The organism is Kineococcus terrestris (genome assembly GCF_041020755.1).
Classification (GTDB): Bacteria; Actinomycetota; Actinomycetes; order Actinomycetales; family Kineococcaceae; genus Kineococcus; species Kineococcus terrestris.
The window spans coordinates 1-57,302 of the sequence record NZ_JBEUEI010000020.1 but is presented as its reverse complement, the minus strand read 5'-3'; the positions used below and the strand labels follow the sequence as shown (position 1 = coordinate 57,302).

The following is a 57,302-nucleotide window of genomic DNA, read 5'->3' as shown; positions in this document are numbered from 1 at the left end:
CCTTCGCCCGGTCCGTCATCACTGACCGTGCCCGTGGGCCCACCCTGTCAGACGTTGTAGCGTTACACCAGGGTGGGGTCGGAGGGGCTCGGGCCGCCGCGCGCGGTGAGCAGGAACGCCGGCGAGGACCAGTAGTCGTGCAGCGCGGTGACGGCGACGTCGGTCCAGCCGGCCTCGCGGACCTGTTCCGCCCACGCCGCGGCGGGCTGCTCGAACGTGGCCCGGACCGCGCCGGGACGCAGCTGCCCCGTCAGCACCGGCATCAGGAAACCCCGTGCCACGAGCTCCCGCTGCCCGGAGCGCTCCGAGTACTCGGCCAGGCCCTGCTCGTAGGTCCTCGCCAGGAACCCCAGGTGCTCCGGGCTGCCGACCGCCGCCGCGGGCACGTCGAACTCCACGACGGCCAGCCGGCCGGTGCGCGGGCGCAGCGCGCGCAGGACCGCGCCGCGATCGGCGTGCGGCAGGGTGTGCAGGGCGAAGGTCGACTGGACCACGTCCCAGTCGTCCTGCCAGCCGTCACGCCCGGCGAGGAGGTCCTGGACCCTCCCCGGCCAGGTGCGCACCCGCGGCCGGCCCGCCGCACCGGCCTCGCAGCCGGCCCGCCAGCGGTGCAGCCCGGCGGTGGCGGCCGCCAGCAGCGGTTCCGAGGGCTCGACCACGTCGACGCGGGCGGGGTGGTGCCGCGCGGTCCGCAGCGCCGGCAGCAGCGCCAGCCCGTCGCCGCAGCCCACGTCGAGCAGGCTCGCGGGCCGGTGCTCGTCGTGCAGGCCCGCCAGCGCCGCGCTGACCGCGGCGTACAGGGGGACGTTGCCTCCTCCGCGGACGAACGCCTCGAAGGCCGCCGGCCGGTCGTAGACCGACCCGCCGCCGCCCGCGCGCAGGTGCCGCGCCAGGGCCGAGCCCAGCAGCGAGGTGTCGCCCTCGACGGCCCGGCGGGCGGCCCCGTCGTCCCCGTCCACCAGGGCCCGCAGCGCGCGCACCACCGCCGTCGTCACGAAGGGGACCCGGCGTCGGGCGGAGCGTCCAGCCCGTCCGGGGCGTCGGGCCAGCGGCGGGCGGCGAAGTGCTGCACGAGGGCGAGCAGCGCGGCGCGGAAGGCCCGCGGGTCGGAGCCGGTGCCCTCGACCACGCGCAGGACGGGGTCCTCGTCGCTCAGGCCCGTGGCCGTGCGCAGGGCCTCCCGGCCGGCGTCGGTGACGCTGACGAGGGTGCGGCGGCGGTCGGCGCTGTCGCGCGCGCGGGCGACCTGGCCGCGCTCCTCCATGCCGCGCAGGACGCGGCCCATCGTCTGCTCCTCCACGCCGGCGCGACGGGCCAGGTCGCGCTGGGTGGTGGGGCCGTCCAGCAGCAGGTGCAGCGCGACGACGCGCGAGTGGGTCAGCTCGTGCGCGGCGAGGGCGTCGTCCCACGCGTGCTCGACCAGGCGCGCCGCGGTCGACAGCAGCCGGCCCGTGGGCCAGTCCCGCGCGTCGTCCGCCACGTCCGCCACGCCCCCACTGTCCCCGACTGGCGCGCCGGGGGCCTCACCGGGTAAACACTCAGCATGCTTAGCGTTCGTCGGGCGCGGTGGCTCACCCGCGCCGCCCTCGCCGTCCTCGCCCTCCTCTGGCTCGCCGTCGCCGGCGTCGGCGGCCCCGCCGTCGGGAACCTGTCGAGCGTCCAGACCAACGACCCGGCCACGTTCCTGCCCGCCGACGCCGAGTCCACCCGCGCCGCCGAGGCCGTGCGCGGGCTGGAGGACACCGGCACCGTGCCCGCGTTCGTCCTGCTGGAGCGCGACGGCGGCCTCGCCCCCGCCGACGTGCCCGCGGCGCAGGAGTTCCTCGCCGGCCTGCCCGACCTCGACGTCGACGGCACCCCGCTGGAGCGGTACCTGGCCGCCCCGCCCGCCGCCGTCGTGCCCAGCGAGGACGGGACGTCGCTGCTGCTGCCGCTGCAGCTGGTCGAGAGCGCCCCCGAGGACGCCGTCGTCGAGGCGCTGCGCGAGGACGCGGCGGCCCTGGTGGACGGCCCGGCCGGGGGCGCGCAGGTGTTCGTCACCGGTCCCGCCGCCCTGGCCGCCGACCTCGGCGCGGCCTTCGGCGCCATCGACGGGATCCTGCTCGTCGTCGCGCTCGTCGCCGTCCTCGTCATCCTCGTGCTCGTCTACCGCTCCCCCGTGCTGCCGTTCGCGGTGCTGCTGACGTCGGTGTTCGCCCTCGCCCTGGCCGGCCTCGTCGTCTACGAGCTGGCCGAGGCGGGCGTCCTCACCCTCAACGGGCAGAGCCAGGGCATCCTGTCGATCCTCGTCGTCGGCGCCGCCACCGACTACGGACTGCTGCTGGTGGCCCGCTACCGGGAGGAGCTGCGGCAGCACGCGTCCACCGGCACCGCGCTGCGCCGCGCCTGGCGCGCCGTGCTGGAACCCGTCGCCGCCTCGGCCGCCACCGTCGCCATCGGCCTGCTGTGCCTGCTGCTGTCCTCGCTGAACTCCAACCGGTCCCTGGGCCCGGTGGCCGCCATCGGCATCGGCGCCGCGCTGCTGTCCGCGCTGACGTTCCTGCCCGTCCTGCTGGCCACCGGGCGCTGGCTGTTCTGGCCGCGCGTGCCGCGGCCGGCGGCTCCCGAGCACGCGGGCACCGGGCACGCCGCGGGCGCCGAGCACGCCGCCCACCGGGCCCCGCGCCGCGGGGTCTGGGACCGCGTCTCCGGCGTCGTCGAGCGCCGCGCCCGCCGCACCTGGATCGTCACCGCCGCCGTCCTGGCCGCGTTCGCCGCGTTCTTCCCCACGTTCGAGGCCGACGGCGTCAGCCAGGCCGACACGTTCCTCGCCGAGGTCGAGTCCGTCGACGGGTTCGCGGTGCTCGCCGAGCACTTCGACGCCGGCGCGGGCGACCCCGCGCAGGTCGTCGTGCCCGCTGCGCAGGCCGCGCGCGCCGCCGAGGTCGCCGCCGCCACCGACGGCGTCGCCTCCGTCGCCCCCGGGCCCGAGGACGGCACGACCGCCGTCGTCCAGGCGACCCTCACCGACGCCCCCGACTCCACGGCCGCGGCCGGGACCGTGCGCGAGTTGCGCACCGCCCTGTCGGACGCCGGGCTGGACGCGCTGGTCGGCGGCACCACCGCCACCACCGCCGACACCCTGGAGGCGGCGACCGCCGACCGGAACCTCATCGTCCCCGTCGTCGCCGTCGCCGTCTGGGTCGTCCTCGTGCTGCTGCTGCGCTCGGTGCTGGCCGCCACGGTCGTCATGGCCTGCACCGTGCTGTCCTACGCCGCCACCGTGGGCCTGGCCGCGCTCGTGTTCGAGCACGTCCTCGGGTTCCCCGGCGCCGACCCGGTCGTGCCGCTGTACGCGTTCGTGTTCCTCGTCGCCCTCGGCGTGGACTACTCGATCTTCCTCATGACGCGCGTGCGCGAGGAGTCGCTGGTCCACGGCACCCGCACCGGGACGCTGCGGGGCCTGCGCGCCACCGGCGGGGTCATCACCTCCGCCGGGGTCGTGCTGGCCACGACGTTCGCGGCGCTGGCCGTGGTGCCGCTGCTGTTCCTGGCGCAGCTGGCGTTCCTCGTCGCCGTCGGCGTCCTCATCGACACCCTGCTGGTGCGCTCGTTCCTCGTGCCGGCGATCGCCCACGACGTCGGCGACCGCGTCTGGTGGCCGGCGCGGGTGGGACCGGCCGCCGCGCGCTGAGGGGGGCGCCGACGGGGCAGGACGGCCCGCGGGCGACGACGGGAAACCCGACCGCGCGCGCGGACCGGTGCCGCAGGATGGGCGCCGATGAGCACCGCACGCGACACCCCGGTGGTCCCCGAGGGACCCGCAGCGCTCGATCCCCGGCTGCGCACCGCGGTCGACGCCGGCGTCGGCTGGTACGAGGACCTGTGCGCCCTGCACGGTGTGGGGTCCGTCATCTCGGAGGGGGTGTGGAGCGCTGCGGGCGCACCACCGCCGCTGCACTCCGACGCCGTCGTGGTGGAACCCGGGGTGACGGCCGAGCGCCTCGAGCAGCGCCTCGCGGGCCGTGAGCACGCCGGCGTCAAGGACAGCTTCGCCACCCTGGACCTGACCGGCGCGGGCATGCGGCTCCTGTTCTCCGCCACCTGGGTCCACCGCCGACCCGCTGCGGCAGCGGACCGCGCCGCGGGACCCGGGCGGGGACCGTGGACGCGGGTGCGGACCCGGGAGGAGCTGGCGGAGTGGACCGCGCTGCACGACACCGGCGCGGTCCTGCTCCCGGCGCTGCTGCGGCGCGGGCACTTCGCCGTGCTGGCCCGGCGGGTGGACGGGCGCACCGTCGCCGGAGCGGTCGCCCGCCTGGGCAGCGGGGCGGTCGACGTCTCCAACACCTACGCCGTCGAGGGGCACCGGCTGGACTGGGCGGAGCTCGCCGGCGCCGTCGCGGCCCTGTTCCCCGCGCGTCCCCTCGTCGGGTACCAGCGCGGCGCGGTCCTGGCGGACGCCGTCGCCGGCGGCTTCGACGCGGTCGGCGACCTGCGCGTGTGGGTCCGCTGAACCCGGGCCGCGGACGGCGGCCCGGGTCGCCCGCCCCCCGGGCGGCCCGTCAGGCGCGGGGGTCCTCCAGCACGTCGCGCCAGGAGTGCTGCGGCTCGTAGCCGAGCAGCTGCCGGGCCTTGTCGATGCTGTAGAAGGTCTCGTGCGGGCCCATCTCGCGCCGCACCTCGACCCCCTCGTAGAACGTGCCGAGGATCTCCTGGGTGGTCGCGGCCACCGACGTGTCGGCGTTGGCGACGTTGAAGACCTGGTAACCCAGCCCGTCGGTCTCCAGGGCCCGCAGCGTCAGCTGCCCCAGGTCGCGGGTGTCGATGTAGCCGAAGACGTTGCGCCGGCGCAGGGCCGGGTCCGCGAGGAACGGCGGGAACTTCTCGGCGTACTCGTGCGGCTCGACGACGTTGTTGATCCGCAGGCCGTACACGTCCGCGCCGGTGCGGGCCTGGAACGAGCGCGAGACCACCTCCCCGGCCACCTTCGACATGGCGTAGGAGTCCTCCGGCACGACGGGGTGCTCCTCGTCGACCGGCACGTACAGGGGCTTGCGCTCGCCGCGGGAGAAGCAGATGCCGTAGGTCGTCTCGGAGGAGGCGAACACCACCTTGCGGATCCCGAGCCGCGTCGCGGCCTCCAGCACGTTGTAGTGCGCGCGGATGTTCGTCTCGAACGTCGTGGCGTCCGGCGCGCGCAGGATCGTGGGGATCGCGGCGAAGTGGACGACGGCGTCGTAGGAGGTGCCCGCGCCGGCGCGCGGGTCGGCCTCGTCGAGGTCGGCCGTCGTGGGCATGCCCGCCAGGGCCGAGTACACCTGGCCGGTGTCGGTCAGGTCGACCCGCAGGTCGGTGACGTCGGGGTGGCCCAGCGGGGCGAGGTCGGCGTTGGTGACGTGGTGGCCCCGGGAGGCCAGGTACGGCGCGACGTGGTGACCGGCCTTGCCGCTGCCGCCGGTGAAGAAGATGCGCATGGCCCCAGCCAACCAGGCGTCGGCCGTGGCGCCAGGTGGAGCGGCGGCCCGGCGACCGCGACGGTCACCGGGCCGCGCGGCTCACAGCGTCGCCGGGACGGTGGCGGGGTCGCCGTCGGCGGCCGCGGCCAGCGCCGGCACGGCGGTCTCGACGGCGTACGGCAGCGACAGCGGGCTGGAGAAGCCGAGCGCGCCGGCGAAGTCGTCCTCGAACGTGGGCATGTAGACGGTGCGGCCATCGGTGACGACGGCGAGGCCGGCGGCGACGCCGTTCGCGGCGAAGTCCTCCTCGCTCGCGCCCAGGACGACGAGCACGTCGGTGTCCATCACCGACACCTGCTCGGCGCTCAGCTCGCCGGTGGTGGGGTTGGGCTCGAACCCGAGCTCGTGGAAGAACTTCCCGCGCGGGTCCTCCGCGCCCAGCAGGTAGTACTGCCCGCCGATGACCAGGGCGACCGTGACGGTCTTCCCGGAGAACCCCGGGTTCGCGTCCACGGCGTCCTGGAACACCGCCTCGACCTCCTCGGTGAGGGCGGCGGCCTCGTCGGTGCGCCCGAGGGCCTGGCCGATCACCTCCAGCTCCCGCTGCCAGGTGGCGGCGGCGCCCTCGCTCTCGCCGGGCACGTCGGCGATCGTGGGGGCGATCGCGCTCAGCTGCTCGTACAGGGCCTGCTCCACGTAGGAGTACGCACCGACGATCAGGTCGGGCTGCAGGGCGGCGATCGCCTCCAGGTTCAGCTCCGCCTCCCCGACCTCGGGGATCCCGCCCTCGGGCAGCAGGTCCTGCGCCCACGGCCGCTGCGCGGAGTCGTAGCTGAGGGTCTTGCGGGTGCCCACGGGCACGACGCCCAGCGCCAGGACGAAGTCTTGCTCGTTGTAGCCGACGGTGACGACCCGCTGGGGCTCGGCCGGCACCTCCGTCGAGCCGAGGACGTGCTCGACCGTCACCGGGAAGGAGCCGCCGGCGGCCGGGGCGGAGGCGCCGGGGGCCGACCCCGCGTCGGCGGCGTCACTCCCGCAGGCGGTCAGGGTGGCGAGGGCGCCGGAGGCGGCCAGGGCCGCGAGGAGGGATCGACGGTTCACGCGGCGAGGGTAGCCTCACCTGACCTGCCGGCCCGCGGCGGGTGGCCGGGTCACAGCAGCAGGTCGCCCGGCGCCGTCACCGTCCGCCACGCCGGCACCCCGCCGTCCACGTCGGCGCCCGCCGCCACCGGGGCGAGCGCGGGCAGGCGGTCCGCCGCCGGCAGCGGCCCCAGGTCCAGCCGGGTCAGCTCGGCCACGTCCGCGACCGGCACCTGGAACGTGCGGAAACCCCCCAGGTCCGGCGCGGGCCGCGCCTGCGCCCGGGCCCGCAGCACGTCCGCCACCAGCGGCGTCTGGTCGAGCACGAAGGCCGCCGACGCCAGCACCGGCGCGCCCCGCTCACCGCCGGCGCCCGGGCGCAGCCAGCCCGCGACCTTCCAGAACCGGCGCGGCACCCGCACCCCGCGGTACTCCGGGTCGTCGTCGGCGAGCACCGGGCCCGTGGCCACGACGACGCGGTGCGAGACCTCCCGCGCGAACGCCAGCACGTGGTCCTCCAGCCCCAGCCACAGCTCCAGCGACTGGTTGAACCGGGCGTGCTGCGGCGCGGCGTTCGGGTACGCGAACGTGTCCGCGTTCGCCCGCCGCGCCACCTCGGCCGGACCCCACACCGGGTCGCGGCGGCGCACCAGGTGACCGCGGTCGAAGTCGTTGTCCCGGTACAGCTCCGCCCCGGCCTGCTCGTCCGGGCCGACGCGCGGGTCCAGGAACCACGGGTCGCCGCCGCGCTCCACGTCGACCAGCGACCCGCCGTCGATCCCGACGACCGTCGCCGCCGCCAGCCGCCGGTCCGGGCGCAGCACCACCGAGAAGCGCGTGTACGGCAGGACCACGACGGCCGCCGCGTCCAGCGGGTCGACCGGCAGCGGCACCGGCACGGCGGGGCCGGGCGCCAGGAAGTCCGGGTCGAACCCGGTGCGCCCGGCCAGGCCGTCGCGCAGCGGGTCAGCGGTGCTCGTCACCCGGCCCACCCTGCCCCGCGCCACCGACACGCGGGCCGACGGCGGGCCGACGGCGGGCGCCCGGTGGGTGCCGCTCCGGTGGAGCGCCCGGTGACCGGCCCGCTGACCCGCCCGCTGACCGGCCCGGCTCAGGTGAGCTCGCGGTCGGCGAACACGTGCGCCGCGTCGCGCAGGTAGCGCGCCGTCCCTGGCCCGAACGCCTCGTACGTCGCGCGGAACCGCTCGTCCTGCACGTAGGTGTCCGCCAGCCCGCGGTACGCGTCGGCCCCCGGGACCCACGACCGCGACACCCACGCGTGGTGCCGGCGCACCAGCTCCTGCGCGCGCTCGCCGTCCGCGGGTTCGTCCTCGCCCAGCGCGGCGGCCAGCCCCCGGCCCACCGCGTCGTGCTCGGCGAGCGCCGCCGCCCGCCCGTCCGGGCCCAGCGCCTCCCACGCGCGGCGGCCGTCCTCCCACGCGCCGCGGCCCCAGCGGGCCACCACCTCCTCCTCCCAGCGGCTGCCGTCCTCCTCGGGGCCGCGCGCCCCCTCGAACCCGTCGAACACCTCGTCCACGTCCAGCTCCTCCCCGCGCTCCACGCGGCCCAGCGCCGCGCGCACGGCCGCGCTGCGGCGCCGCAGCCGCTCCTCCTGCTCCCGCAGCAGCTCCAGGTGCTGCCGCAGGAGGGTGCCCGCGTCGGTGCGGGCGGCGAGGAGGTCGGCGATCGCGGGCAGGCCCACGCCCATCCCGCGCAGCAGCAGGATCCGCTGCAGGCGCAGCAGCGCGGCCCCGTCGTAGTAGCGGTAGCCGTTGGCGCCCGTCCGGGTGGGCGGGAGCAGCCCGACCTCGTCGTAGTGGCGCAGCGTCCGGGGCGTCGTCCCGGCCGCCCGCGCCACCTGCGCGACGGTCCACTCCACGGCCACCACCTCCTCGCCGGGGACGCTAGGCGTTGACGTCGCGGGAAGGTCCAGCGTGCGCGGCCCGCCGCGCCGCGCGCTGGTGGTGCACGCGGTCCGGGTCCGGCACGACGACGACGGGACCGCTCGCGCGGTGCAGGACGTCGTGGCTGGCCGATCCCAGCAGCGCGCTGACGAAGGCGCCGTGCCCGCGGGCGCCGACGACGAGCAGCGCGGCGCGCGCGGCGACGCCGGTCAGCGCGTCGGCGGGGTCGGTGTCGGGGGCGAGGTGGACGTGGACCTCCAGGCCGGGGTGCTCCTCGCGCAGCCGGGCGGCGGCCTCCTCCACCTCGCGCCGGTGCGCGGCGCCGTCGGCGGCACGCACTTCCTCGTACAGCTGCGGGCTCCACCCGTCGAGGCGGCGGGCGGGGGTGTCGTGGGCGCGCACCAGGTGCAGCGCCTCCCCCGCGGCCAGCGCCCGCTGCGCGGCGAAGCGCACCGCGGCGGCCGAGGCCGGGGAGCCGTCGTGGCCGACGACCACGCCCCGCGCGTCGCCGGCCGGGACGGCGCGCACGACGGCCAGCGGGCACGGCGCGTGGGCGGCCAGGTGCAGGGCCGTCGAGCCCAGCCGCAGGGCGGCGGCCGCGCGCCGGCGCCGCGCGCCCACGACGAGCAGGACCGCACCCGCCCCGTGCGTCGCGGCGTCCACGAGCGCCCGGCGCACGGGTGCGCGCTCCAGCGCGGTCGTCACCGGCAGCTGCGGCCGGGTCGCGGCGACCTGCGCGGCCAGCTCCTCCAGGGCCGCGCGACCGGCCCGCTCGAGCTGCTGCAGGTGCGCGGCGGCGTACCAGGCGTACGTGACGTCGCCCGTGGCCGCCTCGGGCACGGCGTGCAGCAGGTGCAGGTCCGCGCCGCGCAGCTCCGCCTCCTGCGCCGCCCAGCGGACGGCGGCCCCGCTCGCGGTGGCGTCCCACACGCCGACGACCACCCTGTCCCGCCCCGTCGCGGTCATGGCCCCTCCCGGGTCCGTGCGGCGGCGGCCCCTCCGCCGCCCGCGCCGCCAGCGTGCGCGCGGCCCGTGCCCCGCACCAGGGACCTCGGTCCCGCCCCCGGACCCCGCCCCCACCCGCCGTGATCACGGACGGGTGAGCGCTCACGCACCCGTGATCACGACGGTCGCGACCCCCGCCCACCGTGATCTTGCTGGGACCACCAGCAGGATCACGGAAGGAGGGGCCCGGTGGGGGCGCGGGTGCGGGGTGGGGACGGGTCAGGCGCGGGCGGGGACGGGCGGGCCGGCCAGGGCGGCGACGAGGGGCGCGGCCGTGCCCGGTTCGACGCTGGGGTCCAGGAGCAGGAACCCGGGCGAGGTGGCCGGGCGGTCACCGAGCAGCTGCGCGGGGTCGCCGGCGCGGCGGAACCAGCGGGCGCGCAGCCGGCGGGCGTCGGCGACGGTCAGCTCCGCCCCGCACCGGGCCGCGGTGTCACGGGCCAGCGCCGCGAAGTCCGGGTCGCCCGGCGCGCCGGACCTCACCGCGCGCGCCCACGGCGCCGGCGCCGGGCGGGTGTCCGCCGCGCGCGCCACGACGACGGCGTGCCCGGCCGGGCCGGCCGCGGACAGCAGGTGCCCCACGCACCCGCCCAGCCGCCCGCCACCGCCCTCCCCGTCCCGCTGCCGGCCGCGGCCGCGGCTGCCGGCGAAGGACAGCCGCCCCGCGCGGACCTCGGCGTCGACGGCCAGGGCCGGCGACCCCCAGTGCAGGTGGGTGCACGTGCGCAGGGACGGCCAGGCCCGGTGCAGGCGGTCCTCCGTCACCCGCAGCAGCTCGCGGGCCTCCTCCACGGCCAGGCGCCGCGCTCCCGCCCCCTCGAGCTCGTCGAGGTCCTCGGCGTCCACGAGCCCGGCGAGGGCGCGCGGGCGCCGCGCGTCCCCCGGGTCGCCCGCGCCCGCCGGGTCCTCCGCCACGGTCACGACGTGCAGGCAGTCCCCCGTCGCCACGGCCTCCACGGCGGCGAGGTGGACCGCGAGGCGGCTGTCGCGCGAGCCGTCGTGGAAGACGACGACGGCCGTGCGCGTGTGCAGGTCCACGGGCCGCTGGCGCGCTCCCGGGCGGCTCGCCCCCCGCGTCGCCGGGCTCGTCAGGCGTCGGTGCACGGTCCACCTCCTCGCTCCACCGGGCCGCCCCGGGCGGTCCCCGTCCCCCGCGCCGGACGGTGCACGCCCGCGACCGGCGGTCCCAGGGTCGAAGGTCCCGGTCGCCGGCCGCGCGCGCAAAGCGCCACGCCGGGCCCGCGGCGGGCGTCCGTATCCTCCAGCGGTGCCCGCCACCACCCGTCCCCCCGCCCAGCACGTCCCCGTCGCCGTCCTGGTGCGCGGGGACCTCGTGGAGGGCGTGCACCACGGCTCGATGGCCGTGCTCGGCCCCGGCGGGGAGCCGCTGGCCGCGGTCGGTGACGTCGAGGCGCCCGTCTACCCGCGCTCGGCGCTGAAGCCGCTGCAGTCGGTGGCGATGCTGCGCCACGGCCTGGACCTGCCCGCCGACCTGCTGGCGGTCGCCACGTCCAGCCACTCCGGCGAGGACGTGCACCTGGCGGCCGTGCGGCGGGTCCTGGAGCTGGGCGGGTTCGGCCCGGACGACCTGCGCAACGCCCCCGACCTGCCGCTGGGCGAGCTGGAGCACGCCCGCTGGAGGGTCGCCGGGCGCGCGCCGGAGCGCCTCGCGCAGAACTGCTCCGGCAAGCACGCGGCGATGCTGCTGACGTGCCGGGTCAACGGGTGGGACCCGGCGACCTACCTGGACCCCGCCCACCCGCTGCAGCGGGCGGTCGCGGACACGGTCGCCGAGCTGACCGGGGCCGCGCCGGCCGCCGCGAGCACCGACGGCTGCGGGGCGCCGCTGTTCGCGGTGCCGCTGACGGGCCTGGCGCGCGCCGTGGGCCGCCTGGCCGCCGCGGGCGCGGGCACCCCCGAGGGCCGGGTCGCGGACGCGGTCCGCTCCTTCCCGGAGCTGGTCGCCGGGGAGGGTCGCGACACGACCGCGCTGCTGCGGGCGGTGCCGGGGATCGTGGCCAAGGACGGGGTGGAGGCGGTGCAGGTGGCGGCGCTGCCCGACGGGTCCGCCGTCGCCGTCAAGATCGCCGACGGGGGCGCGCGGGCCCGGATGCCCGTGGCCGCGGTGGGCCTGGCGCTGCTGGGCGTGGCCGCGGACGCGCTGGCGCCGTTCGCGTCCCAGCCGGTCCTGGGCGGGGGCGCCGTCGTCGGCGAGCTGCGCGGGCTGCCGCTGCCGGGCACCTCCCCCGGGGACGCGCCGGGGGCCTGATCGACACGCGCGCCGGGCGGACGGGCCCGTCGTGCGCTAGGCAGGAGCCCCGACGACACCCACGACCGGGCCCGGCCCGGCGGGAGGGGGACGCGTGCGCGTCGACCGCGCCTTCGCCGTGCTGCCCGTGCCCGGACCGCAGGTGACCCTGGACCGCTGCCTGGAGCACCTGGTGGCCGCCGCGGACGAGGCGGCCGCCTCGGGGGTGGAGACCACCGTCCTGCTGGCGGTCGCGGGAGCCGGGGCAGCCGCCCGGGCGCTGGCGGACTGGACGCCGCTGGTGGAGGTGGTCGACGGGGTCGACCTGGCCGCGGTCGTGGCCGGTGAGGACGCCCCGCCCGGCGCACTGCTGACCGCCGGGGCGCGGGAGGCGCTGCGGCGCAGCGCGGTCCCGGCGACCGCGCTGCTGCTGACGACGAGCCCGGCCAGCGCCGTGGGCACCGGGTGGGTGCTGGAGCACGCCCGCCACCACCGCGGCGGGGCGCTGGCCTCGACGGGCCCGGTGCGCGGCGGCGCCGGCGGCCGCGCCCATCCCGTCACCGCGAACCTCGCGGTGCGGCTGTCGGTGTGCGCGGCCGCCGGCTGGGCCGGGGAGCTGCCCCCGCGGGGGACGGCGCTCGTGCACGCCGTCACCCCCGTCGTCGGGTCGCTGCTGACGGGCTCGCGCCTCCCCTCCTGAGCGGCGACGGCGGGTCGTTCAGAGGGCTGCTGCTCCGGCGTCGGCGACGCTCTGGTCGTCGTCGGGCAGGCCGCCGCTGACACCGACGGCCCCGAGGAGCGTGGCGCCGTCCACGAGGGGGACGCCGCCGGGGAAGGTCACCAGACCGCCGTTGGTGAGCTCGATGCCGTAGAGCGCTCCGCCGGGCCGGGAGTGCTCCCCCAGGGTGCCGGTGGGCATCGTGAACAGCTGTGCCGTGCGGGCCTTCCTGACGGCGATGTCGATGCTGCCGAGCGTGGCGCCGTCCTGGGAGGAGAAGGCCTTGAGGTGTCCGCCGGCGTCGACGACGGCGACGCTGAGGGGAACACCGGCCTCCCGGGCGGCGGCGAGGGCCGCGTCGAGGACACCGCGGGCGCGGTCGAGGCTGAGGTCGGTCACGAGCTGGACTCCTGCGAGGTGGTGGTGGGGACCGGGACGGTGAGATCCCACTCGGCGGCCTGGTCGGCCTTGATCTGCGCGGCGACCTCGGTGGGCAAGGTGGTGCGGTAGGCGTTGGACTCCCCGGTGAGCACCTGGACCATCGCGGTGATCATCTCCTCGGGGTCGTACTGCCCGGGCAGGGTGCCCTCGAAGATGAACTCGGAGGGGACGGCGATGGTCGCGGTGTCGGCGTCGAACCACTGGTGCATCGAGCTGAAGCCCACGTCGTTGAAGCCGGTCAGGTAGGGGCCGGGGTTCACCGTCTGGACGGTGATGCCGTAGTCCGCGACCTCCTGGCGCAGGATGCCGGCGAAGGCTTCCAGGGCGTGCTTGGTCGCGGCGTAGGGGGACAGGAACGGCACCTTGCCGAAGCCGGCGATGGAGGAGACGAAGACGATCCTGCCCCTGCCCTTCTCGACCAGGGCGGGTACGAAGCCGCGGGTCATCTCGATGGTGGCGAAGAGGTTGACGTCGAAGGACTCGCGCCACAGGGACTCGGGGACCTCGGTGGCCGGGCCGGTGTGCATGACGCCCGCGTTGTTGAACAGGACGTCGATGTCGTGGCTGAAGGCGTGGGCGCGGTCGAGCGCGTTCGTGGTGTCCAGCTTGACGACTTCCAGCCGGACCCCGGCGGCTCCGGCCTCCTGGCGCAGTTGCCACACCTGGGGCCAGATCTGGACTCCGGCGATGACCTCGTGTCCCAGCTGGGCCAGCCGCAGGGCGACGCCCTTGCCGAACCCGCTGCCGGCGCCGGTGATGAGGAAGGTGGTCATGGTCACTCCTGGTGTCGAGGCATCCGAGGCGGATGCGGGGACGGGTACGAGTTCTCCGGAACGGTCAGCACGTCGACGGCGGGAGCGGTGGAGGGGGTCACGGGTCGGGTGGGGGCGTCGCAGCGGTCCCGCTCCTCAGCCGAGGTTCCGCACCGGCCAGCGCGCCTGGTCCGCCTCCAGCAACGTCGGGTCCCGCACCGGCGCCACCTCCTCGAGCACCTCGAGGCGGGTGATCCGCTCGATGCGGAAGCCGCGGATCGCCTCCCGCAACCGGCACCACCCGACGAGCAGCCACGCGTCGTCACCGCGCAGCAGTCCCATCGTCTCGACGTCGCGGACGGTGACGTCGCCGGCGGTCCCATCCGCTCCTGTCGTCCCCGTTCCGGTGTAGGTGATGCGTACGACGCGTCGGGCCGCGATGACGTCGGCGAGCACGGCGAGCGGGACGGCGCCGCCCGCCGGTGCGGAGGTGTCGATGACCTGCAGCGTCGCGAGCACGTCGCGCACGGGCCCGCGGTGCTCGTCGGCCATGACCGCGTTGATCTTCGCGCGAGCGCGGCGCGCGGCGCCCTGGTACGGCGAGGAGTCCAGCAATCCGAGCCCCGCCAGCACCGCCAGCGACTCGGCGGCGGTCAGGTTCAGCGGCGGCAGGGAGTACTCGCGCAGGATCGAGTAGCCGCCGGCGGCCCCGTGGTCGGCGTACAGGGGGACCCCGGCGAGCTGGAGGGAGGCGATGTCGCGCTCGACGGTCCGCCGCGAGACCCCGAACTCCCGGGCGAGCCGAGCGGCCGACCAGGGTCGGTCCGCTCCCCGCAGCAGGTCGACGAGGGCGTACTGCCGCTCGGCCCGTTTCACGGCCGTCAGCCTGGCAGAGGACGGCTGGGACGCGCCTCAGCCGCGCACGCTGCGCTGCCCGCCGACCGACCAGACCCGTCGCACCCGCCCGTCGGGGTCGAAGTCGAAGACGTCGACGCCGCCCACGTGGACGCCGGGCGCCTCCATGTCCCACAGCAGCCGGCCGTGCTCGCCGTCGATCGCGTCGGCCACGTTCGTGAACACGACGCCGGGGTGCTGGCCGTGCCACCAGCCCAGGTAGCGGGCGAAGTCCTCGGCGGTGCGGATGTCGTCGGCGGGCGTCGACCCGTCGGGCTCGGTGACGGCGAAGCGGATGCGGAAGTCGTCGGCGCAGATGCGCCGGGCGAGGCCGCCGTCGCCGTTCCACATCGTCAGCCACAGGTCGAGCGAGCGCCGGGCGGCGGAGGTGGTCGTGGGGTCCGAGGGGGTGGTCGTGGGGTTCGTGGTGTCGGTCACGGGACCCACCCTCGGGCGCTCCCGCGACAACGGTGTGTCGGAGTTCTCCGGAGTTCTCCGGAGTTCTCCGGAGTTCTCGGAGCTCCCCGGGGTTCCCCGGGGTTCCCCGGGGCACCCCGGCACGGCGCCCGGCCGCTCACGCGCGGTCGACGTCCTCCCCGGCGATCCCGTGCTCGGCGAGCGCGTCGCCGAGGGCGCGGCGCGAGGTGACGTCCAGCGTGGCGAAGACGGCTCGCAGGTGCGCGTGGACGGTGCGCGGACTGACGACGAGCGTGGCGGCGATGTCCTTCGACGTCGCCCCTCCGGCCGCGAGCCGCGCGACGGCCACCTGCTGCGCGGTCAGCCGCACCGCTCCCTCCCCCGCGCCGCGCGGGACACCACCGGCCGCCCTCAGCTCGCGCGCTGCGCGGGCGGCGAAGGCGGCGGCCCCCACCGCGGTGAACGTCTCGTGCGCCGGGCCCAGCTCCCGGCGCGCCGCGACGTGGCGGCGCGCGCGGCGCAGGTGCTCGCCCAGGAGCAGCCGCGCCCTGGCCAGCTGGGTGCTGCTCTCCCCCTCCGCCGAGACGGCCACCGCCTCGCGGTGCAGGTCCTCCGCCCCGCCGGCCGGGTCCAGCAGCAACGCGCGGCAGCGCAGGTCCAGGCCGCGCGCCCACGGGGTCCGCACGCCGGCGATCCACTCCTGCAACCGCCGGTGGGCCCGTCGCGCGCGGTCGAGGTCCCCGGCCCGCACCGCCGCCTCCACCTCCTCGGGCAGCAGGAACGGCGCGAAACCGGTGTCGCGGCGCTCGGGCGCCAGCGCTCGCGCGGCAGCCGACCAGCGCCCGGAACCGTTGTGCAGCAGCGCCTGCGCGTAGGCGACGGTCGCCAGGACGCGCGTCTCACCGTTCTCCGCGGCCAGTCCCCGGCAGGCGCGCGCCAGGTCGGCCACCCGGGAACCCTCCCCGCGCCAGGCGGCCAGCAGGAGGTCGACGCGGTGGTTCTCCCGGGCGCCGGTCAGCTCCCGCACCCGCCGGGCCCGGCGCGACAGCTCCTCGGCCTCCCCCAGGCGGCCCGCGTGCATCTCGATCACCGCTGCGTAGTTGTAGGCCAGACCCGCCTGGGCCAGCCGCCCCCGGCTGCGCACCTCGTCCACGTACCGGCGCGCCAGGCGCACGAGCGCCGCCTCGTCCCACGACAGCACGCACACCAGGTGGATCCACATGAAGTCGACGTCCGCGGACAGGTCCCCCGCGCGCGGCAGCGACGCCACGGCGCGCTCGGCGCAGGTCACCGCCAGCGCCGGGCGGTCCGCCGCCGCCGCCAGCAGCGCGTCCAGCGCCGCCTCGGCGAAACCGGCCGGACCCTCCCGGGCCGGGTCGGTGGCCAGGGTGAGGAGGCGGTCCCGCGCCGACGGAGAGCCGGAGATCATCGTGCCGACCACCGCGCGCAGGCGGGCCTCCACGTCGGCGCGGGCCGGCTCGCGGTCCGCGGCGACCAGCTCCACGAGCCGGTCCACCTCCCGGCGCCCGTGCCGCTGGTCGTAGTCCATGCGGGCCATCAGCGCTCCGGTCCGCGCCGCACGTCCGGCGTCGCGCAGCCGCAGCGCGGCACCGGCGATCGCGGGCCGGGCCCGCGCCGCGTCACCGGACTCCTGCCACGCCCGTCCCGCCCGCCACTGCCGGTCCGCCGCGTCCGCGGGGGAACCGGTCAGCGCAGCCGCCCGCTCCAGGAGCAGCGCGGCGGTCCCGACCGCGCCGCGGTCGGCCGCTGCGCCCGCCCTCTCCTCCAGGTCGCGGGCGATGCCGTCGTCGGGACCCGGGGCCGCCAGGGCGCGGTGCCAGGCGGCGCGGTCCGGATCGTCGCGGCGCTGAGCGGCGAGCGCGAGCGCCGCGTGCACCCTCCGGCGCTCGGCGGGGGCCGCGCCGCGGTGCAGGTGCGGCCGCAGCCGCGGGTCGGCCAGGAGCACCCGGGCACCGACCTCCACGAGCCCGCCGTCGGCGGCGGCGGTCAGGTCGTCGGGCCGCAGGCCCACCACCCGGAGCGCGGAGCGCAGCGACGCCGGGTCGCCGGTGGGTTCCGCGGCCGCCGCCAGGAGCGCGGTGCGGGCGGGCGGAGCCAGCCGCCCCGCCCGTTCCAGCAGTCCACGCACCGGGGCGGCCGGTGCGGGGAGGTCCGTCCCGGGCGGTGCGGGCGCCAGGGCGCCGAGGCCCGAGGCGAGGGCGGCCGGCCCCACGAGGTCGACGAACCCGCACAGGGCCGCGGGGTCACCGCGCGACTCGGCGACCAGCTGCTCACGCAGGTGGGGCTCGACCGGGACCTCGACCAGGGCGTCCAGGAGGCGGTGCGCGGCGACGTGGTCCAGCGGCGGCAGCAGCACGCGGGCGCTGCCGCCGAAGGCGTCCTCCACCCGGCCCGGGCGGGCGGCCAGGACGAGCAGCAGGCGGCCCTCGCGCAGCCGCCGGGCCGCGGACGCCAGGGCCCGCAAGCTGGCGGGGTCCAGCCGGTCGGCGTCGTCGACCAGGCACAGCAGGGGTCCGGCCCCGCTGAGCAGCCCCTCGACGGCCAGCCCGACCAGCAGGGCGTCCGGCGGGGCACCGGCCTCGCGGCCGGTGACCACGGCCAGGGCCCGCCGCTGCGGCGCGGGCAGGGCCGCGACCCGCGCCGGCAGCGAGCGCACCAGGAGCTCCAGCGCGGAGTGGGGCGAGCCGGTCTCGTCGGCCGCGGCGCTCAGGCGGACCGTCCGGAAGTCCCCGGCCGTCGCGGCCAGCTCCCGCAGCAGCAGCGTCTTGCCGGCGCCTGCCGCGCCGAGCACGAGGACGGTGCCCGCCCGCCCGCGGCGAGCGTCCGCCAGGTGCCCGGCGAGGAGCGCGGACTGCTCCTCGCGGCCGACGGGGCGCGCGCGACGGGCGGTCCCACCGCCCCCCGGTCCCGGTCCGCCGTCCACGGCGCCCTCCGCTCCACGGTCTGGCGCACCGGCCGGCGCGGGCGCCCCGCCGGGCACCGTAGGCGCCGGGCCGCGGGCGCGCAGGCGGACCGGGGGATCCCGCGAGCGCCTAGGCACTCGTTGCCGATCCCCGGGACCCGCCGCCGCCGGAGCATGTCCGGCGGCGGGTGCCCCCGCCCAGACCCGGTCCCCCGAGGCGCAGGAGAGAACGTCCGATGAGCAGCTCGACGCACGCCGCCGTCGTCCCCGGTCCCCGTGAACCCTGGGTCCTCCAGGAGCGTCCGCGACCGGGGGCGGGGCCCGGTCAGGTGCTGGTGGAGGTCCGCGCGGGCGCCGTCTGCGGGACCGACCTGTGGATGGCGCACGGCGACCTGTCCTACCGGCCCTTCCCGCTGGTGCTCGGTCACGAGGGCGTCGGGGAGGTCGTCGCGGTCGGCGCGGGGGTCACCAGCCGCGCCGTGGGCGACCGCGTCGGGATGCCGATGGTCCAGCGTGGCTGCGGCACCTGCGCCTTCTGCCGCCAGGAGCACCCGGCCAGCTTCGTCACCGCCGCCAACTGCGCCAGCCCGGTCCTGACCGGGGTGACGGTCGACGGCGCCTTCGCCGAGCACGTGGCCGTCGACGCCGTCGGCACCGTCGTCCTGCCCGACGGCATCTCCTACGAGGACGCCGCCCCCACCCTGTGCGCCGGCTACACCTCCTGGGCGGCGCTGCGCCGGGCGGCTCCCGCGCCCGGTGCGCGCGTCGGGGTCGTCGGGATCGGCGGTGTGGGCCACTTCGCCGTCCAGTACGCCAAGGCCGCCGGGCACCACGTCACCGCCGTGACCCGCTCCCCCGACAAGGAGCGGGCGGCGCGCGAGCTGGGCGCCGACGAGGTGGTCGGCGACGGGGCGGCGCTCGCCGCCAGCGGTGGCGTCGACCTGCTGCTGCACACCAGCAGCAACCACGCGTCCGCGCTCGACGCCCTGCAGGGCCTGCGGCCGTGGGGGAAGGTCGCCGTGATGGGCATCGCGCCCGACGACTTCGCGCTCCCGGCCCTGGGCCTGGTCTCGAACAGCTGGCAGGTCGTCGGTACCGCGCACAACGGCCTGGAGCACCTCGTCGAGGCGCTACAGCTGGTCGCCGACGGGCGGGTCGCGCCCGTCAGCGAGGTCTTCGCGTTCGCGGACGTCGAGCAGGCCCACCAGCGCGCCGCGAGCGGCCGCGCGCGGTTCAAGGCCGTCGTCACCTTCTGAGCGCCGGCCGGCCACCGCCCGCGGTGCGCACCGACGAGCGGGGTTCCGTCCGCACCGGGCGCGAGGTCCCGCGCGGGCGGTGGACGGCCGGTCTCCCGGTCAGCACCGCCGGACCCTCAGTCCTCCTCGGGCGCCGCGCGCAGGTCCTCGGCGAGGATCGTGTGCAGCTGGCGGCGGCACGCCTCCAGCGCGTCGCTGGCGCGCTGGACGTCGCCGGGCCGGCCGGTGGCCAGCAGCTGCTGCAGCGAGACGGCGATCTGCCCGAGCTGCTGGTGCAGCTCGTGCGCGCGCCGGTCGTGGGGGCCGCCGCGCTCCTCGCCGTCGTCGCCGGGGGCCTCCCACGGCGGGGCGGCGCCGGCCAGGTCGTCCTCGACGACGCGGCGGCCGAGGTCGGTGAGGGTGAACCGCTTGGGGTCGGCGGGGTCGGCCTCGACCAGCCCTTCGTCCTGCAGGGCCTGCAGCGTCGGGTAGACCGAGCCGGGGCTGGGCTTCCAGGCGCCGCCGCTGCGGCGCTCGACCTCGGCGATGAGGCGGTAGCCGTTGCTGGGCTCCTCGGCGAGCAGGACGAGGACGGCGGCGCGCACGTCGCCGCGCCCGCGCCGGCGCCGCCCGCGCGGGCCGCCCCAGCCGGGCCGGCCGAACGCGCCCGGGCCGCCGAAGGGACCGCCGAAGGGTCCGCCCGGCCCGCCGAAGGGGCCCCCGAACGGTCCGCCGAAGGCCGCGCGGGCACCGGGGCCGCGCCGGCGGCCGGGCCGCGGGCCGGGGTGGTCGTGCTCGTGGTGCTCGTGGTCGTGGAAGGGGTGGCGCACGGCGGTCTCCGTCCCGCCCGCGCACCGCGCACGGGCTCCGATACCTCGACGATACATCGCTGAGGCATCGGAGAACAGGGGCGAGGAGGCGTCACTCCGTCGCGGGCACCACCAGCGGCGTGTCGACCCCGGGACCGCCCATCCCCTCCGCGCGCACCCAGGCCATCGCCTGGTCGGCCGGCAGCGGGCGGGCGAAGAAGAACCCCTGCAGCTCGTCGCAGCCCAGCGCGTTCAGGCGGTCGGCCGCGGCGACCGTCTCCACGCCCTCGGCCACGACCGTCAGGCCCAGCCGGTGCGCCAGGGCGATGACCGAGGAGACGATGACCTCGTCCTCCGGGTGCGCCGTCAGCTCCGCGACGAACTGCCGGTCGATCTTCAGCTCGTGCACCGGCAGCCCGCGCAGGTGGCCCAGGCTCGTCGAGCCCGCGCCGAAGTCGTCCACGGCCACCCGCACCCCGCGCTCGCGCAGCGCCTGCACGGTGCGCCGGGCGCCGGCCGGGTCCTCGATGACGGCCGTCTCGGTGATCTCCAGGACGAGGTCGGCGGCGGGCCAGCGCGTCAGGGCCAGCGCCTCCTCGACGATGCCCAGCAGCCCCTCGTCCAGCGTGGCGGCCGAGACGTTGATGGCCATCGAGGTGGCCAGGCCCTGCGCCCGCCAGCGCGCCGCCTGCTGCAGCGCCGTGATCATCACCCAGCGGGTCAGGGCGTGCACGAGGTGGCTGCGCTCGACCGGCGGCAGGAACTCCGCGGGGGCCAGGAGCCCGCGCTCGGGGTGGTCCCAGCGCACGAGCGCCTCGAACCCCAGCAACCGCGAGCCGTCCCCGGACACCTTCGGCTGGTAGTGCACGACGAGCTGGTCGTCCTCCATCGCCCGGCGCACCTGCCCCAGCAGCTCCAGGTTCGCCGCCGAGTGCGGGTCCGTGGCCCGGTCGTAGCGGGCCACGCCCAGGCGCCCGCGCTTGGCCGCGTACATCGCCACGTCGGCGTGCTGCAGCAGCTCCCCCACCGAGCGGCCGTCGGCCGGGGCGGCCGCCAGCCCGATGCTGCCGCTGAGGTCCAGCGGCACGGTGTCGGCGTGGAAGGCCCCCACGGACAGGCCGGCGAGCAGCCGCTTGGCCGGCACCTCCAGGTCCTGCGCCGCGCACGGGCCGGGCACGACGACGGCGAACTCGTCGCCGCCGAGGCGGAAGACGCGGCCGGCGGGGCCCTCGCCGCCGCGCACGGTCCGCACCAGCGCGTCGGCCACCTGCACCAGCAGGTCGTCGCCGGCGGCGTGGCCGAGGCTGTCGTTGACCTCGCGGAAGCCGTCCAGGTCCAGCAGCAGCAGGCCCGCCCCCTCGCGGCGCAGCAGCGGCTCCAGGTGCTCGGCCAGCGCGCGGCGGGTGCCCAGGCCCGTCAGCGGGTCGGTGCGGGCGGCGTCCAGGCGGGCGCGGTCGCGCTGGCGGACGAGGACGGCGAGCGCCACGACGGCCGCGACGGTCACGACGACCGTGGCGGCCCAGGCGGTCCACACGGCGTCCACGCCGTCCCATCGGCGCGCGGCGCGCGCACCTGAGCCGTGCCGGGCCGTCCTGCGCCGTCCGGGTGACCCCGGCCGGCGCAGCGCTCACGGGGGGCGACCGGGCCCGGCGGCCGGGACGCTCAGGCGGGCGGCGGCACGCTCCAGCGGCGCACGACGGGCCGCTCGTGCTCGTGGCCCAGCTCGCCCCAGGTGCCGGCGTCCAGCGCGAACAGCGCCCCGGCCGTGGGCGACAGGCCGAGCCAGCAGGCGGTGAGGACGCGCAGCAGGTGGCTGTGCGCGACGAGCACGACGTCGCCGGGGTCCTCCCCCTCCCCGCGTCCGCGCTCGTGGGCGGCCGCGCGCGCCAGGACGGCCCGCGCGCGGGCGGCGACCTGGTGCACGGTCTCCCCCGGCGTCGCGCCGGGCACGACGCCGTCGTGCCACACCGACCACGGTCGGCCCAGCTCCCCGGACACCTCCGCGGTGGTGCGGCCCTCGTAGGCGCCGTAGTCCCACTCGGCCAGGTCCTCGTCCACGCGCACGGGCACGGGGGCCGCGAGGCCCGCCAGCTCCGCGGTGCGCCGCGCGCGGGTGCGCGGGCTGGTCAGGACGAGGCCGATCCGGCGGGCGGCGAACACCGGGCGCAGCGCGCGGGCCTGCGCCTCGCCCTGCTCGGTGAGGGGGACGTCGGTCGTCCCCGTGTGCTGGCCGGACAGGCTCCAGGCGGTCTGGCCGTGGCGGAGGACGAGGACGGACACCCCCGGAACGCTAGTCCTCCGCGCACCGGGCCGTGGCGGCGCCGGCCGCGCGGGTGGTTCGATGACGCCCGTGAGCGCACCCGAGGACCCCTTCGCCGACGTCCGCAGCGGCAACGCCGCCTTCGCCGAGAGCTTCCCGGGCGAGGAGCGCCCCGGCCGCGCCGCCAAGGGACTGGCCGTCATGACCTGCATGGACTCGCGCATCTCGCCGCTGGAGGTCCTCGGCCTGCAGGTCGGCGACGCGAAGATCCTGCGCAACGCCGGCGCCCGCGTCACCTCCGACGTCCTGCGCACGCTGACCCTGGCGCACTTCCTGCTGGGCGTGGACCGCGTCCTCGTGCTGGCGCACACCGACTGCGGCATGACGAAGAAGACCGACGCGGAGGTCCACGAGCTCGTCGCCGGGCACGGCGTGGACACCCGCAGCATCGACTTCCACACCGTCGCCGACCAGCGCGCCTCGCTGGCGCGCGACGTGCAGCGCATCCGCTCCTGGCCGTACCTGCCGGCCGGCACGCCCGTCGCGGGCGGCATCTACGACGTGCGCACGGGCCGGATCGAGATGGTCGTGGAGCACGAGCCCGCCTGAGGGACCACCCGGCGCGAGCGCCTGACAGGGGTTCCGCGCCGGTGCCACGCTGACCGCGTGCCCGGGCCCATCCAGTCGATCGAGCGCGCCGCGGCGGTGCTGCGGCTGCTGTCGGCCGCCCGCGGCGGGCTCGGGGTGGTCGAGGTCGCCCACGCGCTGGGGCTGGCCAAGACCACCGCGCACGGCATCCTGCGCACCCTCGTCGACGTGGGGTTCGTCGTGCAGGACGAGCACGGCGACTACCGCGCGGGGCCGGGGCTGAGCGACCTGGCCCGCCCGCGCCTGGTCGCCGACGACCTGCGCTCGCTCGCCACCAACTGGGCCGACAGCCTGGCGGCGCGCACCGGGGAGTCGGTGCGGCTGGCGGTGCTGGCCGAGGGTCGCGCCCTCGTGGTGCACCACGTGTTCCGCCCCGACGACAGCGCGCAGGAGCTGCAGACGGGACAGTCGCTGCCCGCGCACGCGTGCGCGCTGGGCAAGGTGCTGCTGGCCTCGCGCGGGCCGCACCGGATGCCGCGCCGGCTGCCCGGCTACACCGCCCGCACCCTGACCGACCCGGCGGCGCTGCGCCGGGCCCTGGCCGAGGTGCGCGCGCAGGGGTGGGCGCTGGACGTGGAGGAGCACCTGCCGGGGCGGGCGACGGTGGCCGCGCCGGTACGCGACGTGGGCGGCCTGGTGGTGGCGGCCGTCGGCGTGGACGGCGCCGTCGACGACCTCGTGGACACCCGCGGGCGCCCGCGCGCGGGGTACGTGCCGGCCGTGCGCTCGGCGGCGCGCTCGATCTCGCGGCAGCTGGGTGCGCGCGACGAGCGCGCCCGCGGGTGAGGATGGGCGCCGTGCGCATCGACGGGCCCCGGGCGGACCAGCAGGGCTACGTGGTCGCCGTCGACCAGGGCACCACGTCCACGCGCTGCATCCTGTTCGACCACGCGGGCCGGCTGGTGGCCGTGGCCCAGCGCGAGCACCGCCAGCACTACCCGCGCCCGGGCTGGGTCGAGCACGACGCGGCGGAGATCTGGCGGGCCGTGGCCCGGCTGGTGCCGGAGGCGATGGCCCAGGTGGACGCCACCCCCGCCGACGTCGTGGCGATCGGCATCGCCAACCAGCGCGAGACGACCGTGGCGTGGGACCGGCGCACGGGCGAGCCGGTCGGGCGGGCCGTGGTGTGGCAGGACACCCGCACCGCCGCCCTGGTGGCCGACATGGCCGCCGCCGGCGGCGCGGACCGGTACGCCGACGTGTGCGGGCTGCCGCTGGCGACGTACTTCTCCGCCCCGCGGATGCGCTGGATGCTGGAGAACGTCCCGGGGCTGCGGGCGCGCGCGGAGACCGGGGACGTCCTGTTCGGCACGATCGACTCGTGGCTGGTGTGGAACCTCACCGGCGGCCCGGACGGCGGCCGGCACGTCACCGACGTCACGAACGCCTCGCGCACCATGCTGCTGGACCTGCGCACCCTGGACTGGTCCCCGGAGCTGCTGGCGGAGTTCGGGGTGCCGCGCGCGGCGCTGCCGGAGGTGCGCTCCTCCGCGGAGGTGTACGGCACGGCGCGCGCCGTGGTGCCGGGCGCGCGGATCGCCGCGGCGCTGGGCGACCAGCAGGCGGCGCTGTTCGGGCAGACGTGCTTCTCCCCCGGCGAGGCCAAGTGCACGTACGGCACGGGCGCGTTCCTGCTGCTGCACACCGGCACCGAGATCACCCGCTCCACGCACGGGCTGCTGACGACGGTGGCGCACCGCACGGGCGACGGCCCGGCCTCGTACGCGCTGGAGGGGTCCATCGCGGTGACCGGCGCGCTGGTGCAGTGGCTGCGCGACAACCTCGGGCTGATCACCACCGCACCGGAGGTGGAGACGCTGGCGCGCACCGTGGAGGACAACGGCGGCTGCTACTTCGTGCCCGCGTTCAGCGGCCTGTTCGCCCCGCACTGGCGCGCGGAGGCGCGCGGGCTGATCGTCGGGCTCACGTCCTTCGTCACCAAGGGGCACATCGCGCGCGCGGTGCTGGAGGCGACGGCGTGGCAGACGCGCGAGGTGGTGGAGGCGATGGACGCCGACTCCGGGCTGCGGGCCTCCACGCTGCGGGTGGACGGCGGGATGACGAGCAACAACCTGCTCATGCAGACCGTCGCGGACGTGCTGGACGCGCCGGTGGTGCGGCCGATGGTCAGCGAGACGGTGTCGCTGGGGGCGGCCTACTCGGCGGGGCTGGCGGTGGGTTTCTGGTCGGGCACGGACGCGCTGCGCCGGCGCTGGCACCGCGCGGCGCAGTGGGAGCCGGCGATGGACCCGGCCGAGCGCGAGCGGGGCTGGGCGGACTGGCAGGAGGCCGTGCGGCGCACGTTCGGCTGGGTGCGGTCGTGAGCGCCGCCCACGGGTGACGGCGCGCCGACCCTCCGTTGACAGGCGGCGGTCCCCGGGAGAGGGTGTGCGGGCGCTGTGAGAGCGCTCTCGACGACGAGGAGACCACGTGCCCACACGAACCTGGCACGCGCGCCGCACCCGCGCGCTGACCGCGGCCACCGCGCTGCTCACCCCCGCCGCCCTGCTGCTGGCCCCGAGCGCGGCGCACGCCGCCGACCCGGTGGACCAGGTCGTCAACGGCGGTTTCGACGACGGCACCACCGGCTGGACGATCTACCCCGAGCAGTCCGTGCAGGACGGCGCGGGCTGCACCACCGTGCCCGCCGGCAGCGCGGCCTACAGCGCGGCGGTCCAGCAGGAGGTGCCGCTCGTCGAGGGCGAGACCTACCGGCTGAGCTTCCGCGCCCGCACCACCCCGGCCACCGAGGGCCCCGTGCGCGTCGTCGTGCAGGGCGGGCCGGACGTGAACTACCAGCAGTTCCTGCCCGCGGCCAAGCCCGCCTTCACCGAGGAGTTCGCGGAGTTCGAGTACTTCTTCACCGCCGACCGCGACTACCCGAACGCCCAGCTGGCCTTCCAGCAGGACGTCGTCAACCCCGTCGCGTACACGCTGTGCGTGGACGACGTCGCGCTCCTCGGCGGCGCCGAGCGCCCCCCGTACGTGCCCGAGACCGGCCCGCGCGTGAAGGTGAACCAGGAGGCGTACCTGCCGCTGGGGCCCAAGGGCGCCACGCTGGTCACCGACGCCACCGACGCCCTGCCGTGGGAGCTGCGCGAGGTCGGCGGTCGCACCGTCGCCCGCGGGAGCACCGTCCCGCGCGGGGTGGACGCCAGCGCCGGGCTGAACGTCCACACCATCGACTTCAGCGGGTACCAGCGCCGCTCCGTCGGGCTGGTGCTGGTCGCCGACGGCGAGACCAGCCACCCGTTCGACATCGGCGAGGACGCCTGGGAGCGCCTGCGCGACGACGCGATGACGTTCTTCTACACCAACCGCAGCGGCACCCCGATCTCCGACGAGCTCGCCCCCGGCTACGGCCGCGAGGCCGGCCACGTCGGCGTGGCGCCCAACCAGGGCGACACCGCGGTGCCGTGCCAGAGCCTCGACGACGACTCGCAGGAACTGCTCGTGAAGCAGGGCGACGAGCCGTGGACGTGCGACTACACCACCGACGTGACCGGCGGCTGGTACGACGCCGGCGACCACGGCAAGTACGTCGTCAACGGCGGCATCGCCGTCGCGCAGCTGCTGCAGCAGTACGAGCGCAGCCTGCACGCGCCCACCGCCGACCGCGGCGCCCTGGCCGACGGCACCCTGGCGATCCCCGAGGCCGGCAACGGCGTCCCGGACGTCCTCGACGAGGCGCGCTGGGAGCTGGAGTGGTTCCTGAAGATGCAGGTGCAGCCGGGCCGTCCGCTGGCGGGGATGGCCTACCACAAGGTCGCCGACGTCGACTGGACGGGCCTGCCGCTGGACCCGGCCGCCGACCCGCAGCCGCGCGTGCTGTACCGCCCCTCCACGGCCGCGACCCTGAACGTCGCGGCCACCGCGGCGCAGGGCGCGCGCCTGTTCGCCCCGTACGACAAGGAGTTCTCGAAGCGCCTGCTGTCCGCGGCCCGCACCGCCTACGCGGCGGCGCAGGCGCACCCGGACCTGTACGCCCCCGCCCCGGACGCGGCGCTGGACCCGAACCCCGGCAGCGGCCCGTACGACGACGACGAGGTGTCCGACGAGTTCTACTGGGCGGCCGCGCAGCTGTACCTCACCACGGGTGAGCCGCGGTTCCGCAAGGACGTCCTGTCCTCCCCCGTGCACACCGCCGACGTGTTCGGCGACACCGGCTTCGACTGGGGCAGCGTCGGCGCCCTGGGCCGCCTGGACCTGGCGACCGTGCCCAGCAAGCTGAACAAGGACGAGCTGCGCCAGGTGCGCGCCTCCGTGGTCGCCGCGGCCGACCGCTACCTGGCCGACCAGGAGTCCCAGCCGTTCGGGCACGCCTACGCCCCCGAGGACGGCCAGTACGCGTGGGGCTCGAACGCCCAGATCCTCAGCAACATGCAGACCCTGGGCACCGCGTTCGACCTCACCGGGGACGACGCCTACCGCGACGGGGTGGTCCGCAGCGCGGACTACCTGCTGGGCCGCAACGCGCTGGGGAACTCCTACGTCACCGGCTACGGCGACGTGTACTCGGAGAACCAGCACTCGCGCTGGTACGCCAACCAGCTCGACCCGTCGCTGCCGAACCCGCCCGCGGGCACGGTGGCCGGCGGCCCGTACTCCCCGACCGCGACCAGCGGTGACCCGATCACCGCGGCCCTGTTCCCGGACGGGTGCCCGGCGGCGCAGTTCTGCTACGTCGACGACATCGGCTCGTGGTCGACCAACGAGATCACCGTCAACTGGAACGCGCCGCTGGCGTGGGTGGCCTCCTTCGTCGCCGACCAGGGCGACGGCCGCGACCGCGGGAACCAGCACCACCACCACCACGGCCGCCGTTGAGCGGCGACCCGCAGCACCCCCGCACCACCAGCAGCGCCCCGTCCGGCACCCGCCGGGCGGGGCGCCGCCGCGTCAGCCCTCGAACCGGTAGCCCATCCCCGGTTCGGTGACCAGCAGGCGCGGCTCGCCGGGCACGTCCTCCAGCTTGCGCCGCAGCTGCCCCACGTACACGCGCAGGTAGTTCGTCTCGCGCCCGTACCCGGGCCCCCACACCTCGCGCAGCAGCTGCGCCTGCGGCACCAGCCGGCCGCGGTGGCGCACGAGCACCTCCAGCAGGTGCCACTCCGTCGGGGTCAGCCGCACGGGAGCCCCGTCGCGCAGCACCTCGCGGCGGGCCAGGTCGATCCGCACCCGCCCGGCCTCCACGGCCTCGCCGGCGCCCGCCGCGGCACCCGCCACCGGTGCCGCGCGGCGCAGCGCGGCCCGCAGCCGGGCCAGCAGCACGTCCATCGCGAACGGCTTCTCGACGAAGTCGTCGGCGCCGCCGTCGAGGGCGTCGACCGCCGCCACCGCCGACGAGCGGGCCGTCAGCACCACGACGGGCACGTCGCTCCAGCCGCGCACGCCCGCCAGGACGTCGAGACCGTCCAGGTCCGGCAGGCCCAGGTCCAGCAGCACGACGTCCGGGTGCGCGCTGGCGGCCAGCTCCAGGGCCTGCGCACCCGTGGCGGCCGTGGTCACCTCGTACCCGCGCGCGGACAGGTTGATGGCCAGCGCCCGGCGCAGCCCCGGCTCGTCGTCGACGACGAGGACGCGGCTCACGCGCCCACCCGCTGCGAGACGGTCGACGTCCCCCCGCGCGACCCCGCGGCCAGCGGCAGGTCCAGCACGAGCGTGAGGCCGCCACCGGGGGTGTCCTCCGCGGCCAGGCGGGCCCCCACGGCCTCGGCCAGGCCGCGCGCGACGGCCAGTCCCAGCCCCAGGCCCTCCCCGCCGCGGTCGCCCAGGCGCTGGAACGGGGTGAACGCGCGCTCCTTGGCCGCGCCGGGCAGGCCCGGGCCGTGGTCGACGACGAGGACCCGCACGCCGTGGCGGCCGTCCTCGACGGACGTGGACGCGACGACCTCGACGGGGCTGCCGGCCGCGTGCCGCAGCGCGTTCTGCACGAGGTTGGCCAGCACCCGGCGCAGCAGGCCGGCGTCGCCGCGCACGAGCGGCAGGTCCGCCGGGACCTCGCGGCGCACGAGCCCCGCGGCAGGACCGGCCGGCTCGCCGGCCGCGTGCACGACGTCCTCGACGAGGTCGGCCACCGCCAGGTCCTCCAGCAGCGGCTCGACCGCGCCGCTGCGCACGCGGGTCAGGTCGAGCAGGTCGTCGATGAGCGACTGCAACCGGTCCCCGGCGTCGGCGACGACGCCGAGCAGCTCGCGCCGGTCGTCCTCGCCGAGCTCGATGTCGGTGGCGCGCAGGCTGTCCACCCCCGCCTTCAGGCTGGCCAGCGGGGTGCGCAGGTCGTGCGAGACGGCGGTCAGCAGCGCCCCGCGCACGGCGTCGCCCTCCTCCAGCCGGCGGGCCTGCTCGGCCGCGGCACCCAGCCGCTGCCGCTGGCGCAGCGCCGCCAGCTGGACCGCGAACGCCTCCAGCACGCGGCGGTCCTGCGCGCCCAGCAGGCGCCCGCGCAGGACGAGCGCGGTCGTGCCGTCGACGACGACCTCCGCGTCGCCCTCGGCGGGTGCGCGGCAGGGCGCGCCCCCCGCGCAGGCGACGAGGTCCCAGCCGTCCTCGGGCGCTGCGGCCGCCGGGGCGCCGCCGGGACGTTCCAGCAGGCTGGCCGAGCCGGCCGCGAAGGTCGTGCGCACGTGCTCCAGCGACTCCCCCAGCGGGTCGTCGGCGACCAGAGCCGTGCGCGTCAGCACCGCGAGCGCCTCGGTCTCCGCGCGCCGGCGGGCGGCCTCGGCGCTGCGGCGCGCGGCCAGGTCGACCGTGCCGGCCACCGCCACGGCGACGAGGACGAACACCGCCAGCGCGACCGCGTTGGCCGGTTCGGCGATCGTCCAGCGGTGCACCGGCGGGGTGAAGAACCAGTTGACCGCCAGGCTGCCCAGCACCGCGGCCGCCACCCCCGGCGCCAGCCCGCCGGCCAGCGCGGCGGCCACCACGACGACGAGGAAGGCCATGAGGTCGGTGGACAAGTCCTGGCGGGGGAACTCCGCCAGTCCCAGCACGAGGAGGACCGGCCCGGCCACGGCGAGCACCCAGCCCAGCACCCGGCGCCAGCGGGACAGGACCGCGCGGGCCGGGGCGGGCAGCCGCACCGCGGGCGGGCGCTCGTCGTGGGTGACGACGAGGACGTCGACGGCGCCCGAGCCGCGCACGACGGCGTCCCCCACCCCCGCGCGCAGCAGCGAGGCCAGGCGCCCGTGCCGGCTGGCGCCGACGACGACGGTGCTGGCGTTGACCCCGCGCGCGAACTCCAGGACGGTGTCGGCCACGTCGTCGCCGACGAGCCGGTGGAAGCTGCCGCCCAGGGACTCCACGAGCTCGCGCTGGCGCGCCAGGCGGGCCGGGGAGTCGTCCACCAGCCCGTCCCCGCGGGTGACGTGGACGGCCAGCAGCTCCCCGCCGGCGCCGCGCTGGGCGGTGCGGGCCGCGCGGCGCACGAGCGTCTCGCCCTCGGGGCCGCCGGTGAGGGCGACCACGACGCGCTCGCGGGCCGGCCACGGGCGGTCGATGCCCTGCTGGGCGCGGTAGCGCTCCAGGCCCTCGTCGACGCGGTCGGCCAGCCACAGCAGCGCCAGCTCCCGCAGCGCGGTGAGGTTGCCGACGCGGAAGTAGCTGGACAGGGCGGCGTCCACCCGCGCGGGCGCGTAGACGTTGCCGTGCGCCAGCCGGCGGCGCAGGGCCTCCGGGGTCATGTCGACCAGCTGCACCTGCTCGGCGCCGCGCAGGACGGCGTCGGGCAGCGTCTCGCGCTGCTCGACGCCGGTGACGGCGGCCACGACGTCCCGCAGGGACTCCAGGTGCTGGATGTTCACGGTGGCGAGGACGTCGATCCCGGCGGCCAGCAGGTCCTGCACGTCCTGCCAGCGCTTGGCGTGCCGGGAACCGGGGGCGTTGGTGTGGGCGAGCTCGTCGACGACCGCGACCTCGGGGGCGCGGCGCAGGACGGCGTCGAGGTCCATCTCGGTCAGCTCGTGGCCGCGGTGCACGACGGTGCGCCGCGGCAGCACCTCCAGGCCCTCCAGGCGCTCGGCGGTGCGCTCGCGGCCGTGCGTCTCCACGACGGCGACGACCACGTCGGTGCCCCGGGCGGCGCGCCGGCGGGCCTCGTCCAGGGCCGCGTACGTCTTGCCCACGCCGGGCGCGGCGCCCAGCAGGACCCGCAGGCGGCCGCGGCGCCGCTCGTCGGGTCCGGACCCGCTGCGCTGCTGCACCCCCCGATCCTCCTCCACCCCGGCGCCCGCTCCCGCCGCCTCAGCCGGCGAGCCGGTCGAGGGCGAGGTTGAGCTCCAGGACGTTGACGCGCGGGGCGCCCAGGAACCCCAGCGCCCGGTCCTGCACGTGCTGCTCGACCAGCGCGGCCACCGCGGCCTCCTCCAGCCCGCGCTCGCGGGCGACGCGCTGGACCTGCTGGCGCGCGTAGCGGGGGCTGACGTCGGGGTCCAGCCCGGAGCCGGAGGCGGTCAGCGCGTCCGGGGCGACGTCGGCGGGGGCGACGCCGTCGCGGGCGGCGACCTCGGCACGGCGCTCCTCGACCGTGGCGAGGAGCTCGGCGCTGGAGGGACCGAGGTTCGAAGCTCCCGAGGACAGCGGGTCGTAGCCGTCGCCGGCGACCGAGGGGCGCGGCTGGAACCACTCGTCACCGGCGAACTCCTGGCCGAGCAGGGCGGAGCCGACGACGCGGCCCTCGTGCTCGACGAGCCGGCCGTCGGCGCCCCCGGGCACGAGCCGCCCGACGCCGAAGACGGCCAGCGGGTACAGCAGGCCGAGGACGACGGTGGCGGCCAGCAGCAGCACGAGGGCGGTGCGGGCCTGGCGTGCGAACGCCGCCGCGGTGGCCGACGACCCGGCGCGCGGGGCGGAGGGGGTGGCGGAGGGGGTGGTGGTGCTCACGGTCACATCCCGGGCAGGAGGGAGACGAGGAGGTCGACGAGCTTGATGCCGGCGAACGGGGCGACGACGCCGCCGAGGCCGTAGACGAGCAGGTTGCGCCGCAGCAGCGCGGCGGCGCTGGTGGGGCGGTAGCGCACCCCGCGCAGGGCCAGCGGGACGAGCGCGACGATGACCAGGGCGTTGAAGACGACGGCCGAGACGATCGCGGACTCCGGGGAGGACAGCCGCATGACGTTCAGCGCGTCCAGCTGGGGGTACGCGGTGGCGAACATCGCCGGGACGATCGCGAAGTACTTGGCCACGTCGTTGGCCAGGGAGAACGTGGTCAGGGCGCCGCGGGTGATGAGCAGCTGCTTGCCGATCTCCACGATCTCGATGAGCTTGGTGGGGTCGGAGTCCAGGTCCACCATGTTGCCGGCCTCCCTCGCGGCCGAGGTGCCGGAGCCCATCGCCACCCCGACGTCGGCCTGCGCCAGCGCGGGGGCGTCGTTGGTGCCGTCGCCCGTCATCGCCACCAGCCGCCCGCCGGACTGCTCGCGGCGGATCAGCTCCAGCTTGTCCTCCGGGGTGGCCTCGGCCAGCACGTCGTCGACGCCGGCCTCCTGCGCGATCGCGCGGGCGGTGCGGGCGTTGTCACCGGTCACCACGACGGTGCGGATGCCCATGGCGCGCAGCTGCTCGAAGCGCTCCCGCATGCCTGGCTTGACGACGTCCTTCAGGTGCACCACGCCCAGGACGCGGGCGCGGCCGCCGCGGTGCTCGGCGACGAGGAGCGGTGTCCCGCCGGCGGTGGCGACGTCCTCGACCACCTGCTCCACCGCGGCCGGCACGTCGCCGCCCAGGCCGCGGACCCAGTGGGTGACGGCCGCGGCGGCACCCTTGCGGACCTCGCGCACCCCGCCGCGCTCGTCGCGCAGGTCCACCCCGCTCATGCGGGTCCGGGCGCTGAACGGGACGAACCGCGCACCCGCCGGGGGCTCGGGAGCCGCCCGGCCGTGCCGCTCCTCGACGAGCGCGACGACGGAGCGGCCCTCGGGGGTCGCGTCGGCCAGGCTGGACAGCTGCGCGGCCTCGGCCAGCTCGGCGGTGTCCACGCCCGGCGCGGGCAGCAGCTCGTGCGCCTGCCGGTTGCCCAGGGTGATGGTGCCGGTCTTGTCCAGCAGCAGGGTGCCCACGTCGCCGGCGGCCTCCACGGCGCGTCCGGACATCGCCAGCACGTTGCGCTGCACGAGGCGGTCCATGCCGGCGATGCCGATGGCGCTCAGCAGCGCGCCGATGGTGGTGGGGATCAGGCACACCAGCAGCGCGACGAGGACGACCGTGCTCTGGGGGTCGCCGGAGTAGACGGCCATCGGCTGCAGGGTCACCACGGCGAGCAGGAACACCAGGGTCAGGCCGGCGAGCAGGATGTTCAGCGCGACCTCGTTGGGGGTGCGCTGGCGCGAGGACCCCTCGACCAGCGCGATCATCCGGTCCACGAAGCTCTGGCCCGGCTCGGCGGTGATGCGCACGACGATGCGGTCGGAGAGCACCGTGGTGCCGCCGGTGACGGCGCTGCGGTCGCCACCGGACTCGCGGACCACGGGCGCCGACTCGCCGGTGATGGCCGACTCGTCGACGCTGGCCACCCCCTCGACGACGTCGCCGTCGCCGGGGACCGTCTCGCCGGCCTCGACGACGACGAGGTCGCCCGGCCGCAGCGTCGAGGACGGCACCCGCACCTCCCGGGCCCCCCGGTCCAGGCGGCGCGCCGTCGTCCCGGTGCTCACCTCGCGCAGCGACGCCGCCTGGGCGCGGCCGCGGCCCTCGGCGACGGCCTCGGCGAGGTTCGCGAACAGCACGGTGAGCCACAGCCACGCGGTGATGACCCACGCGAACACCGTCGGGTCGAGCACCGCCAGCGCCGTCGTCAGGACGGCGCCGACGGCCACGACGAACACCACCGGGGTGCGCACGAGGTGGCGCGGGTCCAGCTTGCGGACCGCGTCCGGCAGCGAGGAGACGAGCTGGCGCGGGGTGAACGCCCCGCCGGCGACGCGGTGCGGGCCGACGGCGCGGGAGGACCAGGGCTCCGCGACGGGGGTCAGGGTGGTGCTCACGAGGTACCTCCGGACAGCGCCTCGGCGAGCGGGCCGAGGGCGAGGGCGGGGAAGAAGGTCAGACCGGCGACGACGAGGACGACGGTGGCGTGCAGGCCGGCGAACGTCGGGGTGCGCGTGGGCAGCGTGCCGGCGGTGGCCGCGGCGGGCCGCTGCTGGGCGAACGCCCCGGCGAGGGCGACGACGAGGAGCATCGGCACGAACCGGCCGATCCACATCGCCAGCCCCAGGGCGGTGTTGTAGAACGGCGTGTCCACGCCGAGGCCGGCGAAGGCGCTGCCGTTGTTGTTCGCCGCGGACGTGAACCCGTACAGCAGTTCCGTCAGCCCGTGCGGCCCGGTGTTCAGCAGCGCCGAGCGCGTGGCCCCGCTCGACAGGGCGATCGCCGCACCGGTCAGCAGCGCGAACGGCGTGGCCAGCAGGTACAGGGCGACCAGGGTGATCTCGCGCTGCCGGACCCGCTTGCCCAGGTACTCCGGGGTGCGCCCGACCATGAGGCCGCCCAGGAACACGGCCAGGACGGCGAGCACGAGGATCCCGTACAGGCCCGACCCCACGCCGCCGGGCGTGACCTCGCCCAGCAGCATGTTCAGCAGGAGCAGACCACCGCCGGCGGCGGTGTAGCTGTCGTGGAAGGAGTTCACCGCGCCGGTGGACGTGCTCGTGGTGGCGGTGGCGAACAGCGCCGACGCCCACACGCCGAACCGCGTCTCCTTGCCCTCCAGCGACGCGCCGACGGCCTGCGGGACGGCGCCGGCGCCGTGGACCTCCGCCCAGGTGGTCAGCGCGAGGGACGCGGAGAACACGCCGGCCACCACGGCCAGCACCGCCAGGCCCTGGCGGGTGTCGCCGACCAGGGTGCCGAAGGTTCGGGGCAGGCTGAACGGGACCACCAGCAGCAGGAACACCTCGACGACGTTCGAGACCGGGCTCGGGTTCTCGAACGGGTGCGCGGAGTTCGCGTTGAAGAAACCCCCGCCGTTCGTGCCGAGCTCCTTGACCGCCTCCTGCGAGGCGACGGGACCGCCGACGACCGTCTGCGTCCCACCGGCCAGGGTCGTGTACGTGGTGGCGCCGGAGAAGTTCTGCACGACCCCGGTGAGCAGGAGGACGACGGCCGCGACGAACGCCAGCGGCAGCAGCACGCGCACGACGGAGCGGACCAGGTCGACCCAGAAGTTCCCGATCGTCCCGGTGCCGGCACGGGTCAGCCCGCGCACCAGCGCGACCGCGACGGCGAGGCCGACGGCGGCGGACAGGAAGTTCTGCACCGCCAGGCCGGCCATCTGCACCAGGTGACCGAGGGCGGCCTCGCCCGAGTAGGACTGCCAGTTCGTGTTCGTCACGAACGACACCGCGGTGTTCCACGCCTGGTCCGGGTCCGTGCCCGGCATCCCGAGCGACAGCGGCAGGAACGCCTGCAGCCGCAGGAACGCGTACAGCAGCAGGACGGAGACGGTGGAGAACGCGACGAGGGAGAGCGCGTAGACGGGCCAGCGGGTGTCGGCGTCGCCGTCCACGCGCAGCAGGCGGTACAGGCCGCGCTCGACGCGCAGGTGCCGCGGGGACGTCATCGCGCGGGCGACGTGGTCGCCCAGCGGGACGTGCACCGCCGCGAGCAGCAGCACCAGCAGGCCGATCTGGAGCAGGCCCGCGCTGGTGTCGGACAGGAGGGGCATCAGAACCTCTCCGGGTGCAGCAGGGCGTGCAGCAGGTACGCGGCGACGGCGACGGCCAGCACGAGGCCGACCACCGCCTCGGCGCTCACCGGCGCTCCAGCGCGCGCACGAGCAGGACGAGCGCGGCCGCGAGGAGGACGGTGAGGGCGGGGAAGACGACGTCGAGCACGGGGGGCCTCGGAGGTTCGGGGGCGGACGGCGGGTGGTGCACCTCCAGGACCGAACCACCGGGCCGGGCGCCCGCGGGCCGCGCTGACGCCTCCCTGACGCGCACCGCCCCCGTCTTGACGCGTCCTTGACGCCCCCGGCCGGTCCGGACCGGAGGGAGCCGCCCCCCGCGGCCCCCTCCGATCCCGCGCGGCCCGCGTCAGCCCGCGGTGACCCGCTGCGGCCGGTGCACGCGGTGCGCGGCGTCGGGCGCGCCGTGGGTGCCGTCGAAGCTCAGCCGCAGGCCGTCGACGACCCCGCCGCGGAACGTGGCGCCGGACGGGCAGGCGGACGGCCGCGGCAGCGGCATCCCGAACTGCACGCGGGCGGAGTCGTCGTCGATCCGCGTCTCGCCGTTGACGTCCTTCACGTAGCCGAAGCGGAACGGCACGCTGCCCAGCGAGGACCGCTGGACGCGCACCCGGCGCTCGCCGTCGCAGGTGAACAGGAGGGTGAGGCGCCCCGTCGCGCTCAGCGAGCCGTACTGGCTGTAGGCGCGCTCCCAGTCGTCGCCGAAGCTGCACGATCCGGGGTCCCAGGCGTGGCAGTCCTCGATCCCGCCGTACGCGGAGAACCCGGACAGGACGACGGTGCCCGTGGCGGAGCCGCAGCTGCTGTACGGCGGGTGGTGGTCGTCGCACCAGGCGTCTTAGTGGCCGCCGACCGGGCCGGAGGCCGTGAGGCGGACGTCGGAGAAGCGGATCCCGCCCTGCGGGGCCGCGCCGGCCGGTGCGGCGGTGGTGACGCCGGCCAGCGCGGTCAGGGCCGCCGCGGCGGCAGCGGCGGCGCGCACGCGCCGGACCCGCCGGCGCCCCCCGTCCGCGCCGGTGCCGGTGGACGTGCCGGTGGACGTGCTGGTGGTGGTGGTGCTCGTGCTCATGGGTCCCCCCGGACCTCGGTGCTGCTGGCGCTCCCCCGAGCACCGCGGTGCGGCAGCGGCGCCAGTGTGGCGGAGACAGCCACGCTGCGTGAGGGATTCGGCCGAACGGGTGGTGCTCGACCTCTCCTGCGGGCGGTGGCACCACCGTCCGTGGCGGCGACCGCGCACCCGCCGGTCCCGCGGCGCCGTGTCGGACGGCGCTCGTAGGGTCGCCGCCGTGATGGTGGTGCAGGGGTTGTGGACGCGGGAGGGGGACCCCGCCCTCGGGACCGAGTCGGGGCGCCGGCGCCCGGGCGCCGCCCGGGCGCAGGACCTCGCCGAGCTGGCCTCCCGCGCGCCCCGGGCGCGGCGGCTGGCGGCCGCGCTGGCCCGGCCCGCGGACGGCGCGGTCCACCTGTCGCTGCCGTGCACCCCGGCCGGCACGCCGCTGCCCTCCACCGCCCGCCCGCGCCGCGACGTCGCGCTGCGCCCCGTCCGGGTGCCGGTCGTGCGGCTGCGCGGGCTGCCCGCGGTGCAGCTGCTGCACGAGCTGGCCGGGACGGCGGTGGACGGCGCGGGCGGGGGTGCCGGCGTCCTCGGGCACGGGCTGCGCTGGCTGGCGCACGTGGCCGCCCAGACCCGCGCCGCGGTCGACGCCGGCCGCGTCGTGCCCGGTGTCGTGGTCGGCGCTGCGGGGAGGGGCGCCGGGGCGCGCGCCCGCTGGGAGGTCCTGCCCGACCGCCGCCAGCGGCGCTGGCGCACGAGCGCGGCCGGGGCGGCGCCCCCGCAGCTGCGCGCCGAGCTGCCCGTCCCGCGGCGGGCGGAGGACGTCCTCGACGAGGTCAGCGCGCTCGTCGCCGACCTGGAGGTGCAGGCGCGCACCGCGCACCTGCCGCCGCCCGGCTCCCCCGGCGCCCCGGGCCTGCCCGCCGCGCCGGCGGTCCGCGGGTGGCTGGAGGCGCTGGCCGGCGACGGCGCGTGGGAGCCGCCGGGTCACCCGGCGGCGTTCGCGCGCGCCGTGCGCGAGTGGCAGCGCAGCGCCGACGCCGAGGGCTGGGAGGTCGTCCTGCGCGTCGCCGAACCCGCGGAGGACCCGGACGACCCGTTCGACCCGAGCGACCCGAGAGACCCGGCGCGGGACGCCGCGGTCGTCGCGGCCCCGCCGGTGTGGACGCTGCAGGCGCGGCTGCGCCCCCTGGACGACCCGAGCGCGGTGCTGACGCTGGAGCGGGCGCGCGCCGAGCACGAGCGCGGCGGTGGACCGGGCGCCGGTCCGGGCGCCGCGGTGTCCGGCGAGGACGACCCGCTGCTGGTGCTGCTGAGCGGGCTGGCCCGCGCGGGCGGCGCGCACCCGCCGCTGCGGCACCGGTTCTCCCGCGCGGCCGACGGCGACGTCGACCTCGACCTGGCCGAGCTGCTGGACCTCGTGGAGACCGGCGCGCCGGCGCTCACCGCGGCGGGCGTGCCCCTGCTGCTGCCGGGCCGGTGGAGCCGTCCGGCGCTGACGCTGTCGCTGTCCGCGAGCGCCGCCCAGCCGGGCGCGGTGGCCGACCCGCAGCTGCGGCAGGCCGACCTCGTGGCGTTCGAGTGGCGCGCGGCCCTGGGCGGGTCCGACCTGACGGAGGCCGAGCTGCGGGCGCTGGCCGGGGCCCGCTCGCCGCTGGTGCGCCACCGCGGGGAGTGGGTCCACGTCGACGCGGACGCGCTGCGCCGCAGCGCGGAGTTCCTGCGCCGCCGGGGCGCGGGCACGGCCGCGGTGACCGACCTGCTCGCCGCGGTGGCCGCCTCCCGCGCGCTGCCCGCCCCGGTCACCGACGTGCGCGCGGCGGGGGTGCTGGGCGACCTGCTGTCCGGTGCGGCCGAGCACCGGCTGGAGCCCGTGCCGGCGCCCGCGGGCCTCACCGCGCGGCTGCGTCCCTACCAGGAGCGGGGGCTGGCGTGGCTGGCGGCGATGTCGCGGCTGGGGCTGGGCGCGGTGCTCGCCGACGACATGGGGCTGGGCAAGACGCTGCAGCTGCTGGCGCTGCTGGCCCACGAGCGCGAGGCGGGCACCGGCGGCCCGACGCTGCTGGTGTGCCCGATGTCCGTGGTCGGCAACTGGCGGGCCGAGGCGCAGCGCTTCGTCCCCGACCTGCGCGTGCACGTGCAGCACGGGCCGGGCCGCCCGCGGGGCGAGGCGTTCGCGCGCACCGCGGGGGCGCACGACCTGGTCGTGACGACCTACGGCTCGCTGCTGCGCGACGTGGACGACGTCGCCGCGCTGACGTGGCGGCGCCTGGCGCTCGACGAGGCCCAGCACGTCAAGAACGCCTCGACCCGCTCGGCGCGGGCCGTGCGGGCGGTGCGCGCGCAGCACCGCGTCGCGCTGACCGGCACGCCGGTGGAGAACCGCCTGGAGGACCTGCGCGCCGTGCTGGACGCCGTGAACCCCGGCCTGCTCGGCTCGGCGGCCTCCTTCAAGGCGACGTTCGGGGTGCCGGTGGAGAAGCTGCGCCAGGAGGAGCCGGCGCGGCGGCTGGCGGTCGTCACCCGGCCGTTCGTGCTGCGGCGCGCCAAGACCGACCCGGCGGTGGCCGCCGACCTGCCGGAGAAGCTGGAGATGACCGTCCGGGCGAACCTCACCGCCGAGCAGGCGGCCCTCTACCGGGCGGTCGTGGACGACCTGCTGGCCCGGCTGGCCGACGTGGACGACACGGGCAAGCGGGGCCTGGTGCTGGCGGCGCTGACGAAGCTGAAGCAGGTGTGCAACCACCCCGCGCACTTCCTGGGCGACCGCTCGCCGCTGCTGCACCGCGGCCGGCACCGCTCGGGCAAGCTCGAGCTGCTGGACGACGTGGTCGACGGCGCCCTGGCCGACGGGGAGAAGGTGCTGTGCTTCACGCAGTTCGCGCGCTTCGGGGAGCTGCTGGCCCCGCACCTGGCGCAGCGCACCGGCGGGCCGGTGCCGTTCCTGCACGGGGGGCTGGGCCGGCGCGCGCGCGACGAGCTGGTCGCGCGCTTCGCCGAGCCGGACGGGCCGCCGGTGCTGCTCCTGTCGCTGCGCGCCGGGGGGACGGGGCTGAACCTCACCGCCGCCAGCCAGGTCGTGCACGTGGACCGCTGGTGGAACCCGGCCGTGGAGGACCAGGCCACCGACCGGGCCCACCGGATCGGGCAGGTGCGCCGGGTGCAGGTGCGCAAGCTCGTCAGCGCGGGCACGGTCGAGGAGCGCGTCGACGCGCTGGTGGCGCGCAAGCGGGACCTGGCCGGCCGGGTCGTCGGCAGCGGTGAGGGCTGGATCGCCGGGCTGGACCGCGACGCGCTCGCGGAGCTGGTGCGCCTGGGCGAGGACGCCGTCGGTGAGTGAGGGCGCGGGGGCGGCCGAGCGCTGGGACCGGTACGCGCGGCGCCGGCCGGGCGAGGGGCCGGCGCTGCGCTCGCGGCGGGGGCGGATCGCGCGCACGTGGTGGTCGCGCGCCTTCGTGGCCGCGGTGGAGGACGGCGGGCACGCCGGGCGGCTGGCGCGCGGGCGCACGTACGCGCGCGCCGGCCAGGTCGCCGACCTGCGCGTGCGCGCCGGGGCGGTGACGGCCCGGGTGCAGGGCAGCCGCCCGCGCCCGTACCTGGTCGAGGTGGGGGTGCCGCGCTGGACGCCCGCGGAGACGGAGGCCGTGGTCGCGGTGGTCGTCGCCAACCCGCTGATGCTGGCGCCGCTGTTCGCCGGGGACGTGCCGCCCGCGCTGGTCGAGCTGCTCGGCGAGGTCGGCGTGGACCTGCTGGCGGGCGGCGCGCAGGTCGCCTACGACTGCAGCTGCCCCGACGACGGCGAGCCGTGCAAGCACGCCGCGGCGGTCGTGTACGCGCTGGCCGAGCGCCTGGACGACGACCCCTCGCAGGTGCTGGCGCTGCGCGGGGCCGACCTGGGATCGCTGCTGCGCCGGGTGGAGCGGGCGGCCTCGGGCCCGGCGCCGGCGGTGGAGGACCTGTCCGCGCGCACCGCGGACTTCTGGACGGGCACCGGCGACTGGCCGCCGCTGCCGCTGCCGCTGCCGGAGCCCGTGCCGGGCCGCACGGTCGCCGACGACCTCGACGAGGTGGTCCTGGGGCCGGGGGCGGCGGGCACCGCGGACGCCCTGCGGCCCTGGTACGCGGCGCTGGTCCGGGCGCCGGGGACCCGCCGCCGGGGCGCCCGGTGAGGGCCCCGGACGACGTCCCGGAGCCCACAACCCTCACGTCGCGTGAGGGCCTTGTGACGGTCCGAGGTCGCCGTGGCGCGGAGGGTCAGCGCGCAGGTACCGTCCTCGACCTGTGACCCCCTCTGGCACGTCCGCCCGCGCCGCCGAGCAGCTCGAGCCGGTCCTCCACGACGTCCGGAGGCAGTCACCGGTCACCGCCGAGACCGTCCGGCGGCGGGTCGCCGACCCGGCCGCGCCGGTCCTCGTGGACTTCGACCACACGCTCTTCGCGTCCAACAGCACCGAGATGTTCATCGCCCACTGCCGCCCCTCCCTCGTGGTCGCGCTCATCGACCTGCTGGTGCGGGTGCTCGTGCCGTGGCGGCTGGTGCCGCGCGGGCGCGGCCACCGCGTCGGGGACTGGCTGTGCGTAGCGCTGATCGTGCTGCTGACGCCGTGGAACGTGCGCCGCTGGCGCCGGGACGCCCCCGCGCTGTTCGAGCGGCACCGCGCCCGCGCGGTCTGCGGCCTGTTCGCCGGCGTCGACCCCGCGCGGCTGACGATCATCTCCTTCGGCATGGCCTTCGTCGTCCGGGCGCTGGTGGCCCGCAGCGAGTTCGCGGCCGCCGCGCTGGTCGCCACCCCGGCGCTGCCGCGGCCCTCCTGGTTCGCCGGCGGCAAGACGGCCACCGCGACCGCCGCCGTGGGCGCGGACGGGGTCGCCCGCGCCGTCTTCGTCTCCGACTCCCTGCACGACGAGGACCTGCTGCTGGCCGCCGGCACGGGCCTGCTGGTGACCCCGCAGGGCGCGGCGCTGTCGGCCCGCGAGCGCCTGTACGTCCCGCTGCGCTACACCGCCCGGGTCAAGTACTCGCGCCTGTACACCCTCGACCAGTTCCTGCTCGTGGACGCGGCCGTGGTCGTGCTCGCGGTCGGCTACGACCTGCCCAGCGTGCTGCGCTTCGCGCTCGTCGTCCCGCTGCTGCTGCTCTCGCTCATGGCGGTCTACGAGATCGGCTACCACGAGAACGACGTGCACGCGGCGAACTTCGAGGAGCGCCCCGTCCTGGACCCGCAGGTCTCGCGGTACCTGGACTACCCGATCCGCACCCAGGCGTGGGTGTGGGCGCTGGGCGCCGCGGCGGCCGCGCTCGGCGTGGCCGTCGCGCTGGGCGAGCTGGCCCGCGAGGAACTGCTGCGGGCCGGGCTGTCGTGGCTGGTGCTGCTGGTCGTGCTGCGCGCGGTGTTCTGGGCCTACAACCGGGTCCGGGTGCACGCGCGGGTCTTCCTGTACCCGGTGCTGCAGGTGCTGAAGTACGGCGCCGTCTTCCTCGTCTTCGTCCCGACCACCGTGGGCGTGGTCCTCGTGCTCAGCCAGGTCATGGCGATGTGGGCGGTGTACGTCGTCTACCGCCTCGGCGGGCGCAAGGAGGACCTGGACCGCGACCTCTTCGGCTCCGTCGCCTTCCTCGTCGCCGCCGCGCTGCTGCTGATGGCCGACCTCGTGCACGGCGGGCTGTCCCACGAGGGCGCCGGCCACGCCTCGATCGCCGAGACCACCTTCGCGCTCGCCCTGCTGTGGGCGCTGGCCCGCACGGGCAAGGGCCCGCTGATGCGCCGGTTGCGCACCCGCGCCGCCGTCTGAGGAGCCGCCCGGCAGCACCGCGCCCCCGGCCGCAGCAGCGGCCGGGGGCGCGGTGACGTCCGGGGCGCGCCCGCCCCTCAGGCGGTGACGGGCACGATGTCCGGCGCCTGCAGGCGCACCGCGTCGGCGCTGGCGTCGTCCGGCTCCTCCTGCGAGGCCCGCTCGGCCGCCACCCGCTGCAGGTAGTGCTGCACCTCGCGCGAGCGCCGGTCGGCGTCCCAGTCCAGGGCGTCGCCCATGAGCTGCGCGACCAGCTCGGCCGACTCGGTGCCCCGGTCGTAGGTCTCGATGGAGATGCGCGTGCGCCGGGCCAGGACGTCGTCCAGGTGGCGGGCACCCTCGTGCGTGGCGGCGTACACCACCTCCGCCTTCAGGTAGTCGTCCGCCTTCGGCAGCACCTGGCCCAGCTCCGGGTCCGCGGCCACGAGGTCCAGGACCTCGGTGACCAGCGAGCCGTACCGGTTGAGCAGGTGCTCGACGTGGTCGACGTGGATGCCGGCGCGCGCCGCGAGCTGGTGCCGCTGGTTCCACAGCGCGTGGTAGCCCTCGGCGCCCACGAGCGGCACGTTCTCCGTCGTGGAGGCCGGCACCCTGCCGTCCAGGCCGTCGACGGCCACGTCCACGGCGTCCTTGGCCATGACCCGGTACGTCGTGTACTTGCCGCCCGCGACGACGACGAGGCCGGGCACCGGGTGGCCGACGACGTGCTCGCGCGACAGCTTGCTCGTGGACTCCGACTCCCCGCTCAGCAGCGGGCGCAGGCCCGCGTAGACGCCCTCGACGTCGGCGCGGGTCAGCGGGGACTTCAGCACCGCGTTGGCGTGCTCCAGGACGTAGTCGATGTCCTTGCTGGTCGCGGCCGGGTGGGCCTTGTCCAGCTCCCAGTCGGTGTCGGTGGTCCCGATGATCCAGTGCCGGCCCCACGGGATGATGAACAGCACGCTCTTCTCGGTGCGCAGGATCATCCCGGTCTTCGACTGGATGCGGTCGCGCGGCACGACGAGGTGGATGCCCTTGGAGGCGCGGACCTTGAACTGCCCGCGCGCGCCGACGAGCTCCTGCGTCTCGTCCGTCCACACGCCCGTGGCGTTGATGACCTGCTTGGCCCGCGCGGTGATCTCCGCGCCGGACTCCAGGTCCACCAGCACCGCGCCGATCACCCGCTCGCCCTCGCGGACGAACTCCTTGACGCGGGTGCGGTTGGCCACGTGCGCGCCGTACACGGCCGCCGTGCGGGCGATCATCATGGTGTGCCGGGCGTCGTCGACCTGCCCGTCGTAGTACTGGATGGCGCCCACCATGGCGTCCTTGCGGATGCCGGGCGCCTCCTTCTGCACGCCGCGGCGCGTCAGGTGCCGGTGCAGCGGGAACCCGGCGTTGTTGCCGGAGCTGAACGCCATGGCGTCGTACAGGGCCACGCCCGAGCCGACGTACGGGCGCTCGGCGAACCGCTTGGTCAGCGGGTACAGGAACGGCACCGGCTTCACCAGGTGCGGGCACAGCGTGTTGCGCAGCAGCCCGCGCTCGCGCAGCGCCTCGTGCACGAGGGCGAAGTCGAGCATCTCCAGGTAGCGCAGGCCGCCGTGCACGAGCTTGGAGGAGCGGCTCGAGGTGCCGCTGGCCCAGTCGCGGGCCTCCACCAGGCCGGTGCGCAGGCCGCGGGTGACCGCGTCCAGGGCCGCGCCCGTGCCGACCACGCCACCACCGACGACGAGGACGTCGAGCTCCCCGTCCGCCATGGCGCGCAGCGCCTCCTCGCGCGACTGCGGGGACAGTGCCTTCGATTCCACGTGCTGCTCCCTCTCTCGCCGTCCCCGCCGCGGCCGTCCGCGGGCGGGGTCCGGTCCGTTCCCTCGATGGTGCGCGCTCGGCGCGCGGTGCGCGCACCGGGTGCGCGGGCGGTCCGCCGGACTCCCGGGGACCGCCCGCGCGGGCGGCGTCAGTCGACGTCCACCCAGTCCAGCGTCCGCTGGACGGCCTTCTTCCAGCCCTTGTAGCCCTCGGCGCGCTGCTCGTCGCTCCAGGAGGGCTCCCAGCGCTCGCCCTCGTTCCAGTTCTCGCGCAGCTCGTCGGTGTTCGCCCAGAACCCGACGGCCAGGCCGGCGGCGTAGGCGGCGCCCAGCGCGGTCGTCTCGGCCACCACGGGCTTGGAGACCGGCACGCCCAGGACGTCGGCCTGCAGCTGCATGCACAGCTTGTTGGCCGTGATGCCGCCGTCGACCTTGAGGACCTCCACGTCGACGCCGGAGTCCGCGCTCATCGCCTCGGCGACGTCGCGGCTCTGGTAGCAGATGGACTCCAGCGTCGCGCGGGCGATGTGGGCGTTGGTGTTGTACCGGGACAGGCCCACGATCGCCCCGCGCGCGTCGGAGCGCCAGTACGGCGCGAACAGGCCGGAGAAGGCGGGGACGAAGTAGCAGCCCCCGGAGTCCTCCACCTGCGCGGCCAGCGACTCCGACTGCGAGGCGCCGGAGATGATGCCCAGCTGGTCGCGCAGCCACTGCACGGCCGAGCCCGTCACGGCGATCGAGCCCTCCAGCGCGTACACCGGCGGCTGGTCGTCGAACTGGTAGCAGACCGTCGTCAGCAGCCCCGCCTTGGAGCGCACGAGCTCCGTGCCGGTGTTCAGCAGCATGAAGTTGCCGGTGCCGTAGGTGTTCTTGGCCATGCCGGGGTCGAAGCAGACCTGCCCGACCATGGCGGCCTGCTGGTCGCCGAGGATGCCGGTGAGCTTCACCTCCCCGCCCAGCGGGCCGTCCGCCAGCGTGGTGCCGTACGCCTCGCTGCACGAGGAGGGCTTGATCTCCGGCAGCATCGAGCGCGGGATCCCGAAGATCTCCAGCAGCTCGTCGTCCCAGTCCAGCGTCTCCAGGTCCATCAGCATGGTGCGGCTGGCGTTGGTGACGTCGGTGACGTGGACGCCGCCGCGCGGGCCGCCGGTGAGGTTCCACACCAGCCAGGAGTCGGTGTTGCCGAACACCGCGTCCCCGGCCTCGGCGGCCTCGCGCACCCCGTCGACGTTCTCCAGGATCCACTGCACCTTGCCGCCGGAGAAGTACGTGGCCGGCGGCAGGCCGGTCTTCTGCCGGATCTTCTGCCCGCGCTCGTCGCGGTCCAGCGCCGCGGCCAGGCGGTCGGTGCGGGTGTCCTGCCAGACGATCGCGTTGTAGTACGGGCGGCCGGTGCGCTTGTTCCACACGACGGCGGTCTCGCGCTGGTTGGTGATGCCGAGGGCCGCCAGGTCGCTCGCCTGCAGGTTCGCCTGGCGCAGGCCGGACTGGACGACGGAACTGGTGCGCTCCCAGATCTCGACCGGGTCGTGCTCCACCCAGCCGGGCTTGGGCATGATCTGGGTGTGCTCGAGCTGGTACTTGGCGACCTCGTTGCCGCCGTGGTCGAAGACCATGAACCGGCTCGACGTGGTGCCCTGGTCGACGGCACCGACGTACTGGGGACCGTCGGGGTTGGCGCTGTTGGCCATGGTGGTGCTCCTGCCTCTCCGCTGGGGCTGGTGGTCCGTGCGGCCGGCCGGGGCCGGCCCGGGGTCGGTCGGTCGTCGGTCAGTCGTCGGTGGGCACGCGGCCGCTGGGCTGGTCCGCCGAGGCGAGCGGCGGCAGGTGGCGCTCGACGAGGACCTTGTACAGGGCGCCGCCGAGCACGCCGCCGATCATCGGGGCGACGACGGGCACCCAGAAGTAGAAGGCGCCCCCCGGTTCCCGCATCGCCGTCTCGTACCCGGTGAGGAAGCTGGCCAGGCGCGGCCCGAAGTCGCGGGCGGGGTTGATGGCGTAGCCGGCGTTGCTGCCCCAGGCCATGCCGATGCCGACGACGATGAGGCCGATGATGAACGGGGCCAGGTTGGCGCCCGGGGCCGTCGCGCGGACCTCGGTCACGGCGAAGATGAGGAACACGAGGATCGCCGTGCCGACGACCTGGTCCAGGAACGCGGTGCCGATGGTGACGCCCTCGCCGGGCAGCGTGGAGAAGATGCCCTGCGTGTCGAACGTGGTGCCGGGGTCGACGGTGGCGATGGCGTCCGCGTACACCCAGCGGATCAGCAGGGCCGCCGCGAAGGCGCCGAGGAACTGGGCGAGGACGTAGGGGGCGACCTTGCGCGCCGGGAACCCCTTGAAGACGGTCAGCGCCAGGGTGACGGCCGGGTTCAGGTGCGCACCGCTGGTGCGGCCGGCGACGTAGACGCCGAAGACGACGCCGAGGCCCCACGCCCAGTGGATGGACTGGTCCTCGCCGACCCCGCCGGCGACGACCTGGGCGACGACGCCGACGCCGAAGAGGATGAGGATGCCGGTGCCCGCGAACTCGGCCAGCATCTCGCCCCCCAGCGACGTCACCGGCGCCGGCCGGGGCGGCGACGAGGCCGAGGAGGACGTGCGTTCTGCCATGAGGAACTCCCCGTTGAGTCGGTCTCCCGCGGCGGTCCGCCGCGTGGGCTGGACGCTAGGTCGGGGCCCGGGGGCCGTCAACGGAGCGCGTTCGACGATGCCGAACGATCCGTGCGCGGCGGGACCGCGCGCCGGGCGGGGCGCGGGAGGCGGGCTCAAGCCGCGCGCCGTCCGTGCCGACACCCCGGGGATGACCCCGCCGACGACCCTGCTCAGCCCCGCCGCACCGCCGACCGCCCCCGCCGCCACGGGCCCCACCGGGTCCGCCGCGCCGGCGGCGCACCGGGTGCTGCGCGAGGAGCTGCTGCGCGCCGTCGACGCCGACGCGCGCTGGGGCACCGCCACGGGGCTGCTGCTGCTGGCCGTCGACGGGACCGCCGCCGACGACGACTGCGCCGGGGCCGTCGCGCAGCGCCTGCGCACCGCCGTCCGCTCGCGCGACCGGTGGCTGACCCTCGGCGGGCGCTCGCACGCCCTGCTCCTCGTCGACCTCCCGCCCGCGCTGGGCGAGGCGTCCGTGGACCGCGCCGCCGACGCGCTGCTGCACGCGCTGGAGTCCGCCGAGCGCACCGCCCCGCAGCGCACGGGCCTGCGCGTCAGCGTCGGCGCCGGGCTGGCCGCCGGCGGCGCCTGCGACGCCGACGACCTCCTGGACCTGGCGCTGGACGCCCTGGCCGCCGCCCGCGCCGCCGGCGGGCACTGCGCGCGGCTGCGCACCGCCTGACCCCCGGGCCCCCGCACGCACCGTTCGCCGGGCGCACCACCCGCCGGTCCCGCCCGGCCGGTGACCTGGCAGGCTCGGGCACGGGTGCGCCGGCGCACCCGTGGACCTCGATGCGGACCGGGTGGAGATGAAGGACTACCTCGGCGTGCTGCGCAACCCGCGCGCGGCACGGCCGTTCGCCGCTGCCGTCGTGGCGCGGCTGCCCGTCTCGATGGCCCCCCTCGGGCTCGTGCTGCTCGTGCGCGGCCTGCGCGACGACTGGACCCTGGCGGGGGTCGTCGCGGGCGCCTTCGCCGTCGGGGTCGCCGTCGGCTCGCCGTTCTGGGGCCGCGGCCTGGACCGCTACGGCCAGCCGCGCGTCATCGCCGCCACATCCTGCGCGAGCGCGGCGTTCCTGCTGGCCCTGACGCTGGCGACCGCCGGTCCCGTGCCCGGGCCCGCGCTCGTCGTGCTCGCCGCCCTGGTCGGCGGCACGTTCCCCCCGGTCAGCCCGGCCATGCGCGCGGCCTGGCGGGTCGTGCTGCCCGACGTGCGCCAGCAGCGGCTCGGCTACGCGCTGGACGCCGTCGCCGTGGAGACCCTCTTCGTCGGCGGCCCGCTGCTGCTGACGCTGCTGCTGGCCGTCACCTCGCCGCTGGTGCCGATGCTGGCCACCTGCGCCTTCCTCGCCGGCGGCGGGCTGCTCTACGCGCGCACGGAGGCCGCCCGCAGCCTGGGCTCCGGCGCCGTCCCGCCGCCGACCCCCGAGCCCGGGCCGGCCGGGGACGCGGCCGCGGCGCCCGGCCCGCCCGCCACCGCCCCGCCCCTGCCGGCGCCCGTCCCCGCACCCCGCGGGCGCGGCCGCTCCACCCGCGAGGTGCCCGTGGCGCTGACCGCCGGCGTGCCCGCGGCGCTGCTCGTCCTGGCCGCCATGAGCATCGGCTTCGGCCTGCTGGACGTCTCGCTGGCCGGCCTGGCGGAGGTCGTGCTCGGCTCCCCCGACAAGCTCGGCTTCATGTTCGCCGCCATCGCCAGCGGCAGCGCCCTCGGCGGGCTGCTGTACGGCGCGCGGCAGTGGCGCTCGGAGGAGCGCGTGCGGCTGCCCGTCATCCTCGGCGGGTTCGGCTCCGGCACGGCCGTCCTGGCCGTCGTCGCCTGGCGCCCCGACCCCTCGATGCTCGTGCTGGTGCCCGTCCTCTTCTGCGCCGGGCTGTTCATCTCGCCCAACCTCATCGTGCTGCAGAGCCTCGTCGACCACCTCGCCCCCCGGCACCGGCTCGGGGAGGCGCAGGCCTGGCTGTCGACGTCGGTGACCGCGGGCGGCGCCGTCGGCAACGCCCTGGCCGGCCGGCTCATCGACACCACCGGACCGCAGCTGTCGCTGGCCGCGGCGGCCGCGGCCGTCCTGCTCGGCGCCGCGCTGGCCCTGCTGGCCCAGCCGCGCTGGCGGGCCCTGCTGCGCCCGGCGCCCGGCGCCGCCGCGCGGCTGTCCTAGGGTCTGCGCCCATGACCGCCACGCCCGTCACCGCCCGCCCCACCGCGCTCGTCACGGGCGCGACCGCGGGGCTCGGCGCCGGGTTCGCCCGGGCGCTCGCCGCGCGCGGGCACGACCTGGTGCTCGTGGCCCGCGACACCGAGCGGCTGGAGAGCACCGCCGCGCAGCTGCGCACCCGGTACGGGGCCGGCGTGGAGGTGCTGCGCGCCGACCTCTCCGACCGCGAGCAGCTGCGGGCCGTGGCCGACCGGGTCGCCGACCCCGCCCGCCCCGTCGACGTCCTGGTCAACAACGCCGGCTTCGGCCTCAAGCAGCGCTTCGTCGACGGCGTCCCCGCCGACCACGAGCGCATGTTCGACGTCCTGTGCCGGGCGGTCATGGTCCTCTCGCGCGCCGCGACCGGCGCGATGGTGCCGCGCGGGCGCGGGCACGTCCTCAACGTCGGCTCGGTGGCCGGCCTCGTACCCGGCGGGGGGCACTACTCGGCCGCCAAGGCGTACGTCATCGTCCTGACCGAGACCCTGGCCGGAGAGCTGCGCGGGACCGGCGTCAGCGCCACCGTCGTCGAGCCCGGCTACGTGCGCACCGAGTTCCACACCCGCTCCGGGATGCGCCGCGGCGGGCGCTCGGGCCTGACGGACCGGATCTGGCTGGACGTGGACGACGTCGTGGACGCCGCGCTGGACGACCTGTTCGCCGGGCGCCCCGTCAGCGTGCCGACCCGGCGCTGGAAGGCGGTCTCCGCGCTGCTGGACGTCGCCCCCCGCGGCCTGGTGAGCAGGGTGTGGAACGCCGCCCCCTCCGGCGCGCGGCGCCGGCACCCCGAGCGGCCGGCCGGGCACCCCGAGGGCTGAGAGCCACGTCACCCCCCGCCTTCGTGAACGCAAGGTGGTGATCCGTCACTTCTAGTAACCTGCAGAGGTGGATCGGGGGACCTGGGCCGACGTCCGGGAGCCGGGGAGCGGGAGCGCCGACGTGCACGCGCAGCGGTCCCCCGGGGACGCCGACCGGGCCGAGGCGCTGCGGCTGGCCGCCGTCCGCGACTGGGTCGACCTGACCCGGCCGCCGCCGGTGGAGCTGCAGGCCGTCGTCCGGCTCGCCCGCCGGGTCACCGGCGCCCCGCACGCCGTCGTCAACATCATCGACGAGCACCTGCAGCGCCAGCTCGCCGCCGACGGCTGCGAGCGCGGGGAGTGCGCCCGCGAGGACTCCATGTGCCACTACGCGCTGCGCGCCGGGGGCCTCGTGCACGCCCCCGACGCCCGCCGCGACGTCCGCTTCGCCGCCAACCCCTGGGTCGACGGGCGCCTGGGCGCCGTGCGCTCCTACACCTCCGCACCGCTGGTCACCCCCGAGGGGCTGTCCCTGGGCACGCTGTGCGTCTTCGGCGAGCAGGTGCGCGAGCTGACCGCGCAGCAGCGCGCCGACCTGGCCGACCTCGCGCACCTCGTCGTCGGGGTCTTCGCCCGCGAGCGCGCCGCGCGCCTGGAGGTCGAGAGCGCGCAGGCGCTGCGCCAGGCCCAGCGGGCCGCCGAGACCGCCCGCGCCCTGCAGACCGCCCTCCTGCCCCGCGGCCTGCCCACCTCCCCCGCCGTCAGCCTCACCAGCCGCTACCTGCCCGGCACCGACGGCGTCGACGTGGGCGGGGACTTCTACGACGCCGTGCGCACCGACGGCGCCCTCGTCCTCGTCATGGGCGACGTCCAGGGGCACAGCACCGCGGCCGCCGCCGCCATGGGGCAGGTGCGCACCGCCGTGCACGCCTACGTCAGCGAGGGCCACGACCCCTGCACCGTCCTGGAGCGCACCAACCGCCTCGTGCAGGACCTCGAGGGCGACCTGTTCGCCACCTGCTGCCTCGTGCGCCTGGACGAGCGCACCGGCGAGGTCGTCGTCGCCAGCGCCGGGCACCCCCTGCCGCTGCGCTTCGCCCCCGGGCACGTGGAGGAGCTCGACGTCGAGCCGGGACCCCCGCTGGGCGTGCAGGAGGAGACCGTCTACACCGAGGCCCGGCACCGGCTGCCCGGCGCCGCCCGCCTGCTGCTGTACACCGACGGCCTCGCCGAGTGGGCCCGCGGCGGGCCCCTCGACGGGTGGGACGCCGTCGCCGGCACCCTGCGCGCGCACGCCGACGAGGACGCCGGCGCGCTCGCCGACCGCCTCCTGGCGCCCGTCGCCCACGTGCGCGCCGACGACGCCGCGCTGCTCGTCGTCGACTACGCCGGCCCCGCCTCCGGCGCCCTGGAGGCGCGGCTGCTGCTGCCGGCCGACCCCCGCGCCGTCGCCGTCGCCCGCGACTACCTGCGCGCCACCCTGGACCGCTGGGACCTCGCCGGGACCGTCGACGCCGCCGAGCTCGTCGTCTCCGAGCTCGTCACCAACGCCGTGCTGCACGCCGGCTCGGGCGCCGCCCTCACGCTGCGCCACGACGCCGCGCTGGCCCGCCTGTCCGTGGGCGTCGACGACACCTCCACCAGCCAGCCGCGCCCCCGCGACGGCGGCGAGGACGCGCTCGGCGGGCGGGGGATGCACATCGTCGACGTCGTCGCCGACCGGTGGTGGGTCGCGCCGCGCGGGGACGGCAAGACCGTGTGGGCGGACCTGCTGACGGCGTGAGGCGGGACGCTGCTCGCGCCGGTGCCGGCGCCGGTGCCGGTGCCGGTGCCCGTGCCGGTGTCGGGGCGGCGCGGTAGGACGGGGCCACCCGACCGCCCCGCCCGAGGAGGAGCCCGATGAGCGGCCACCCGCGCCTGGTCAACACCGTCCTGGACGCCACCGACGCCCGCGAGCTGGCGGAGTTCTACCGCCGGCTGCTCGGCCTGGTCTACCGCCCCGGCGACGAGCCGCCCGGGTCCGGCGCCGACGGCGGCCCCGACGGACCCGACTGGCTGGTGCTGCTGACCCCCGAGGGCCAGCGGATCCTCGCGTTCCAGCGCGTCGAGACGCTGCACCGCACCACGTGGCCGTCCCCGGACGTGCCGATGCAGATGCACCTGTGCTTCGAGGTCGAGGACCCCGGCGACCTGGACCACCAGCGGCGGCGCGCCGAGGAGATGGGCGCCCGGCTGCTGCTGCACCGCACCGACGAGCCCGAGGAACCCCTGTACGTCCTGGCCGACCCCGCCGGGCACCCCTTCTGCCTCTACACCCACCCCGACGGGGAGCCCGCCGCCGGGTGAGCGGGCTGGCCGGGACGCCGCGGAGGGCCCAGCGCACCGCCCGCGACGTGCCCGGCCAGCAGCTTCGCGACGTGCACGGGCGCGAACCACGGCGCGCTCGGCGAGCCGCCCAGCGCCCGGTCCAGCACGACACCCCCGGCCGCGGCGAGCAGCCCCGTCGCCCGGCGCGCCCGGACCGGCGCCGCTTCCACGGCGGCCGCCGCCAGCAGCACGTAGGCGTGCTCGGCGCAGGCGCGCCCCCAGCGCGGCCGCCCGTCGCGGCGCTGGTCCAGCAGCGCCACGACGAACGGGTGCAGGTGCAGCGCGCAGAACAGCAGCCGGCGCCCCGCACCGTGCTCGGGGCGGTGGTACCAGCGCACCGCGGACGGGGTGTTGTTGCACCACACCCCGCCCCACAGGTCCAGCGCCAGCAGGCGCAGCACCACGACGTCCGCCCGGCCGGTCCGGGACGGACCGACGAGGCCGGCCGGTGCGGTGGGCGGTGCGGTGGGCGGGGCGGTGGGCGGGGCGGCCAGCCGGGGCGCCAGGAGCGCCCCGGCCAGGCCGGCCGCGAGGGTGCCGGTGTTCTCCCGCGCCGAGGCGCCCGGTCCGGCGACGTCGTCCCAGGCGGCCCGCAGGCGCCCGCGCGCGCTCACCGGCGACCCACCGGCCTCAGTCGACGACGGCGCCGGGGTTGAGGTTGCGGCCCGGGTCGACCCCGGCGAACAGCGCGCCGACGACCTCCACCCCCGCCTGCGAGACGTCCTCGGCGATCCACGGCTTGTGCTCGCGGCCCACCGCGTGGTGGTGCGACAGCGTCCCGCCGTTGTCGATGAACGCCTGCTGGATGGCGCCCTTGACGACGTCGTAGGCCTCCAGGCCGTCGCGCTCGGCCGGCGGCTGGAACGCGAACGTGAAGTACTGGCAGGCGCCGATGTGGTAGCTGTGCGAGAGGTGGCAGAAGACGAAGCCCTGCGTGCCGACCTCCGCGAACGCCTTCTGCGCGGCCGCGACCACGTTGTCGTGCAACGTCTTCAGCGTCGCCCACGACGAGGAGGTCTCCGACACGTCGCCGTACGCGCCGCGGTCCAGGATGAAGTCGCGGATGTAGGGGGTGTCGAACTTCTTCTGGTCGTACAGCGTGCCCGGCCCGGACCCGACGCCGAACCCGCCGTGCCGCTTGACGATCTCGCCGACGAGCTGCTTCTGGCGCTTCACGTGCGCGGAGGACCCCTCGTACCCGATGAACGACAGGCACATCCGCGACAGGTCGAAGCCCTTGCGCTTGCTGGCGTACAGCTTCACCGCGCGGTTGAGCAGCTGGGAGACGCGGCTGCCCCTCTTGGACGTCGCCATCGTGAACTGCGTCTCCATCTCGTCGGAGACGCGGGTGATGCTGGGCGAGGCGTCCGAGGCCGCGATGTCGTGCATGGCGGCCAGGCCGCTGGCGTAGTCGGGGAAGAAGTAGGCCAGGATCACGCGCTCCTCGGCCAGGCGGTGCACCTGCACCGTCGCCTCGGTGATCAGCCCCAGGCGGCCCTCGCTGCCCAGGACCATCTCGCGCAGGCTCGGGCCGGCCGACTGCACCGGCACGCGCCGGGTCGCCAGGACGCCCTTGGGCGTCACCACCCGCACGGCGCGGGTGATGTCGGCGATGTCGCCGAAGCGGTCGGACTGCATGCCCGAGGAGCGGGTGGCGATCCAGCCGCCGAGCGTGGAGTGCTTGAAGCTGTCGGGGAAGTGCCCCAGCGTCCAGCCGCGGGCGTTCAGCTGCTCCTCCAGGTCCGGGCCCAGGGCGCCGGCCTGGATGCGCGCCAGCTGCGAGGTCTCGTCGACCTCCAGGACCAGGCGCAGGCGGCCCATGTCCACCGACACCACCGGGCGCGTCTCCTCGCGCGGCGCCTCGAGGCTGCCGACGATGTTGGAGCCGCCGCCGAACGGGATGACGACCGCGTCGTGCTCCAGCGCGACGCGCAGCACGGCCTCCACCTGCGCCTCGTCGCCCGGGTAGACGACCAGGTCGGGCAGGCGGCCGAAGTCGCCGCGGCGGATGCGCACCAGGTCGCGCATGCTCTTGCCGTAGCAGTGCACGACGCGGTCCAGGTCGTCGTCGTGGACGTGCTCGGAGCCGACGGCCGCGACGAACGCGTCGCGCAGGGGCGCGGGCGCCCGCGGGGCCGGGACGGTCAGCTCGCTCAGCTCCGGCACGCGCACCGGCGGGGCGTCGAAGTCGATGCCGGCCATCCGGCGGGCGAAGGGCGCCAGCGCCGGCTTGTCCTCGTGGTGGAAGGCGACGCCCTCCTGGCCCCAGCCGTACCACTTCATGTGCTCGACCACTGCGTCTCCCCGCTCCCCCGCCCCGTCGGGCGGCCGTGCTGCCTGCTCGCTGCGCTGACCGGCAGAGCGTACGCGCGCCCTGCGACACGGGGGTCGTTCAGGCGGACGGGCCCGAGCGCCCCGCCAGCCAGCGCACCGCCGCCGCGTACCCGTCGGTGCCCATGCCCGCGACGACCGCGGTCGCCACCGGCGAGACGTACGAGCGGCGGCGGAAGTCCTCGCGCGCGTGCACGTTCGACACGTGCAGCTCCACCAGCCCCGCGCTCAGCTCCGCGCACGCGTCGCGCAGCGCCACCGACGTGTGCGTCCACGCCGCGGGGTTGAGCACGACGGGCACCCGCTCGTCGGCGGCGGCGTGGACCCAGCCGAGCATCTGCGCCTCGTCGTCGGTCTGCCGCAGCTCCACCTCCACGCCCAGCTCGGCGGCCAGGCGCTGCAGCTGCGCGTCCACGTCGGCCAGCGTCGTGGTGCCGTAGACCTCCGGCTGGCGGACGCCGAGGCGGCCGAGGTTGGGCCCGTTGAGCACGAGGATGCGCACGGCGCGACGCTACCGCCGCCCCGCCCGCGGGCGCCCCGCCGGGCCGCGCCGGGCCGCGCCGGCGCCCGCGCCGCTCTCGTGTCGGAGCCGGCTGCCAGGGTCCGCCCGTGCCGCCCACCGCTCCCGCCGCCCCGCAGCCGCCCGACGAGCACGCCGGCCAGGCGCCCCCGTTCCGCTGCTTCGGCACGGGGGACCCGCTGTACGAGCGCTACCACGACACCGAGTGGGGGCGCCCGGTGCGCGGGGACGCCGCCGTCTACGAGCGGCTGGTGCTGGAGGGCTTCCAGTCGGGGCTGAGCTGGATCACCGTGCTGCGCAAGCGCGAGGCGTTCCGCGCCGCCTTCGCCGGCTTCGACCCGGCCGTCGTCGCCGGGTACGGCGAGCAGGACGTCGAGCGGCTGCTCGCCGACGCGGGCATCGTCCGCAACCGCGCCAAGGTCGAGGCCGCGGTCGCCGGTGCCCGCGCCACGCTGCGGCTGGCGGAGACCGGGCCCGGCCTGTCCGAGCTCGTCTGGTCGCACGCCCCCGCGCCCGGCCGGCCCGCCCCGCGCGTCCCGGCGGACGTGCCGGCGACGACGCCGGAGTCGGTCGCGCTGGCGGCCGCCCTCAAGCGCGCGGGCTTCCGGTTCGTCGGGCCGACCACCGCGTACGCCGCGATGCAGGCGCTCGGCGTCGTGGACGACCACCTGGCCGCCTGCCCCGCCCGCGGCGGGGGCCGGTGAGCGCCCGCCGGTGAGCACCCGCCGGGGCGCTCCCGGCGGGCCCGCCACCCCCGCGGCGTCACGCCCCGGCGACAGCGTGGGAGGATCGTGTCCGACGTCACGGCAGCCGCGGGTCCGCGAGGCACGGCGCCGGGAGACCAACACCGCACAGACAGAGGGGTAGGCGCGTGGACGAGCGCAAGCGTGTCGTCATCGTCGGAGGCGGCTTCGCCGGGCTGTACGCCGGGCGCAAGCTCGAGAAGCTGCTGCCGGCCGGGACGACCGAACTGGTCATCATCAGCCCGACGGACCACCTCACGTACAGCCCGCTGCTGCCGGACGTGACGGCCTCGGTGCTCGAGCCGCGCCACGTCGCGGTCTCGCTGCGCCAGGCGCTGCCGAAGCACCGGCTGGTCGTCGGCCACGCCACCTCGGTGGACCTGGAGGCCAAGACCGTCACCGTCTCGCGCAGCGAGCGCGGCCAGGTGGACGAGGGCACCCAGGTCATCTCCTACGACCGGCTGCTCCTGGCGCCGGGCTCCATCACCCGCCGCTTCCCCATCCCCGGGGTGTCGGAGTCCGCGCGCGGCGTGAAGACGATCACCGAGGCCGCGTTCGTGCGCGACCACCTGCTCTCGCAGCTGGACGCCGCCGACTCGCTGCCCTCCGACCCCCGCTTCGACGCCGAGCGCGCCGAGCGCATGACGGTCGTGGCGGTCGGCGCCGGCTACACCGGCACCGAGATCGTCGCCCAGACGCACCGCTGGCTGACCCGCGTGGCCGACCGCTGGAGCAACATCGACGTCAAGGACGTCCGCTGGCTGCTCATCGACGTCGCGCCCGCCGTCCTGCCCGAGCTCGGGCCCCGCCTCGGCGAGTACGCCCTCGGCAAGCTCAAGGGCCGCGGCATCGACATCCGCCTCGGGGTCTCCGTGGCCAGCGTCGAGGGCAACGTCATCAACCTCACCGACGGCACCCCGGTGCCCTCGCGCACCCTCATCTGGGGCGCGGGCATCGTCGCGAACCCGCTCATGGGCACCCTCGGCCTGCCGCTGGACCGCGGCCGCCTCGTCGTCGACGCGCAGATGCGCGCCGCCGACGACGTGTGGGCCGTCGGCGACGCCGCCGCGACGCCGGACCTCGCCAAGGAGAAGCCGGCGGACGGCCCGCAGCCCGTCACCCCGCCCACCGCCCAGCACGCGCAGCGCCAGGGCACCCAGGTCGGCAAGAACATCGCCGCCAGCCTCGGGGTCGGCATCGCCAAGGACTACGTCCACAAGGACCTCGGCCTGGTGGCCGACCTCGGCGGCACCACCGCCGTGGCCAAGCCGCTGGGCGTCGAGCTCACCGGCCTGCCCGCCAAGATCGTGGCGCGCGGCTACCACCTGTACGCGCTGCCCAGCATGGCCAACCGGGTCCGCGTCCTCACCGACTGGGCGCTGCACGCGCTGCTGCCGGTGCAGGCCGTCGCGCTGAACCAGACCCGTCCGGAGGACGCGCTCATCCCCACGGCGCAGAACACGGACATCTACCCCAAGGCCGAGGACAAGCCGAAGGTCGGCTGACCCCCGGCACGGCCGGTCAGGAGGGGCGCCCCCCCCCCCGGGTGCGCCCCACCTGGCCGTCCGGGCCCGCCCGGCCCGCAGGGCGTGTGCCGGTCATCGCTCACGGT

General features: G+C 76.9%; 50 protein-coding genes. 19 read left to right on the top strand and 31 right to left on the bottom strand.

Going from position 1 to position 57,302, the window contains the following annotated elements:
* Positions 1-62 precede the first annotated feature (62 nt).
* Together AB8M62_RS13260 and AB8M62_RS13255 are read right to left on the bottom strand one after the other, a co-directional pair.
* Positions 63-995 carry a class I SAM-dependent methyltransferase gene (locus tag AB8M62_RS13260; protein ID WP_369069868.1) on the bottom strand — a complete coding sequence of 311 codons (933 nt, stop codon included), beginning with the start codon at positions 993-995 and terminating at the stop codon, positions 63-65.
* A complete protein-coding gene (locus AB8M62_RS13255; RefSeq protein WP_369069867.1) occupies positions 992-1,489 on the bottom strand; it encodes a MarR family winged helix-turn-helix transcriptional regulator in 498 nt (165 codons plus the stop codon). Before AB8M62_RS13255 ends, AB8M62_RS13260 begins: the two co-directional genes overlap by 4 nt.
* 54 nt (positions 1,490-1,543) lie before the next feature.
* Here AB8M62_RS13255 and AB8M62_RS13250 point away from each other — a divergent pair, with 54 nt between their 5' ends.
* Positions 1,544-3,673: an MMPL family transporter gene (locus AB8M62_RS13250; protein ID WP_369069865.1), complete on the top strand. Its 2,130-nt coding sequence runs from the start codon at positions 1,544-1,546 to the stop codon at positions 3,671-3,673.
* Positions 3,674-3,760: 87 nt separating this feature from the next.
* A complete protein-coding gene (locus AB8M62_RS13245) occupies positions 3,761-4,495 on the top strand; it encodes a hypothetical protein (protein ID WP_369069864.1) in 735 nt (244 codons plus the stop codon).
* A 49-nt stretch (positions 4,496-4,544) separates the two neighbouring features.
* Here the strand turns inward: AB8M62_RS13245 and AB8M62_RS13240 are convergent, their stop codons facing one another.
* The 6 genes from AB8M62_RS13240 to AB8M62_RS13215 all read right to left on the bottom strand — a co-directional run bounded on the left by AB8M62_RS13240 (position 4,545) and on the right by AB8M62_RS13215 (position 10,531).
* Positions 4,545-5,456, bottom strand: a complete 912-nt coding sequence (locus AB8M62_RS13240) for an NAD-dependent epimerase/dehydratase family protein (protein ID WP_369069863.1) — start codon at positions 5,454-5,456, stop codon at positions 4,545-4,547.
* Positions 5,457-5,537: 81 nt separating this feature from the next.
* Positions 5,538-6,539, bottom strand: coding sequence for an iron-siderophore ABC transporter substrate-binding protein (locus AB8M62_RS13235; protein ID WP_369069862.1), 1,002 nt, complete (start codon positions 6,537-6,539; stop codon positions 5,538-5,540).
* 50 nt (positions 6,540-6,589) lie between these two features.
* Positions 6,590-7,501 carry a DNA/RNA non-specific endonuclease gene (locus tag AB8M62_RS13230; protein WP_369069861.1) on the bottom strand — a complete coding sequence of 304 codons (912 nt, stop codon included), beginning with the start codon at positions 7,499-7,501 and terminating at the stop codon, positions 6,590-6,592.
* 128 nt (positions 7,502-7,629) lie between these two features.
* Positions 7,630-8,397: a MerR family transcriptional regulator gene (locus tag AB8M62_RS13225; protein WP_369056388.1), complete on the bottom strand. Its 768-nt coding sequence runs from the start codon at positions 8,395-8,397 to the stop codon at positions 7,630-7,632.
* A 25-nt stretch (positions 8,398-8,422) separates the two neighbouring features.
* Positions 8,423-9,388 carry a universal stress protein gene (locus AB8M62_RS13220; RefSeq protein ID WP_369069860.1) on the bottom strand — a complete coding sequence of 322 codons (966 nt, stop codon included), beginning with the start codon at positions 9,386-9,388 and terminating at the stop codon, positions 8,423-8,425.
* A 258-nt stretch (positions 9,389-9,646) separates the two neighbouring features.
* Positions 9,647-10,531, bottom strand: a complete 885-nt coding sequence (locus AB8M62_RS13215; RefSeq protein ID WP_369056535.1) for a hypothetical protein — start codon at positions 10,529-10,531, stop codon at positions 9,647-9,649.
* Positions 10,532-10,694: 163 nt separating this feature from the next.
* On the opposite strand from AB8M62_RS13215, the gene AB8M62_RS13210 reads away from it, so the two are divergent.
* Positions 10,695-11,696: an asparaginase gene (locus AB8M62_RS13210; RefSeq protein ID WP_369069859.1), complete on the top strand. Its 1,002-nt coding sequence runs from the start codon at positions 10,695-10,697 to the stop codon at positions 11,694-11,696.
* A gap of 94 nt (positions 11,697-11,790) precedes the next feature.
* A complete protein-coding gene (locus tag AB8M62_RS13205; RefSeq protein ID WP_369056537.1) occupies positions 11,791-12,375 on the top strand; it encodes a hypothetical protein in 585 nt (194 codons plus the stop codon).
* Between the two features lie 18 nt (positions 12,376-12,393).
* On the opposite strand, the gene AB8M62_RS13200 is transcribed toward AB8M62_RS13205, so the two are convergent.
* The 5 genes from AB8M62_RS13200 to AB8M62_RS13180 all read right to left on the bottom strand — a co-directional run bounded on the left by AB8M62_RS13200 (position 12,394) and on the right by AB8M62_RS13180 (position 17,841).
* Entirely contained in the window at positions 12,394-12,792 is a 399-nt protein-coding gene (locus tag AB8M62_RS13200) for a GlcG/HbpS family heme-binding protein (protein ID WP_369069858.1), read from the bottom strand.
* Complete coding sequence (locus AB8M62_RS13195) at positions 12,789-13,607, bottom strand: SDR family oxidoreductase (RefSeq protein ID WP_369069857.1); 819 nt, start codon at positions 13,605-13,607, stop codon at positions 12,789-12,791. Before AB8M62_RS13195 ends, AB8M62_RS13200 begins: the two co-directional genes overlap by 4 nt.
* A gap of 135 nt (positions 13,608-13,742) precedes the next feature.
* Entirely contained in the window at positions 13,743-14,462 is a 720-nt protein-coding gene (locus tag AB8M62_RS13190; RefSeq protein WP_369069856.1) for a helix-turn-helix transcriptional regulator, read from the bottom strand.
* 36 nt (positions 14,463-14,498) lie between these two features.
* Entirely contained in the window at positions 14,499-14,918 is a 420-nt protein-coding gene (locus AB8M62_RS13185) for a nuclear transport factor 2 family protein (protein ID WP_369069854.1), read from the bottom strand.
* Positions 14,919-15,054: 136 nt separating this feature from the next.
* Positions 15,055-17,841 carry a helix-turn-helix transcriptional regulator gene (locus AB8M62_RS13180; protein WP_369069853.1) on the bottom strand — a complete coding sequence of 929 codons (2,787 nt, stop codon included), beginning with the start codon at positions 17,839-17,841 and terminating at the stop codon, positions 15,055-15,057.
* A gap of 215 nt (positions 17,842-18,056) precedes the next feature.
* Here AB8M62_RS13180 and AB8M62_RS13175 point away from each other — a divergent pair, with 215 nt between their 5' ends.
* Positions 18,057-19,076: an alcohol dehydrogenase catalytic domain-containing protein gene (locus AB8M62_RS13175; RefSeq protein ID WP_369069852.1), complete on the top strand. Its 1,020-nt coding sequence runs from the start codon at positions 18,057-18,059 to the stop codon at positions 19,074-19,076.
* 116 nt (positions 19,077-19,192) lie between these two features.
* On the opposite strand, the gene AB8M62_RS13170 is transcribed toward AB8M62_RS13175, so the two are convergent.
* The 3 genes from AB8M62_RS13170 to AB8M62_RS13160 all read right to left on the bottom strand — a co-directional run bounded on the left by AB8M62_RS13170 (position 19,193) and on the right by AB8M62_RS13160 (position 22,144).
* Positions 19,193-19,885 carry a PadR family transcriptional regulator gene (locus tag AB8M62_RS13170; RefSeq protein WP_369069851.1) on the bottom strand — a complete coding sequence of 231 codons (693 nt, stop codon included), beginning with the start codon at positions 19,883-19,885 and terminating at the stop codon, positions 19,193-19,195.
* Between the two features lie 91 nt (positions 19,886-19,976).
* The gene (locus AB8M62_RS13165) at positions 19,977-21,407 is read right to left on the bottom strand and encodes a putative bifunctional diguanylate cyclase/phosphodiesterase (RefSeq protein ID WP_369069850.1); all 1,431 of its coding nucleotides are present in this window, start codon (positions 21,405-21,407) and stop codon (positions 19,977-19,979) included.
* Positions 21,408-21,526: 119 nt separating this feature from the next.
* On the bottom strand, positions 21,527-22,144 hold the full coding sequence (locus tag AB8M62_RS13160) for a histidine phosphatase family protein (RefSeq protein ID WP_369069849.1): 618 nt from the start codon (positions 22,142-22,144) through the stop codon (positions 21,527-21,529).
* Positions 22,145-22,205: 61 nt separating this feature from the next.
* On the opposite strand from AB8M62_RS13160, the gene AB8M62_RS13155 reads away from it, so the two are divergent.
* The 4 genes from AB8M62_RS13155 (at position 22,206) to AB8M62_RS13140 (ending at position 27,599) form a co-directional block, all read left to right on the top strand.
* Positions 22,206-22,733, top strand: a complete 528-nt coding sequence (locus AB8M62_RS13155; protein WP_369056541.1) for a beta-class carbonic anhydrase — start codon at positions 22,206-22,208, stop codon at positions 22,731-22,733.
* A gap of 57 nt (positions 22,734-22,790) precedes the next feature.
* A complete protein-coding gene (locus AB8M62_RS13150) occupies positions 22,791-23,558 on the top strand; it encodes an IclR family transcriptional regulator (protein ID WP_369056542.1) in 768 nt (255 codons plus the stop codon).
* 11 nt (positions 23,559-23,569) lie between these two features.
* Positions 23,570-25,096, top strand: coding sequence for a glycerol kinase GlpK (glpK, locus tag AB8M62_RS13145; RefSeq protein WP_369069848.1), 1,527 nt, complete (start codon positions 23,570-23,572; stop codon positions 25,094-25,096).
* A 106-nt stretch (positions 25,097-25,202) separates the two neighbouring features.
* On the top strand, positions 25,203-27,599 hold the full coding sequence (locus tag AB8M62_RS13140) for a glycoside hydrolase family 9 protein (protein WP_369069847.1): 2,397 nt from the start codon (positions 25,203-25,205) through the stop codon (positions 27,597-27,599).
* Between the two features lie 72 nt (positions 27,600-27,671).
* On the opposite strand, the gene AB8M62_RS13135 is transcribed toward AB8M62_RS13140, so the two are convergent.
* From AB8M62_RS13135 to AB8M62_RS13095, 9 genes are all read right to left on the bottom strand, one after another.
* On the bottom strand, positions 27,672-28,361 hold the full coding sequence (locus AB8M62_RS13135) for a response regulator transcription factor (protein WP_369056545.1): 690 nt from the start codon (positions 28,359-28,361) through the stop codon (positions 27,672-27,674).
* Positions 28,358-30,973, bottom strand: a complete 2,616-nt coding sequence (locus AB8M62_RS13130; RefSeq protein WP_369056546.1) for a DUF4118 domain-containing protein — start codon at positions 30,971-30,973, stop codon at positions 28,358-28,360. The genes AB8M62_RS13135 and AB8M62_RS13130 overlap by 4 nt, the downstream gene beginning before the upstream one ends.
* A gap of 40 nt (positions 30,974-31,013) precedes the next feature.
* The gene (gene kdpC, locus AB8M62_RS13125) at positions 31,014-31,658 is read right to left on the bottom strand and encodes a potassium-transporting ATPase subunit KdpC (RefSeq protein ID WP_373694938.1); all 645 of its coding nucleotides are present in this window, start codon (positions 31,656-31,658) and stop codon (positions 31,014-31,016) included.
* Positions 31,655-33,751, bottom strand: coding sequence for a potassium-transporting ATPase subunit KdpB (kdpB, locus tag AB8M62_RS13120; protein ID WP_369055508.1), 2,097 nt, complete (start codon positions 33,749-33,751; stop codon positions 31,655-31,657). The genes kdpC and kdpB overlap by 4 nt, the downstream gene beginning before the upstream one ends.
* Positions 33,748-35,421 carry a potassium-transporting ATPase subunit KdpA gene (gene kdpA / locus AB8M62_RS13115; protein ID WP_373694939.1) on the bottom strand — a complete coding sequence of 558 codons (1,674 nt, stop codon included), beginning with the start codon at positions 35,419-35,421 and terminating at the stop codon, positions 33,748-33,750. Before kdpA ends, kdpB begins: the two co-directional genes overlap by 4 nt.
* Before the next feature lie 8 nt (positions 35,422-35,429).
* The gene (kdpF, locus tag AB8M62_RS13110) at positions 35,430-35,519 is read right to left on the bottom strand and encodes a K(+)-transporting ATPase subunit F (RefSeq protein ID WP_369055505.1); all 90 of its coding nucleotides are present in this window, start codon (positions 35,517-35,519) and stop codon (positions 35,430-35,432) included.
* Positions 35,516-35,641 carry a hypothetical protein gene (locus tag AB8M62_RS13105; RefSeq protein ID WP_369055503.1) on the bottom strand — a complete coding sequence of 42 codons (126 nt, stop codon included), beginning with the start codon at positions 35,639-35,641 and terminating at the stop codon, positions 35,516-35,518. Before AB8M62_RS13105 ends, kdpF begins: the two co-directional genes overlap by 4 nt.
* Before the next feature lie 156 nt (positions 35,642-35,797).
* A complete protein-coding gene (locus AB8M62_RS13100; RefSeq protein WP_369069846.1) occupies positions 35,798-36,058 on the bottom strand; it encodes a hypothetical protein in 261 nt (86 codons plus the stop codon).
* A 228-nt stretch (positions 36,059-36,286) separates the two neighbouring features.
* Positions 36,287-36,517 (bottom strand): hypothetical protein, encoded by a 231-nt coding sequence (locus tag AB8M62_RS13095; protein WP_369069845.1) that lies wholly within the window; start codon positions 36,515-36,517, stop codon positions 36,287-36,289.
* Positions 36,518-36,737: 220 nt separating this feature from the next.
* Here AB8M62_RS13095 and AB8M62_RS13090 point away from each other — a divergent pair, with 220 nt between their 5' ends.
* From AB8M62_RS13090 to AB8M62_RS13080, 3 genes are all read left to right on the top strand, one after another.
* On the top strand, positions 36,738-39,842 hold the full coding sequence (locus AB8M62_RS13090) for a DEAD/DEAH box helicase (RefSeq protein ID WP_369069885.1): 3,105 nt from the start codon (positions 36,738-36,740) through the stop codon (positions 39,840-39,842).
* Positions 39,835-40,671, top strand: a complete 837-nt coding sequence (locus AB8M62_RS13085; RefSeq protein WP_369069844.1) for an SWIM zinc finger family protein — start codon at positions 39,835-39,837, stop codon at positions 40,669-40,671. The genes AB8M62_RS13090 and AB8M62_RS13085 overlap by 8 nt, the downstream gene beginning before the upstream one ends.
* Positions 40,672-40,783: 112 nt before the next feature.
* Positions 40,784-42,295, top strand: a complete 1,512-nt coding sequence (locus AB8M62_RS13080; protein ID WP_369069843.1) for a hypothetical protein — start codon at positions 40,784-40,786, stop codon at positions 42,293-42,295.
* Between the two features lie 77 nt (positions 42,296-42,372).
* Here the strand turns inward: AB8M62_RS13080 and AB8M62_RS13075 are convergent, their stop codons facing one another.
* From AB8M62_RS13075 to AB8M62_RS13065, 3 genes are all read right to left on the bottom strand, one after another.
* Positions 42,373-44,085, bottom strand: a complete 1,713-nt coding sequence (locus tag AB8M62_RS13075) for a glycerol-3-phosphate dehydrogenase/oxidase (RefSeq protein WP_373694937.1) — start codon at positions 44,083-44,085, stop codon at positions 42,373-42,375.
* Positions 44,086-44,234: 149 nt separating this feature from the next.
* Positions 44,235-45,776 carry a glycerol kinase GlpK gene (glpK, locus tag AB8M62_RS13070; RefSeq protein WP_369055491.1) on the bottom strand — a complete coding sequence of 514 codons (1,542 nt, stop codon included), beginning with the start codon at positions 45,774-45,776 and terminating at the stop codon, positions 44,235-44,237.
* Positions 45,777-45,855: 79 nt separating this feature from the next.
* On the bottom strand, positions 45,856-46,698 hold the full coding sequence (locus AB8M62_RS13065) for an MIP/aquaporin family protein (RefSeq protein WP_369055488.1): 843 nt from the start codon (positions 46,696-46,698) through the stop codon (positions 45,856-45,858).
* A gap of 190 nt (positions 46,699-46,888) precedes the next feature.
* Between AB8M62_RS13065 and AB8M62_RS13060 the strand changes: the two genes are divergently transcribed.
* The 5 genes from AB8M62_RS13060 (at position 46,889) to AB8M62_RS13040 (ending at position 52,075) form a co-directional block, all read left to right on the top strand.
* Entirely contained in the window at positions 46,889-47,422 is a 534-nt protein-coding gene (locus tag AB8M62_RS13060; RefSeq protein ID WP_369069842.1) for a diguanylate cyclase domain-containing protein, read from the top strand.
* Between the two features lie 100 nt (positions 47,423-47,522).
* The gene (locus tag AB8M62_RS13055; RefSeq protein ID WP_369069841.1) at positions 47,523-48,896 is read left to right on the top strand and encodes an MFS transporter; all 1,374 of its coding nucleotides are present in this window, start codon (positions 47,523-47,525) and stop codon (positions 48,894-48,896) included.
* A gap of 11 nt (positions 48,897-48,907) precedes the next feature.
* Positions 48,908-49,750 (top strand): SDR family NAD(P)-dependent oxidoreductase, encoded by an 843-nt coding sequence (locus AB8M62_RS13050; protein WP_369069840.1) that lies wholly within the window; start codon positions 48,908-48,910, stop codon positions 49,748-49,750.
* Between the two features lie 121 nt (positions 49,751-49,871).
* Positions 49,872-51,512, top strand: coding sequence for an ATP-binding SpoIIE family protein phosphatase (locus AB8M62_RS13045; RefSeq protein WP_369069839.1), 1,641 nt, complete (start codon positions 49,872-49,874; stop codon positions 51,510-51,512).
* A 116-nt stretch (positions 51,513-51,628) separates the two neighbouring features.
* Positions 51,629-52,075 carry a VOC family protein gene (locus AB8M62_RS13040; protein ID WP_369069838.1) on the top strand — a complete coding sequence of 149 codons (447 nt, stop codon included), beginning with the start codon at positions 51,629-51,631 and terminating at the stop codon, positions 52,073-52,075.
* On the opposite strand, the gene AB8M62_RS13035 is transcribed toward AB8M62_RS13040, so the two are convergent.
* The 3 genes from AB8M62_RS13035 to aroQ all read right to left on the bottom strand — a co-directional run bounded on the left by AB8M62_RS13035 (position 52,039) and on the right by aroQ (position 54,929).
* Positions 52,039-52,710 carry a hypothetical protein gene (locus tag AB8M62_RS13035; protein ID WP_369069837.1) on the bottom strand — a complete coding sequence of 224 codons (672 nt, stop codon included), beginning with the start codon at positions 52,708-52,710 and terminating at the stop codon, positions 52,039-52,041. The genes AB8M62_RS13040 and AB8M62_RS13035 overlap by 37 nt on opposite strands.
* A 16-nt stretch (positions 52,711-52,726) precedes the next feature.
* On the bottom strand, positions 52,727-54,391 hold the full coding sequence (locus AB8M62_RS13030) for an FAD-binding oxidoreductase (RefSeq protein WP_369069836.1): 1,665 nt from the start codon (positions 54,389-54,391) through the stop codon (positions 52,727-52,729).
* Between the two features lie 97 nt (positions 54,392-54,488).
* Positions 54,489-54,929: a type II 3-dehydroquinate dehydratase gene (aroQ, locus tag AB8M62_RS13025; RefSeq protein WP_369055473.1), complete on the bottom strand. Its 441-nt coding sequence runs from the start codon at positions 54,927-54,929 to the stop codon at positions 54,489-54,491.
* Positions 54,930-55,036: 107 nt separating this feature from the next.
* Between aroQ and AB8M62_RS13020 the strand changes: the two genes are divergently transcribed.
* Together AB8M62_RS13020 and AB8M62_RS13015 are read left to right on the top strand one after the other, a co-directional pair.
* Positions 55,037-55,651, top strand: coding sequence for a DNA-3-methyladenine glycosylase I (locus tag AB8M62_RS13020; protein ID WP_373694936.1), 615 nt, complete (start codon positions 55,037-55,039; stop codon positions 55,649-55,651).
* Positions 55,652-55,818: 167 nt separating this feature from the next.
* Entirely contained in the window at positions 55,819-57,195 is a 1,377-nt protein-coding gene (locus AB8M62_RS13015) for an NAD(P)/FAD-dependent oxidoreductase (RefSeq protein ID WP_369055471.1), read from the top strand.
* The last annotated feature ends 107 nt before the right edge of the window (positions 57,196-57,302 follow it).

What these genes read in the sequence shown, in the direction of transcription:
- AB8M62_RS13250 (WP_369069865.1), top strand. Translation starts at nt 1,544, where the DNA reads ATGCTTAGCGTTCGTCGGGCGCGGTGGCTCACCCGCGCCGCCCTCGCC.
- AB8M62_RS13245 (WP_369069864.1), top strand. Translation starts at nt 3,761, where the DNA reads ATGAGCACCGCACGCGACACCCCGGTGGTCCCCGAGGGACCCGCAGCG.
- AB8M62_RS13240 (WP_369069863.1), bottom strand. Translation starts at nt 5,456, where the DNA reads ATGCGCATCTTCTTCACCGGCGGCAGCGGCAAGGCCGGTCACCACGTC.
- AB8M62_RS13220 (WP_369069860.1), bottom strand. Translation starts at nt 9,388, where the DNA reads ATGACCGCGACGGGGCGGGACAGGGTGGTCGTCGGCGTGTGGGACGCC.
- AB8M62_RS13195 (WP_369069857.1), bottom strand. Translation starts at nt 13,607, where the DNA reads ATGACCACCTTCCTCATCACCGGCGCCGGCAGCGGGTTCGGCAAGGGC.
- AB8M62_RS13175 (WP_369069852.1), top strand. Translation starts at nt 18,057, where the DNA reads ATGAGCAGCTCGACGCACGCCGCCGTCGTCCCCGGTCCCCGTGAACCC.
- AB8M62_RS13155 (WP_369056541.1), top strand. Translation starts at nt 22,206, where the DNA reads ATGACGCCCGTGAGCGCACCCGAGGACCCCTTCGCCGACGTCCGCAGC.
- AB8M62_RS13095 (WP_369069845.1), bottom strand. Translation starts at nt 36,517, where the DNA reads ATGAGCACGAGCACCACCACCACCAGCACGTCCACCGGCACGTCCACC.
- AB8M62_RS13090 (WP_369069885.1), top strand. Translation starts at nt 36,738, where the DNA reads ATGGTGGTGCAGGGGTTGTGGACGCGGGAGGGGGACCCCGCCCTCGGG.
- glpK (WP_369055491.1), bottom strand. Translation starts at nt 45,776, where the DNA reads ATGGCCAACAGCGCCAACCCCGACGGTCCCCAGTACGTCGGTGCCGTC.
- AB8M62_RS13065 (WP_369055488.1), bottom strand. Translation starts at nt 46,698, where the DNA reads ATGGCAGAACGCACGTCCTCCTCGGCCTCGTCGCCGCCCCGGCCGGCG.
- AB8M62_RS13060 (WP_369069842.1), top strand. Translation starts at nt 46,889, where the DNA reads ATGACCCCGCCGACGACCCTGCTCAGCCCCGCCGCACCGCCGACCGCC.
- AB8M62_RS13050 (WP_369069840.1), top strand. Translation starts at nt 48,908, where the DNA reads ATGACCGCCACGCCCGTCACCGCCCGCCCCACCGCGCTCGTCACGGGC.
- AB8M62_RS13040 (WP_369069838.1), top strand. Translation starts at nt 51,629, where the DNA reads ATGAGCGGCCACCCGCGCCTGGTCAACACCGTCCTGGACGCCACCGAC.